At 54.8% G+C, this 57,266-nt stretch carries 54 protein-coding genes and 1 pseudogene (2 of these 55 cut by a window edge); 26 read left to right on the top strand and 29 right to left on the bottom strand.

Going from position 1 to position 57,266, the window contains the following annotated elements:
- The 9 genes from thpR to panD form a co-directional block, all read left to right on the top strand.
- Window positions 1–67, top strand: partial view of an RNA 2',3'-cyclic phosphodiesterase gene (thpR, locus tag HFD95_RS18725; protein WP_010671851.1) — the end only. Its footprint begins 491 nt before the window's first position; only the last 67 of its 558 coding nucleotides appear in the window; its start codon lies beyond the left edge, outside the window; its stop codon occupies window positions 65–67.
- Window positions 45–749: a DNA/RNA nuclease SfsA gene (gene sfsA, locus HFD95_RS18730; protein ID WP_022625441.1), complete on the top strand. Its 705-nt coding sequence runs from the start codon at window positions 45–47 to the stop codon at window positions 747–749. The genes thpR and sfsA overlap by 23 nt, the downstream gene beginning before the upstream one ends.
- Window positions 750–996: 247 nt before the next feature.
- Complete coding sequence (dksA, locus tag HFD95_RS18735) at window positions 997–1,452, top strand: RNA polymerase-binding protein DksA (protein WP_010254035.1); 456 nt, start codon at window positions 997–999, stop codon at window positions 1,450–1,452.
- Between the two features lie 73 nt (window positions 1,453–1,525).
- A complete protein-coding gene (gene gluQRS / locus HFD95_RS18740) occupies window positions 1,526–2,404 on the top strand; it encodes a tRNA glutamyl-Q(34) synthetase GluQRS (RefSeq protein WP_010254032.1) in 879 nt (292 codons plus the stop codon).
- Window positions 2,405–2,490: 86 nt separating this feature from the next.
- Entirely contained in the window at window positions 2,491–3,909 is a 1,419-nt protein-coding gene (gene pcnB, locus HFD95_RS18745) for a polynucleotide adenylyltransferase PcnB (protein ID WP_203583884.1), read from the top strand.
- Window positions 3,906–4,391, top strand: coding sequence for a 2-amino-4-hydroxy-6-hydroxymethyldihydropteridine diphosphokinase (gene folK, locus HFD95_RS18750; RefSeq protein ID WP_061703647.1), 486 nt, complete (start codon window positions 3,906–3,908; stop codon window positions 4,389–4,391). Before pcnB ends, folK begins: the two co-directional genes overlap by 4 nt.
- Before the next feature lie 83 nt (window positions 4,392–4,474).
- On the top strand, window positions 4,475–5,269 hold the full coding sequence (gene panB, locus HFD95_RS18755) for a 3-methyl-2-oxobutanoate hydroxymethyltransferase (protein ID WP_010254026.1): 795 nt from the start codon (window positions 4,475–4,477) through the stop codon (window positions 5,267–5,269).
- 15 nt (window positions 5,270–5,284) lie between these two features.
- Window positions 5,285–6,139 carry a pantoate--beta-alanine ligase gene (gene panC / locus HFD95_RS18760; RefSeq protein ID WP_010671847.1) on the top strand — a complete coding sequence of 285 codons (855 nt, stop codon included), beginning with the start codon at window positions 5,285–5,287 and terminating at the stop codon, window positions 6,137–6,139.
- Window positions 6,140–6,186: 47 nt separating this feature from the next.
- The gene (gene panD / locus HFD95_RS18765; protein ID WP_010254022.1) at window positions 6,187–6,567 is read left to right on the top strand and encodes an aspartate 1-decarboxylase; all 381 of its coding nucleotides are present in this window, start codon (window positions 6,187–6,189) and stop codon (window positions 6,565–6,567) included.
- 65 nt (window positions 6,568–6,632) lie between these two features.
- On the opposite strand, the gene HFD95_RS18770 is transcribed toward panD, so the two are convergent.
- The 3 genes from HFD95_RS18770 to HFD95_RS18780 form a co-directional block, all read right to left on the bottom strand.
- Window positions 6,633–7,646, bottom strand: a complete 1,014-nt coding sequence (locus HFD95_RS18770; protein WP_061901746.1) for an acyltransferase family protein — start codon at window positions 7,644–7,646, stop codon at window positions 6,633–6,635.
- 424 nt (window positions 7,647–8,070) lie between these two features.
- Entirely contained in the window at window positions 8,071–8,841 is a 771-nt protein-coding gene (locus HFD95_RS18775; protein ID WP_010254018.1) for an ABC transporter permease, read from the bottom strand.
- The gene (locus HFD95_RS18780; protein ID WP_010254017.1) at window positions 8,838–9,767 is read right to left on the bottom strand and encodes an ABC transporter ATP-binding protein; all 930 of its coding nucleotides are present in this window, start codon (window positions 9,765–9,767) and stop codon (window positions 8,838–8,840) included. The genes HFD95_RS18775 and HFD95_RS18780 overlap by 4 nt, the downstream gene beginning before the upstream one ends.
- A gap of 108 nt (window positions 9,768–9,875) precedes the next feature.
- On the opposite strand from HFD95_RS18780, the gene can reads away from it, so the two are divergent.
- Entirely contained in the window at window positions 9,876–10,532 is a 657-nt protein-coding gene (gene can, locus HFD95_RS18785; protein ID WP_033756922.1) for a carbonate dehydratase, read from the top strand.
- 80 nt (window positions 10,533–10,612) lie between these two features.
- Here can and hpt read toward each other — a convergent pair whose 3' ends face one another.
- Window positions 10,613–11,149 carry a hypoxanthine phosphoribosyltransferase gene (gene hpt, locus HFD95_RS18790; RefSeq protein ID WP_010254010.1) on the bottom strand — a complete coding sequence of 179 codons (537 nt, stop codon included), beginning with the start codon at window positions 11,147–11,149 and terminating at the stop codon, window positions 10,613–10,615.
- A 235-nt stretch (window positions 11,150–11,384) separates the two neighbouring features.
- Between hpt and HFD95_RS18795 the strand changes: the two genes are divergently transcribed.
- Window positions 11,385–12,668: a cystathionine gamma-synthase family protein gene (locus tag HFD95_RS18795; protein WP_010671844.1), complete on the top strand. Its 1,284-nt coding sequence runs from the start codon at window positions 11,385–11,387 to the stop codon at window positions 12,666–12,668.
- On the opposite strand, the gene cueO is transcribed toward HFD95_RS18795, so the two are convergent.
- The gene (cueO, locus tag HFD95_RS18800; protein ID WP_167430611.1) at window positions 12,669–14,267 is read right to left on the bottom strand and encodes a multicopper oxidase CueO; all 1,599 of its coding nucleotides are present in this window, start codon (window positions 14,265–14,267) and stop codon (window positions 12,669–12,671) included.
- 182 nt (window positions 14,268–14,449) lie between these two features.
- Between cueO and HFD95_RS18805 the strand changes: the two genes are divergently transcribed.
- From HFD95_RS18805 to HFD95_RS18820, 4 genes are all read left to right on the top strand, one after another.
- Window positions 14,450–14,797: a YacC family pilotin-like protein gene (locus HFD95_RS18805; protein ID WP_003854673.1), complete on the top strand. Its 348-nt coding sequence runs from the start codon at window positions 14,450–14,452 to the stop codon at window positions 14,795–14,797.
- Between the two features lie 102 nt (window positions 14,798–14,899).
- A complete protein-coding gene (gene speE, locus HFD95_RS18810) occupies window positions 14,900–15,763 on the top strand; it encodes a polyamine aminopropyltransferase (protein ID WP_045140769.1) in 864 nt (287 codons plus the stop codon).
- 28 nt (window positions 15,764–15,791) lie between these two features.
- A complete protein-coding gene (gene speD, locus HFD95_RS18815; RefSeq protein WP_010253978.1) occupies window positions 15,792–16,601 on the top strand; it encodes an adenosylmethionine decarboxylase in 810 nt (269 codons plus the stop codon).
- 177 nt (window positions 16,602–16,778) lie between these two features.
- Window positions 16,779–18,071, top strand: coding sequence for a glycoside hydrolase family 28 protein (locus tag HFD95_RS18820; protein ID WP_010671842.1), 1,293 nt, complete (start codon window positions 16,779–16,781; stop codon window positions 18,069–18,071).
- Window positions 18,072–18,426: 355 nt separating this feature from the next.
- Here the strand turns inward: HFD95_RS18820 and yacL are convergent, their stop codons facing one another.
- The 3 genes from yacL to HFD95_RS18840 all read right to left on the bottom strand — a co-directional run bounded on the left by yacL (window position 18,427) and on the right by HFD95_RS18840 (window position 22,655).
- Window positions 18,427–18,804 carry a protein YacL gene (gene yacL / locus HFD95_RS18830; protein ID WP_010253973.1) on the bottom strand — a complete coding sequence of 126 codons (378 nt, stop codon included), beginning with the start codon at window positions 18,802–18,804 and terminating at the stop codon, window positions 18,427–18,429.
- 190 nt (window positions 18,805–18,994) lie between these two features.
- Window positions 18,995–21,592, bottom strand: a complete 2,598-nt coding sequence (gene acnB, locus HFD95_RS18835; protein ID WP_111534800.1) for a bifunctional aconitate hydratase 2/2-methylisocitrate dehydratase — start codon at window positions 21,590–21,592, stop codon at window positions 18,995–18,997.
- Between the two features lie 553 nt (window positions 21,593–22,145).
- Entirely contained in the window at window positions 22,146–22,655 is a 510-nt protein-coding gene (locus HFD95_RS18840) for a phenolic acid decarboxylase (RefSeq protein ID WP_167430612.1), read from the bottom strand.
- 105 nt (window positions 22,656–22,760) lie between these two features.
- Here HFD95_RS18840 and HFD95_RS18845 point away from each other — a divergent pair, with 105 nt between their 5' ends.
- Window positions 22,761–23,660, top strand: coding sequence for a LysR family transcriptional regulator (locus HFD95_RS18845; protein ID WP_167430613.1), 900 nt, complete (start codon window positions 22,761–22,763; stop codon window positions 23,658–23,660).
- 428 nt (window positions 23,661–24,088) lie between these two features.
- Here the strand turns inward: HFD95_RS18845 and HFD95_RS18850 are convergent, their stop codons facing one another.
- From HFD95_RS18850 to pdhR, 8 genes and pseudogenes are all read right to left on the bottom strand, one after another.
- Window positions 24,089–25,018 (bottom strand): Rpn family recombination-promoting nuclease/putative transposase, encoded by a 930-nt coding sequence (locus tag HFD95_RS18850; RefSeq protein ID WP_033770970.1) that lies wholly within the window; start codon window positions 25,016–25,018, stop codon window positions 24,089–24,091.
- 236 nt (window positions 25,019–25,254) lie between these two features.
- Window positions 25,255–25,344 (bottom strand): annotated as a pseudogene (locus HFD95_RS22190) (CRISPR-associated protein Cas1); the annotation flags it as partial.
- Window positions 25,345–25,425: 81 nt separating this feature from the next.
- The gene (locus HFD95_RS18860; protein WP_010253955.1) at window positions 25,426–25,851 is read right to left on the bottom strand and encodes a type II toxin-antitoxin system HicB family antitoxin; all 426 of its coding nucleotides are present in this window, start codon (window positions 25,849–25,851) and stop codon (window positions 25,426–25,428) included.
- Between the two features lie 26 nt (window positions 25,852–25,877).
- Window positions 25,878–26,057 carry a type II toxin-antitoxin system HicA family toxin gene (locus HFD95_RS18865; protein WP_167430614.1) on the bottom strand — a complete coding sequence of 60 codons (180 nt, stop codon included), beginning with the start codon at window positions 26,055–26,057 and terminating at the stop codon, window positions 25,878–25,880.
- A 182-nt stretch (window positions 26,058–26,239) separates the two neighbouring features.
- The gene (lpdA, locus tag HFD95_RS18870) at window positions 26,240–27,664 is read right to left on the bottom strand and encodes a dihydrolipoyl dehydrogenase (protein ID WP_010253950.1); all 1,425 of its coding nucleotides are present in this window, start codon (window positions 27,662–27,664) and stop codon (window positions 26,240–26,242) included.
- A gap of 160 nt (window positions 27,665–27,824) precedes the next feature.
- On the bottom strand, window positions 27,825–29,720 hold the full coding sequence (aceF, locus tag HFD95_RS18875) for a pyruvate dehydrogenase complex dihydrolipoyllysine-residue acetyltransferase (protein WP_167430615.1): 1,896 nt from the start codon (window positions 29,718–29,720) through the stop codon (window positions 27,825–27,827).
- A 14-nt stretch (window positions 29,721–29,734) separates the two neighbouring features.
- Entirely contained in the window at window positions 29,735–32,401 is a 2,667-nt protein-coding gene (gene aceE / locus HFD95_RS18880) for a pyruvate dehydrogenase (acetyl-transferring), homodimeric type (protein WP_010253944.1), read from the bottom strand.
- A gap of 101 nt (window positions 32,402–32,502) precedes the next feature.
- Entirely contained in the window at window positions 32,503–33,267 is a 765-nt protein-coding gene (gene pdhR, locus HFD95_RS18885) for a pyruvate dehydrogenase complex transcriptional repressor PdhR (RefSeq protein ID WP_010253942.1), read from the bottom strand.
- Window positions 33,268–33,782: 515 nt separating this feature from the next.
- On the opposite strand from pdhR, the gene aroP reads away from it, so the two are divergent.
- The 3 genes from aroP to HFD95_RS18900 all read left to right on the top strand — a co-directional run bounded on the left by aroP (window position 33,783) and on the right by HFD95_RS18900 (window position 37,705).
- Window positions 33,783–35,138, top strand: a complete 1,356-nt coding sequence (gene aroP, locus HFD95_RS18890; RefSeq protein ID WP_010253939.1) for an aromatic amino acid transporter AroP — start codon at window positions 33,783–33,785, stop codon at window positions 35,136–35,138.
- A 198-nt stretch (window positions 35,139–35,336) separates the two neighbouring features.
- On the top strand, window positions 35,337–36,749 hold the full coding sequence (locus tag HFD95_RS18895) for a glycoside-pentoside-hexuronide (GPH):cation symporter (RefSeq protein WP_022625418.1): 1,413 nt from the start codon (window positions 35,337–35,339) through the stop codon (window positions 36,747–36,749).
- Window positions 36,746–37,705: a family 43 glycosylhydrolase gene (locus HFD95_RS18900; protein ID WP_167430616.1), complete on the top strand. Its 960-nt coding sequence runs from the start codon at window positions 36,746–36,748 to the stop codon at window positions 37,703–37,705. The genes HFD95_RS18895 and HFD95_RS18900 overlap by 4 nt, the downstream gene beginning before the upstream one ends.
- Here the strand turns inward: HFD95_RS18900 and ampE are convergent.
- Together ampE and ampD are read right to left on the bottom strand one after the other, a co-directional pair.
- Window positions 37,687–38,541 (bottom strand): beta-lactamase regulator AmpE, encoded by an 855-nt coding sequence (gene ampE, locus HFD95_RS18905; RefSeq protein ID WP_167430617.1) that lies wholly within the window; start codon window positions 38,539–38,541, stop codon window positions 37,687–37,689. The two genes, HFD95_RS18900 and ampE, sit on opposite strands and share 19 nt — an antisense overlap.
- Window positions 38,542–38,557: 16 nt before the next feature.
- Window positions 38,558–39,109 (bottom strand): 1,6-anhydro-N-acetylmuramyl-L-alanine amidase AmpD, encoded by a 552-nt coding sequence (ampD, locus tag HFD95_RS18910; RefSeq protein WP_010671836.1) that lies wholly within the window; start codon window positions 39,107–39,109, stop codon window positions 38,558–38,560.
- 197 nt (window positions 39,110–39,306) lie between these two features.
- Here ampD and nadC point away from each other — a divergent pair, with 197 nt between their 5' ends.
- From nadC to hofC, 4 genes are all read left to right on the top strand, one after another.
- Window positions 39,307–40,203 carry a carboxylating nicotinate-nucleotide diphosphorylase gene (nadC, locus tag HFD95_RS18915; protein WP_089414569.1) on the top strand — a complete coding sequence of 299 codons (897 nt, stop codon included), beginning with the start codon at window positions 39,307–39,309 and terminating at the stop codon, window positions 40,201–40,203.
- 174 nt (window positions 40,204–40,377) lie between these two features.
- Window positions 40,378–40,833: a prepilin peptidase-dependent pilin gene (gene ppdD / locus HFD95_RS18920; protein WP_010253922.1), complete on the top strand. Its 456-nt coding sequence runs from the start codon at window positions 40,378–40,380 to the stop codon at window positions 40,831–40,833.
- Window positions 40,820–42,205 (top strand): type II secretion system protein GspE, encoded by a 1,386-nt coding sequence (gspE, locus tag HFD95_RS18925; protein WP_033770961.1) that lies wholly within the window; start codon window positions 40,820–40,822, stop codon window positions 42,203–42,205. Before ppdD ends, gspE begins: the two co-directional genes overlap by 14 nt.
- A complete protein-coding gene (gene hofC / locus HFD95_RS18930; protein WP_167430618.1) occupies window positions 42,198–43,397 on the top strand; it encodes a protein transport protein HofC in 1,200 nt (399 codons plus the stop codon). Before gspE ends, hofC begins: the two co-directional genes overlap by 8 nt.
- 25 nt (window positions 43,398–43,422) lie before the next feature.
- Here the strand turns inward: hofC and HFD95_RS18935 are convergent, their stop codons facing one another.
- On the bottom strand, window positions 43,423–44,463 hold the full coding sequence (locus HFD95_RS18935; RefSeq protein ID WP_010671832.1) for a GMP reductase: 1,041 nt from the start codon (window positions 44,461–44,463) through the stop codon (window positions 43,423–43,425).
- 234 nt (window positions 44,464–44,697) lie between these two features.
- Here HFD95_RS18935 and coaE point away from each other — a divergent pair, with 234 nt between their 5' ends.
- Genes coaE through yacG form a run of 3 tightly spaced genes read left to right on the top strand, consistent with a single transcriptional unit; the run spans window position 44,698 to window position 46,260 of the window.
- Window positions 44,698–45,306: a dephospho-CoA kinase gene (gene coaE / locus HFD95_RS18940; RefSeq protein WP_010253911.1), complete on the top strand. Its 609-nt coding sequence runs from the start codon at window positions 44,698–44,700 to the stop codon at window positions 45,304–45,306.
- Between the two features lie 4 nt (window positions 45,307–45,310).
- Entirely contained in the window at window positions 45,311–46,054 is a 744-nt protein-coding gene (gene zapD / locus HFD95_RS18945; RefSeq protein ID WP_022625412.1) for a cell division protein ZapD, read from the top strand.
- An 8-nt stretch (window positions 46,055–46,062) separates the two neighbouring features.
- Window positions 46,063–46,260 (top strand): DNA gyrase inhibitor YacG, encoded by a 198-nt coding sequence (yacG, locus tag HFD95_RS18950; protein WP_010253903.1) that lies wholly within the window; start codon window positions 46,063–46,065, stop codon window positions 46,258–46,260.
- 35 nt (window positions 46,261–46,295) lie between these two features.
- Here the strand turns inward: yacG and mutT are convergent, their stop codons facing one another.
- The 10 genes from mutT to murG all read right to left on the bottom strand — a co-directional run.
- Window positions 46,296–46,691, bottom strand: a complete 396-nt coding sequence (gene mutT / locus HFD95_RS18955; protein WP_010253900.1) for an 8-oxo-dGTP diphosphatase MutT — start codon at window positions 46,689–46,691, stop codon at window positions 46,296–46,298.
- Between the two features lie 154 nt (window positions 46,692–46,845).
- Window positions 46,846–49,554 (bottom strand): preprotein translocase subunit SecA, encoded by a 2,709-nt coding sequence (gene secA / locus HFD95_RS18960; protein ID WP_163799006.1) that lies wholly within the window; start codon window positions 49,552–49,554, stop codon window positions 46,846–46,848.
- A gap of 74 nt (window positions 49,555–49,628) precedes the next feature.
- Complete coding sequence (gene secM / locus HFD95_RS18965) at window positions 49,629–50,135, bottom strand: secA translation cis-regulator SecM (RefSeq protein WP_323054595.1); 507 nt, start codon at window positions 50,133–50,135, stop codon at window positions 49,629–49,631.
- Between the two features lie 300 nt (window positions 50,136–50,435).
- On the bottom strand, window positions 50,436–51,353 hold the full coding sequence (gene lpxC, locus HFD95_RS18970) for a UDP-3-O-acyl-N-acetylglucosamine deacetylase (RefSeq protein ID WP_010253894.1): 918 nt from the start codon (window positions 51,351–51,353) through the stop codon (window positions 50,436–50,438).
- A 101-nt stretch (window positions 51,354–51,454) separates the two neighbouring features.
- Entirely contained in the window at window positions 51,455–52,609 is a 1,155-nt protein-coding gene (gene ftsZ, locus HFD95_RS18975; RefSeq protein WP_010253892.1) for a cell division protein FtsZ, read from the bottom strand.
- 71 nt (window positions 52,610–52,680) lie between these two features.
- Window positions 52,681–53,937 (bottom strand): cell division protein FtsA, encoded by a 1,257-nt coding sequence (gene ftsA / locus HFD95_RS18980; RefSeq protein ID WP_010253890.1) that lies wholly within the window; start codon window positions 53,935–53,937, stop codon window positions 52,681–52,683.
- On the bottom strand, window positions 53,934–54,773 hold the full coding sequence (ftsQ, locus tag HFD95_RS18985; RefSeq protein WP_010253887.1) for a cell division protein FtsQ: 840 nt from the start codon (window positions 54,771–54,773) through the stop codon (window positions 53,934–53,936). The genes ftsA and ftsQ overlap by 4 nt, the downstream gene beginning before the upstream one ends.
- Before the next feature lies 1 nt (window position 54,774).
- On the bottom strand, window positions 54,775–55,695 hold the full coding sequence (locus tag HFD95_RS18990; RefSeq protein WP_010671826.1) for a D-alanine--D-alanine ligase: 921 nt from the start codon (window positions 55,693–55,695) through the stop codon (window positions 54,775–54,777).
- Window positions 55,685–57,163 carry a UDP-N-acetylmuramate--L-alanine ligase gene (murC, locus tag HFD95_RS18995; RefSeq protein ID WP_010253883.1) on the bottom strand — a complete coding sequence of 493 codons (1,479 nt, stop codon included), beginning with the start codon at window positions 57,161–57,163 and terminating at the stop codon, window positions 55,685–55,687. Before murC ends, HFD95_RS18990 begins: the two co-directional genes overlap by 11 nt.
- Before the next feature lie 70 nt (window positions 57,164–57,233).
- On the bottom strand, window positions 57,234–57,266 hold the 3' end of the coding sequence (gene murG, locus HFD95_RS19000) for an undecaprenyldiphospho-muramoylpentapeptide beta-N-acetylglucosaminyltransferase (protein ID WP_033780582.1). The gene runs 1,026 nt beyond the window's last position; the window shows 33 of its 1,059 coding nt (coding positions 1,027–1,059); its start codon lies off the right edge, out of view; it ends in the stop codon at window positions 57,234–57,236.

The raw sequence follows: 57,266 nt of genomic DNA on the forward strand, positions 1-57,266 counted from the left end.
CTATCGCGCCCTGGCTAGCTGGCCATTACATTCTCAGGATCCACATGCACTTCTCTCCGCCCCTTAAACCCGCCCGTCTGATCGTCCGTTACAAACGTTTTTTGGCCGATGTGGTGACGCCAGAGGGCGACGTTCTGACAATTCACTGCGCCAATACCGGCGCCATGACCGGCTGCGCCACGCCGGGCGATCGGGTCTGGTACTCGACGTCCGACAGCCTGACGCGCAAATACCCCCACAGCTGGGAACTGACCGAAACACAACAGGGCCACTGGATCTGCGTGAATACGCTGCGCGCCAACCAGCTGGTGGCTGAGGCGCTGGAGCAGGATCGGCTGCCGGCGCTGGCCGGTTATACGCATCGTCAGGCGGAAGTGAGATATGGCACTGAAAAAAGCAGAATTGATTTCCTGCTCAAAGCAGAGGCCCGGCGCAACTGCTATATTGAGGTGAAATCCGTAACCCTTCTACATGAAGGAAAAGGGTATTTTCCGGATGCGGTGACGATTCGAGGACAGAAACACCTGCGTGAACTGGCAACAGTTGCGGCAGAGGGTCATCGGGCCGTTTTGTTGTTTGCCGTTTTGCACTCGGGGATTGAGGACGTTTCTCCGGCACGTCACATTGATGTGGCGTATGCAGAACAACTGGCTCAGGCGCAGCAGGAGGGCGTAGAGGTTTTAGCGTATCAGGCAGACTTATCGGCGGAGGGAATGTTTCTTAAATCGCCGATCAACGTAACCTTGTAATATCTTTTGCAATTTTATGTGTTAAGAATGTTCTGAGCTAAGGGCCAATTACGCTGTTCCTCACAGGCTTGTCAAGGTGTGTTCATGAAGAATTGCCAACCCTGACTGCTTCTGTTATTTATAGCGGCCTGTTTTTTTCCCCAATGGGGGATCGATGTACCCCGCAGACGTCAAATGCAGGCTGGCAGCAAGGCCCCTGCGAGACGAAATTCGAAGGGTATAGTGCGTGTTATCCAGGAGAAGCAACATGCAAGAAGGTCAAAACCGTAAAACATCGTCCCTGAGTATTCTCTCTATTGCTGGCGTCGAACCTTATCAGGTGAAGCCTGGCGAAGAGTATATGAATGATGCGCAGCTGACCCATTTTCGCAAGATTCTGGAAGCCTGGCGTAATCAATTACGGGACGAAGTCGATCGTACCGTTTCTCATATGCAGGATGAAGCCGCTAACTTCCCGGACCCGGTTGACCGTGCCGCGCAGGAAGAGGAGTTCAGCCTGGAGCTGCGTAACCGCGATCGCGAACGTAAACTGATCAAAAAGATCGAGAAGACGCTGAAGAAAGTTGAAGATGACGACTTCGGCTATTGCGATTCCTGTGGCGTTGAGATTGGTATCCGCCGTCTCGAAGCCCGTCCTACTGCCGATCTCTGCATCGACTGTAAGACGTTAGCAGAAATTCGTGAGAAACAAATGGCCGGCTGATGCCGCGTCCAGCCTGTTACCACGCAGTGGAACAACTGCTGTTTTGTCCGCTGCGTGGTCACTTCTGAAACCTATGTCATCCTCCTGTATCGGTCGCTTCGCCCCTTCTCCCTCTGGTGAACTCCACTTCGGATCGCTGATTGCTGCCCTGGGCAGTTACCTGAGCGCGCGTGCGCAAAACGGCGTCTGGCGGGTGAGAATTGAAGATATCGATCCGCCACGGGAAGTACCGGGTGCCGCCAGCCGTATCCTGCATCAGCTGGAGCACTACGGTTTAGAGTGGGATGGCGAGGTTCTGTGGCAGTCACAACGTCATGAGGCCTACCGTGACGCGCTGGCCTGGCTGCAGCAGCATCGTCAGAGCTATTACTGCACCTGCCCCCGGCGTCGCATTCAGCAGATTGGCGGTTTCTATGATGGTTACTGCCGTGAACGGCAACGCGGACCGGAGAATGCCGCGCTGCGTTTACGCCAGCATGCGCCGGTCTTTGCGTTTGACGATCGTCTGCGTGGCCGTGTGGAGGCGGACAGGCGTCTGGCACAGGAAGATTTTATTATTCACCGCCGTGATGGCCTGTTTGCCTATAACCTGGCGGTCGTTGTCGATGATCATTTTCAGGGCATTACCGAAGTGGTTCGCGGCGCAGATTTGATTGAGCCGACGGTGCGACAGATTGCGCTCTGCCAGCAATTTGGCTGGCCGGTGCCTGACTGGCTGCATCTGCCGCTGGCGCTTAACCACGATGGTCATAAGTTGTCGAAGCAGAATCATGCACCTGCGCTGCCGGATGGCGATGCCAGACCCCTGTTGGTGGCGGCGTTACGCTTCCTCGGACAGCCGGTTTCAGGCGGCTGGCAGGACTTAACGCAGGACAAACTGCTGTCTGATGCGGTGTCGCAGTGGAATATCGCTTTGATGCCGCAAGAGAACGCCCTGAAACCGGATGCATAGACAACAGCATTCTCAAACGGTTCTCAACAGGCTATGATTAGCCGCTGATTTTACCTACACCCTAATTGCCACTGTCGAGGTGTCCCATTTTTACCCGAGTAGCTAATTTTTGCCGGAAAGTCCTGAAGCGTGATGAAGAGGAAGCCCCAGCAGAGGTTGAACCAGAGCGTCTGATGACCATCATCCCTCGTGAAAGCCATACCATCTCACGTAAAGACATCAGCGAAAATGCCCTCAAAGTGCTCTATCGCCTGAACAAAGCCGGTTATGAAGCCTATCTGGTAGGCGGTGGCGTGCGCGATTTGCTACTGGGGCAAAAACCCAAAGATTTCGACGTGACCACCAATGCCACGCCTGAGCAGATGCGTAAGTTGTTCCGCAACTGTCGCCTGGTTGGCCGTCGTTTCCGTCTGGCGCACGTGATGTTTGGCCCGGAAGTGATCGAAGTCGCCACCTTCCGTGGACATCATCAGGCGGAAGAGCCGGAAGAGGATCGCAACAGCTCGCAGCGCGCCCAGAGCGGCATGCTGCTGCGCGACAACATCTTCGGTTCTATCGAAGATGATGCCCAGCGACGCGATCTCACCATTAACAGCCTCTACTACAGCGTGGCTGATTTCAGCGTGCGTGACTATGTCGGCGGCATCAGCGATCTCGAACAGGGCATCATTCGCCTGATTGGCGATCCGGAAACCCGCTACCGCGAAGATCCGGTCCGCATGCTGCGCGTCGCACGCTTTGCTGCCAAACTCAATATGAGCATTGCTCCGGAAACCGCCGAGCCGATTCCACGTCTGGCCTCGCTGTTGCGTGATATTCCGCCTGCTCGCCTGTTTGAAGAGTCGCTGAAGATGTTGCAGGCTGGCTACGGCTACAGCACATATCTCAAGCTGTGTGAATATCAGCTGTTCCAGCCCCTGTTCCCGACGCTGGCGCGCAACTTCACCGAAAACAGCGACAGTCACATGGAGCGGATGCTGGCGCAGGTGCTGAAAAACACCGATAACCGCATTCACAACGACATGCGCGTTAACCCGGCGTTCCTGTTTGCCGCGATGTTCTGGTATCCGCAGCTTGAAACGGCAGAACGCATTGCGCAGGAGAGTGGCCTGACCTACTTCGAAGCTTTTGCGATGGCGATGAACGATACGCTGGACGAAGCCTGCCGTGCGCTGGCGATTCCGAAACGTATTACGTCGCTAATCCGCGATATCTGGCTGCTGCAGTTACGCATGTCCCGCCGTCACGGTAAACGCGCCTGGAAACTGATGGAGCATCCGAAATTCCGCGCCGCTTACGATCTGCTGGCGCTGCGGGCGGAAGTGGAAAATAACCCGGAACTGCTGCGCCTGAGCCAGTGGTGGGGTGAATTCCAGGTGGCTGCGCCGCCGCATCAGAAAAACATGCTCAATAACCTGGGTGACGATCCGGTGCCGCGTAATAAATCGCGTCGTCCGCGCCGCCGTCCTTCCGCACCGCGTCGTGACAACCAGAACGTCTCATGACACGGGTTTACCTCGCGTTAGGCAGTAATCTGGCCGATCCGCTGCATCAGGTTGATGCAGCGCTGACCGCACTGGATGCGTTGCCGCAGACGCAACGCATCGCTACCTCGCCGTTCTACCGCACGCCGCCTTATGGCCCGCCCGATCAGCCCGATTTTCTCAATGCCGCCGTGGCACTGGAGACCGATCTCAGTGCAGAAGCGCTGCTTGACCATACCCAGCGGATCGAGCAGGAGCATGGCCGGGTGCGCAAGTCAGAACGCTGGGGTCCGCGCACGCTGGATATCGATCTGATGCTGTTTGGCGAGATGCAAATCAACACGGAGCGGCTGATTGTGCCGCACTATGATCTGCTGAATCGTGCGTTTATGCTGGTGCCCCTGCTGGCGATTGCGCCAGACGCCCGCCTGCCCGACGGTCGCGCACTCAGCACAATCCTGGCTAACCTCGACAGTAGCAGCATCGTGCTGTGGCACGGCTGAGCAGACAAACGCACATCTCTGATTCCGCTCTTTCACGCTATCCAGTAAACTGCGCCCATCAGAATTCCTGAGTTGAGAGCGCCATGAAACCCACCACGATTTCACATCTGCGTCAGGCGAAAGCCAGCGGTAAAAAATTCGCGACCCTGACCGCCTACGATTTCAGTTTTGCCCGCTTGTTTGCCGATGAAGGTATTCAGGTGCTGCTGGTTGGTGATTCTTTAGGGATGACGGTGCAGGGGCATGATTCCACCCTGCCGGTCACGGTCAGCGACATCGCCTATCACACCGCCGCCGTGCGCCGTGGCGCACCACAGGCACTGCTGCTCGCCGACCTGCCGTTTATGAGTTATGCCACGCCACAGCAGACCTTTGACAACGCCGCGCAGCTGATGCGTGCGGGTGCTAACATGGTGAAGCTGGAAGGCGGTAGCTGGCTGGCTGAGACCGTGCAGATGCTGACCGAGCGGGCCGTTCCGGTATGTGGTCATCTGGGCCTGACACCGCAGTCGGTCAATATCTTTGGCGGCTATAAAGTGCAGGGCCGGGATGAAGCCGGTGCAGAGCAGTTGCTGGCCGATGCGCTGGCGCTGGAAGCCGCAGGTGCACAGCTGATGGTGCTGGAGTGTGTGCCGGTGTCGGTAGCGCAGCGGATTACCGACGCGCTCACCATCCCGGTGATCGGTATCGGTGCCGGCAATGTCACCGATGGTCAGATTCTGGTGATGCATGACGCGCTGGGCGTGACCGGCGGCCACATTCCCAAATTTGCCAAAAATTTCCTGGCGGAGACCGGCGATGTTCGCGCGGCGATTCGCCACTATATCGCCGAAGTCGAGGCCGGAACCTATCCGGCGGCAGAGCACAGTTTCCAGTAATCCAGGAGAGTCACCGTGTTGATCATTGAAACGCTGCTGATGCTGCGCCAGGAAGTCCGTCGCTGGCGCCAGCAGGGTAAACGCATTGCGCTGGTGCCGACCATGGGCAACCTGCATGAAGGTCATCTGACGCTGGTGGATGAAGCACGGGCGCGCGGCGACATCGTGATTGTCTCGATCTTTGTCAATCCGATGCAGTTCGATCGCGCCGATGATTTAGCGCGCTACCCGCGCACGCTGCAGGAAGATTGTGAAAAGCTGAATCGCCACCAGGTTGATGTCGTCTTCGCCCCCTCACCTGCTGAAGTCTATCCGCAGGGCGCGCAGAATCAGACCTTTGTTGAGGTGCCGGTGCTCTCTTCCCTGCTGGAAGGGGCCACACGTCCAGGTCATTTTCGCGGTGTGGCCACTATCGTCAGCAAACTGTTTAATCTGGTACAGCCCGATATTGCCTGTTTCGGTGAAAAGGATTTTCAGCAGCTGGCTATCATTCGTAAGATGGTGGCCGATATGGGCTTCGACATTGAGATTGTTGGTGTGCCTACGGTGCGCGCTAAAGATGGCCTGGCGCTGAGTTCGCGTAACGGCTACCTGACGGCAGATGAGCGTAAGCTGGCTCCGGTCCTGAGCCAGGTGATGCATGAGATGGCGACGCGGCTGGAGAATGGCGAGCGTCATATTGACGAGATCATTGAGGCAGCCAGTGAGGCACTGCTGGCGCAGGGATTGCGTCCTGATGGCCTGGCGATCTGTGATGCGGAAACGCTGCAACCGCTGACGGTGGACAGCCAGCGCGCGGTGGTGCTGATGGCCGCCTGGCTGGGCAAGGCCCGCCTGATTGATAATCAAACCGTTGACCTGACGCAGTAATTCATCCCGCTGCAGGTTATTTTATTTCTCTGACAAGGTTTCTGGCTATGATTCGCACAGTTCTGCAAGGCAAATTGCACCGCGTGAAGGTGACGCAGGCGGACCTCAATTATGAAGGTTCCTGCGCTATCGATCAGGATTTCCTGGATGCTTCTGGCATTCTGCAATATGAAGCGATCGATATTTATAACGTCACCAACGGTCAGCGCTTTTCCACCTACGCTATCGCGGCTGAGCGTGGCTCGAAAATCATCTCGGTCAACGGTGCGGCCGCCCGCTGTGCCTGCGAAGGCGATATTTTAATTATCTGCTCCTATGTGCAGGTAGACGATGCCGAAGCGCGTCAGTGGCAGCCTAAGGTCGCCTATTTTGAAGGTGACAACCAGATGAAGCGTCTGGCGAAAGCGCTGCCGGTGCAGATTGCCTGATTACAACCTGATTAAAAAAGGGCCGCCGGTAAAACGGGCGGCCCTTTTTATTTCTGCTGCAGTAATTAAACCGGTTTGGTTGTCATCGGCTTCGATGACTTTTTCATCGTAAAGAGGAAATTAAACCAGCCGCGTTTTCTCATCAGACATAATGTCCACGGTAACGCCAGCGCCACCAGGAATGCCGAAATAAACTTCAGGTCATTTACCCAGGCAGACGGGCTTTCAAACTTCACAATCTTACTGAAGAACTGAATCGCCAGATAATGCGACAGGTAGAAGACGATAGAATTGACGCCTATGTAGTAGACCAGTTCAGACTTCAGTTTCAGCGCAATCCAGACAAAGAACGGAACCGATAATAGTGCCAGCGGTGACAATAACGCCTGGGAATGACGATCCAGTACAAAGATATTCAGGCATGAGAGCAGTACAAAACTAATTACTGAGATAAACAGCGTCGGGCCATGCTGCACTTTCTCTGCGATATCCACCTGCTTCCTCACGACGTAATCGCCGAGATAGAAGAATACAAACAGATAAAGCGATTTATTGATGTGGGTATTGTCGAAGCTGGCAAACACCCCATCCGCCTCAATCGCTGGCAGCGCCCAGCTCAGCGTCATACAGATGGCAAACACCAGCAGGAATGGCAAGTGACGGGCAAAGATAATCACAATAAAGAAGATAAACAGCGAATGCAGGAACCAGGTCATATCACCGCCACCGGTCAGGTGGGAGAGAATAATATTCATCGGTGATTGCGGCGTATTAGCCATCGAGCTGAACAGGATTTTCAACCCGCCGTAGACTGCAACCCAGACCACAAATGGATAGAGAATACTGCGCACCTTGTTATTAAAAAAAGGACCCAGGCCTTTTCTTAACCCGGCATCGACAAATAAACCTGAAACAAAGAACATCAGCCCCAGCCTTACCGGTGCCAGCATCTCATTTAACAGGCCGCTGAAGGCGGTAAAGTGTCCGGCGTTATTATGTACGGCAATAGTGCTGTGCAAAAAAATGATTGCGAGAATACTCAATCCCCGCAGATTATCGATCCACGTTATACGATTCATCTTTTCCTGCCTTTGATTAAAAACTGGCCCTGATTCGGTTGCCATTTTTCTTATTAAGAAGACTCTTAGCCTACTCATTCGTCCCTGAGCAGAGGAATAACCTTATTCCGGCGCTATTCTGATAATTCATAATCAAATAAACAACAGCCAGACTTTAAGGCTATTCTTAAAAAATATTTAATAGTTAAGAATCATTCAGATAGCGAAAGATGTCAGAGTATTATCAGATAATACTTAGGGTTATTTTTTGTGAGCAAGGGTGTAAGCGAGGCGTCAGGCGGCTTCAGAGACAAAATATAACGAATGAGGCGGGTTTTAAGGTGATTTTTAAGGCCAGGCAGAACCGTAGTCAGCGTGATTTGCTCTCCACCCAAAAAAAAGCCACGCCCTTATCGCAGCGTGGCCCTTACCATTCAGCTTAACGTCAGGTGCGTAATCCGCGTCCGCGCTGTATCAGCGCATAGACCAGCCAGTAGAACACCAGAATAAAGGCCACCAGCACCGAGAGGGTAAACACCAGCGGCACATCATTAATGCCGAGGAAGCCATAACGGAATCCGCTAATCATATAAACGATTGGATTAAGTTTAGAAACAGCCTGCCAGATCGGCGGCAGCAAACTCAGTGAATAGAATACGCCGCCCAGATAAGTCAGTGGCGTCAGCACAAAGGTCGGGATCAGGCTGATATCGTCAAAGGTGCGCGCAAAGACAGCGTTCAGCAGACCTGCCAGTGAAAACAGAATCGCGGTCAGCAGCAGCGTGACCGCCACCATCGTCCAGGAATGCACGTGGAACGGCACAAAGAACAGCGAGATGGCCGTCACCAGAATACCCACGCAGACACCACGCGCCACGCCGCCGCCAACATAGCCGGCAATAATGATGTGGGTCGGCACCGGCGCGACCAGCAGCTCTTCAATGTTGCGCTGGAACTTGGCGCTGAAGAACGACGACGCCACGTTGGCATAGGCGTTAGTGATGACCGCCATCATGATCAATCCCGGCACGATGAACTGCATATAGCTGAAGCCGTGCATTTCACCGATGCGCGACCCGATCAGGTTGCCAAAAATGATGAAATAGAGCGTCATAGTGATGACCGGCGGCACCAGCGTCTGGATCCAGATGCGGGCGAAACGGTTAACCTCTTTGGCCCAGATGCTCTTCAGCGCCACCCAGTAGAGATGTGTCATGCTTTTGCTCCTGTTTTTCCCTGCGTCGTCAGACCCACAAACAGCTCTTCAAGACGGTTGGCTTTATTACGCATACTCAGCACCTGCACACCCTGCGCGCTAAGCTGGCTGAAGACGCTGTTGAGCCCCTGCTCACGCAGCACTTCCACTTCGAGCGTTGAGGTATCGGTCAGCCGGTACTGGAACCCTTCCAGCGTGGGCAGCGGACTGCGGGGTGCCAGATCCAGGATAAAGGTTTCTGATTTGAGCTTGGAGAGCAGCCCTTTCATTGAGGTGTTCTCCACCAGCTCACCGCTCTGGATGATGCCGATGTTGCGGCACAGCATCTCCGCCTCTTCCAGATAGTGGGTAGTGAGAATAATGGTCGTGCCTTTGGCATTGAGATCTTTCAGGAATACCCACATCGAGCGTCGCAGTTCGATATCGACCCCGGCTGTCGGTTCATCCAGAATCAGCAGCTTAGGCTCATGCATCAGCGCACGGGCGATCATCAGGCGACGCTTCATTCCGCCGGAAAGCATGCGTGCACGTTCAGCGCGTTTTCCCCACAGATCGAGCTGCTTCAGATACTTTTCTGCCCGCTCATTGGCTTCACGACGTTCAACGCCGTAGTAACCCGCCTGATTAACGACGATTTGCATCACCGTCTCAAACGGGTTGAAGTTAAACTCCTGCGGCACCAGGCCGAGCTGGCGCTTGGCATTCACCACATCTTTTTCGAGATCGTAGCCAAACACCCGCACGCTGCCCTCGGATTTGTTAACCAGCGAACTGATAATTCCGATGGTGGTCGATTTACCGGCACCGTTTGGCCCCAGCAGCGCATAAAAGTCACCCGCTTCAACGTTAAGATCGATGCCCTTCAGCGCCTGCACGCCGCCGGGATAGGTCTTGGTCAGCCGGGAAAGTTCCAGTGCATAAGTCATTCTGCATCCATACCCTGTTTTGATGGCATTGCAATGCCGTTTAAATTTATCAGGCCCTGTCATATAGTACGCGCGCGCACTCTGCGCAGTAACCGGTCGCTCAACACCATGACAGACATCAACACCCTGATCAGAAACAACCGCAAATGGTCAAAATTACTGGTTGAAGAAGATCCCAGCTTTTTTGAGCGGCTCGCCCAGGCACAAAAACCGCGCTTCCTGTGGATTGGCTGTTCTGACAGCCGGGTTCCTGCCGAACGTCTGACCGGGCTCGAACCCGGCGAACTCTTCGTTCACCGCAACGTGGCCAATCTGGTAATCCACACCGACCTGAACTGTCTGTCCGTGGTGCAGTACGCTATCGAAGTGCTGGAAGTGGAACACGTTATCGTCTGCGGCCATTACGGCTGCGGCGGCGTGCAGGCGGCGATGGATAACCCGGAACTGGGATTAATCGACAACTGGCTGCTGCACATCCGCGACCTCTGGTACAAGCATAGCGTGTTGCTGGGGGAACTCCCGCCGGATAAGCGCCTGGACAAACTGTGCGAAATCAACGTTATTGAACAAGTCTATAACCTGGGGCACTCCACCGTACTGCAATCTGCCTGGAAACGCGGAAAGGATGTCTCCCTGCACGGCTGGGTATACGGCATTCAGGACGGCTGTCTGCGTAACCTTGATGTGACGGCAAACAGCCGGGAGATCCTCGAACAGCGCTACCGCCACGGCATTGCAAATCTGCGGAAGAACGGCGAGGCCTGAGCCGATCGCAGCGTAAAGCGCGGCATAGCCTACACCAGGCAACAGGTGCAGGCCTTGGAAGAATGTGCGGTAGAGCGGTATCAGGATTCCAGCGGCACCACTTTGCCAATATAAGGCAGATGGCGATAGTGCTGAGCATAGTCGATACCAAAGCCCACCACGAACTCATCCGGAATCGCAAAGCCGACATATTCGACGTTCACTTCGACTTCACGGCGCTCTGGCTTATCCAGCAGCGTACAGATCGCCAGGGATTTTGGCTGACGCAGTTGCAGAATCTCACGCACTTTGCTCAGGGTGTTGCCGGAGTCGATGATATCTTCGACGATCAGCACATCCTTGCCACGAATGTCTTCATCCAGATCTTTCAGGATTTTCACATCACGCGTGCTGGACATCCCGCTGCCGTAACTGGAAGCCGTCATAAAGTCGACTTCATGCGGCACATCGATGGCGCGACAGAGATCAGCCATGAACATAAAGGAGCCGCGCAGCAGCCCCACCAGCACCATATCGCTGCCGCTGTCGCGGTAGTGGTCGTTAATCTCTTTGCCCAGTTCAGCGATGCGCGTGGCGATTGCCTGTTCAGGGATCATCACTTCAACAGTGTGTTTCATTGCGTTCAGCCCGGTTACGTCAGAAAAGCCCCGGAGTCTATCACAGACGCAGCAGCGACGGCTGCGCGGCCCCATAAGCAAACGATTACGTCGCGAAAATTATTACCCGCCGCCTGCGGCTCGCTGAAATGCGCATTACCTTAGAACATTCTGGCATTTACCAGCATGATTCGCTGCATGGTAGCCTTTATCCAACAGATCGTTACCCTACTCGCGCCGCTGGCCGGAGATCACAATGACTTCATCTTCAAGCAAAAAAACGCATATCGGCGACAGGCCGCTGCACCCTGAAACCCAGATGCTGAACTATGGCTATGATCCCCGCCTCTCTGAGGGTGCGGTGAAGCCGCCGGTGTTTCTGACATCAACCTTTGTCTTTGACAGCGCCGAAGAGGGACGGGATTTCTTTGATTACGTCTCTGGCCGACGTGAGCCGCCGGAAGGCAAATCGGGTGGGCTGGTCTATTCCCGCTTTAACCACCCTAACAGCGAAATTGTAGAAGATCGGCTGGCGGTCTATGAGCAGGCGGAGAGCTGTTCGCTCTTCTCTTCCGGTATGGCCGCCATCTCCACTGCCCTGCTGACGTTTGCCCGTCCGGGCGAGGTGATCCTGCATTCCCAGCCGCTGTATGGCGGCACCGAAACCCTGCTTAGCAAGACGCTGCACAATCTGGACATCAAAGCGGTGGGTTTCAGCGACGGCAATGATGAAGTCAAAGTGCGTGAAGCCGCTCAGCAGGCGATGGCCCAGGGCCGGGTAGCGGTGATCCTGATTGAAACGCCAGCGAATCCCACCAACAGCCTGGTCAATATCCGTCTGATGGCGCGTATCGCTGATGAGATTGATCAGCAGCAGGGTTCACGACCGATTATCGCCTGTGACAACACGCTGCTCGGCCCGCTGTTCCAGCAGCCGCTGACGCTGGGCGCTGATCTGTCGCTCTACTCGCTGACCAAGTATGTTGGCGGTCACTCTGACCTGATTGCAGGCGCGGCGATGGGCAGTAAAGCGCTGATGGCGAAAGTGCGCGCCCTGCGCAGCGCAATCGGCACGCAGCTGGATCCACACTCCAGCTGGATGCTCAGCCGCTCGCTGGAAACGCTGTCGCTACGCATGGAGAAAGCCTGGCAGAATGCGGAAGCGGTCGCGGCGTTTCTGCGCGATCACCCTAAAGTGGCGAAGCTGCACTGGCTGCCCTATCTGGATGCGGAGAGCGCCGAAGGGAAAACCTATCGCGAGCAGTGCAGCGGTGCCGGTTCGACCTTCTCATTTGATATCGTAGGCGATCAGCCCGCTGCGTTCCGTTTTCTTAATGCGCTGTCGCTGTTTAAGCAGGCGGTAAGCCTGGGCGGGACCGAGTCGCTGGCCAGCCATCCTGGCAGCACCACCCACTCCGGCGTGCCGCAGGCGGTGCGTCAGCGTATTGGGATCACTGACGCCACGGTGCGGCTGTCGATTGGCATCGAAAACGCCGGCGACCTGATTGAAGATGTGAAGCTGGCGCTGGAGCAGGCGTAATCAGCTGACGGTAAAACCCAGCATCATGCCGGTGTCTTCATGCTCTAGCAGATGGCAATGGGCCATGTAAGCGTGTTCTGCGGCGGCGACATAGTTGAAGCGTACCAGCACTTCACTGCGCCAGCCGTCGACATTCACCATATCCTTCCAGCCCTGCCGGTGCGGGGCTGGCGGTTTGCCGTTTTCTGAAAGAATACGAAACTGGGTGCCGTGAATGTGGAACGGGTGCAGCATCGCGTCGCCTTCACCTGAAATCGTCCACTTCTCGTAATCACCCAGCTTCACCGCAAACGACGGCTTCGTCATATCAAAGGCCTGGCCATTAATCTTATTGCCGTTGCGGAAATCGTAACCGGCGGACGGCGTATTGCCGTGCATGCTGTGATCCATGTTTTCCATATTTTCCATTGGTGGCATCGGCTCGGCAGCCGTTTTTTCCGGCATCGTGTGATGACCGCCCTTGCCCATCGCTTTCTCGCCGTAGCGCTGCATCAGCGCCTGCATGCCCTGCTGGTCCAGCTGCGGGTCCATCATCAGCTGCAGCCAGCGTGTCGTCAGGCCGTCGGTTGAGGGTAGCGCTGGTGGCAGCGTCGCCAGCTGATCCGGCAGCGTGGCGCTGGCCATCACCCGCAGCGGCAGGATCTGCACCAGCGGCAGCGGCTGGTCAAACGGCGGCAGCGTCATGCCCATCTGCTCTGTCGGCAGCGTCACCAGATCGAAGCTCTTACCGTCAGAAGTATCGATCATCACCTCGAAACGCTCGCCCGGCAGGATCGGCAGCGAGTCGAGCTTTACCGGCTCAGCCAGCAGGCCACCATCGCTGGCGATCACATAGAGCGGTCGGCGATCGCTGGCGGCAACATGCAGCGAACGGGCATTGCAGCCGTTGAGCAGGCGCAGACGCAGCCAGCCACGCGGCACCGCATGCTGCGGATAGTGCACGCCGTTGGTCAGCATCATGTTGCCAAACCAGCCCACCGCGGCGCGCATCACGTCGAGCTGATAATCAATGCGGCTGCCATCTTTGGTCAGTTGCTTATCCTGAAAAATCAGCGGCACATCATCCACACCCCACTGCGAGGGCAATCGCAGCGTTCCGCTCTCTTTATCTTCCAGCAGGATCAGTCCCGCCAGCCCCTGAGCCACCTGATGCCCGGTTTTGCCATGCAGATGCGGGTGATACCAGCAGGTTGCGGCGGGCTGATCGGGCGTAAAAGAGACCTGACGCGAGCCGCCAGGCGCAATCACCGCCTGCGGGCCGCCATCCACTGCACCAGGGATTTCCAGCCCGTGCCAGTGCAGTGTGGTCGCTTCGCTGAGCCGGTTATGGATGTTCACCGTCACCGGTTTGCCACTCTGCATCTTCAGCACCGGCCCCAGCAGGCTGCCGTTATAGCCCCAGGTCGGCACCGCTTTGCCGTTCCACTGGGTGGTACCCTGCATCGCGGTGAGGCTGTAGCTGCCCCTGGCATCGGGTTCCAGCAGAGACGGAATCGGCAGCAGCGGACGGGTGGCTGCCATCAGCGAACGGCTCCAGAGCGGTAATGCTCCGGCTGCACTCAGTGCGGCAGTGAGTTTCAGGAAATGGCGACGTTGCATGGTGATCATCCTTGTGGCATCAGAGCGCACAGCCTAAACCCTGACCTTATGGGAAGGTCAAGTCCTGACCGTGCGAATCTGACGAAAAAAAGGCGGTGCAGCAGCCCACAGCGGCAAATTAATCGAAAACCTGAGAGCAACTGTGCTAACGTCATTAGCAATATCCATTGAAGAGAACGACTATGAAGCAAAGTATCAGGATCCTGCTGCTGACGGGACTCCTTGGCTTCTCCTCCACCAGTTTTGCCCTGAGCGAATCCGAAGCGGAAGATCTGGCCGATCTCACGGCGGTTTTCGTCTATCTGAAAAATGATTGTGGCTATCAGGATTTACCGGACGCGCAGATTCGCAAAGCGCTGGTCTTTTTTGCTCAGCAGAACCGCTGGGATTTAAGCAACTACAGCAACTACAACATGAAAGCGCTGGGTGAAGATAGCTATCGCGATCTCAGCGGCATCGCCATCACCAACGACAAAAAGTGCAAGTCACTGGCCCGCGATTCGCTGAGCCTGCTGGCCTACGTCAGGTAACGATTCTTCCCTCTGCAGCCGGACATTGACCGTGCAACCACGGTCAGTGTTAGCTATCATATGCCGCCCATCTTCATGGCGATGTCATCAGAGGAGAGCACCATGGCCCACAATGAAACGTGGTATGAAACCCTTCATGCCGGTTTTGGCCAGTATTTCACGGTTGATAAAGAGCTGTACCGTGAGAAGACTGCGCATCAGGATTTAATCATTTTCGAAAATGCCGCGATGGGCCGCGTAATGGCGCTGGACGGCGTCGTTCAGACCACCGAACGCGACGAATTTATCTACCATGAAATGATGACCCACGTTCCGCTGCTGGCGCACGGCGCGGCGAAGAGCGTTCTGATTATCGGTGGCGGTGACGGCGCAATGCTGCGTGAAGTGTCACGTCATCCAGAGATCGAAAAGATTACCATGGTGGAGATCGATGCGGGCGTGGTGACCTTTTGTCGCCAGTATCTGCCGAACCACAGCGCGGGTGCCTATGACGATCCGCGCTTTACGCTGGTGATTGATGACGGGGTGAACTTCGTTAATCAGACGCAGGAAAAGTTTGATGTCATTATCTCCGACTGCACCGATCCGATTGGTCCGGGCGAGAGTCTGTTTACCTCGGAATTTTATGCCGGGTGCAAAGCGGCCCTTAATGAAAATGGCATCTTTGTGGCGCAGAATGGCGTCTGCTTCCTGCAACAGGATGAGGCCGTTAACAGCCATCGTAAGCTGGGACATTACTTTGCGGACGTCAGTTTCTATCAGGCGGCGATTCCGACCTACTACGGCGGCATTATGACCTTTGCCTGGGCGAGTGATAATCCGGCGCTGCGCCAGCTCGACACCGCGACTTTAAAGGCGCGTTTCGAGGCCGCTGGCCTGACCTGCCGTTATTACACGCCAGCAATCCATACCGGCAGCTTTGCCCTGCCGCAATATCTGTTGAATGCGTTATCCGCCGCGTGCTGATAGTGCATTTCTAAGGGGGTGAACGAAATTGCAAAAGCTAAAACTACATGGCTTCAACAACCTGACGAAAAGCCTGAGTTTTTGTATTTACGATATTTGCTATGCGAATACTGAAGCTGAACGCGATGGTTACATCGCCTACATTGACGAACAATATAACGCTAACCGTCTGACGGAAATTCTGACTGAGACCTGCTCCATTATCGGGGCTAACGTGCTCAACATTGCGCGCCAGGATTATGAACCGCAGGGGGCCAGCGTCACGATTCTGGTCAGCGAAGAGCCGATCGATCCGAAAGATATCGATAACTCAGAGCACCCCGGTCCGCTGCCCAACTCGGTGGTGGCTCATCTCGATAAAAGTCATATCTGCGTGCACACCTATCCGGAGAGCCATCCGGCAGGCGGTCTGTGCACCTTCCGTGCAGACATTGAAGTCTCAACCTGTGGCGTCATTTCGCCCCTGAAAGCGCTGAACTATCTGATCCACCAGCTGGAGTCCGATATTGTCACCGTCGATTACCGGGTGCGCGGTTTTACCCGTGACGTGAAAGGGATGAAGCACTTCATCGATCACGAGATCAATTCGATTCAGAACTTCATGTCTGAAGATATGAAAGCGATGTATGACATGGTGGATGTGAATGTCTATCAGGAAAACATCTTCCATACCAAGATGTTGCTGAAAGAGTTCGACCTTAAACACTACCTGTTTAACACCCGCCCGGAAGATCTCACTCCGCAGGAGCACAAGCGCATTACCGATCTGCTCTGGAAAGAGATGCGTGAGATCTACTACGGCAGAAATATCCCCTCAGTGGGCCTGAAGACCCTCTGATTATCAGGCGCGCAGCGTTATAGCTCATAACCTGCGCGTCTCCTTCCCTCTTGTTCCCCCTGCTTTTTCATCACGGCAACCGCCGGAATTCCCTGATCGCCAGCAATAATTTTCCTGTCCGGGCGTGCTACTTTCAGCGCTGAACGCTTATTTCTTAATCCACGACAGGCAAAAAAAATGGCAAGAATTAACATCATTGATTTCGATGCCGTCCCGGACGCCACCTCACTTTCCACTCAGGCGATACAGCGCGCGATCGACAGCGCAGCAGAAGGCGACACGGTGCTAATCCCGGCAGGCCGCTTTCTGACTGGCGCGCTGTTTTTGAAAAGTAAGATGACGCTGGAGCTGGCAAAAGATGCCGTATTGCTCGGCAGCCAGCAGCTGGAGGATTATCCGGAAATCGCTACCCGCGTGGCGGGGATTGATATGGTCTGGCCCACAGCAATGCTTAACATCAATCAGTGTCGCAATGTCACCGTCTGCGGCAGCGGCACTCTCGATGGCCAGGGCGCGGTCTGGTGGCATAAGTTCTGGGGCGACGATGAAAACAGCGGAATGCTGGCGGACTATACCCGCCGCGGGCTGCGCTGGGTGGTGGATTACGACTGCAGGCGCCCGCGTAATCTGGTGGTTTATCAGAGCGAATGCGTGACGCTGCAGGACTTTACCTCAAAGGATTCCGGCTTCTGGAACCTGCACGTCTGTTACTCGAAACAGGTGAATTTGCAGAGACTCAATGTGATGAACGCCACCGGCCCCAGCACTGACGGTATTGATATCGACTCCAGTCAGTTAGTTCGCGTTGAGGGCTGTACGGTCTCCTGTAATGACGACAATATCTGCGTAAAATCGGGGCGCGGCGCAGAAGCGCAACAGCTGGCCAGAACCGCGCGCGATATTATTATTCGCGACTGCACATTGCTGAAAGGCTCGGGCATCACCCTGGGCAGCGAAACCTCTGGCGGTATCGAAAATGTCATCATCGAACATAACCGCTTCTCCGGCACCGGCGTCGGCTTCCGCATCAAGTCAGCCCGCAATCGCGGCGGCTGGATTAAAAACATCATTGTTCGCCATCTGATAATGGAAGATGTCGGCTATCCGTTTATGCTGCAGCTGAACTGGTTCCCGCAATACAGCTACAGCGAGCAGCCTGCCGACACAGAACAGCCATCCTACTGGCGTAAGCTGGCCGCGGGCGTCACGGGCGATGCCGGGCTGACGAGAGTAGAGAATATCCGCATCAGCCATATCAGCAGCAGCCTGACTCAGCCCACGACCTTTTCCCGCGCCTTCTTTATTGAAGGCACGCCGGAAAATCCGATTGAGCAGCTGAGTTTCAGCGATATCACGCTGCAGGCGCAGGAGTTTGGCAAAATAGCGGGCGTAAATAATCTGAGGTTTGAACGGGTTACGGTGGACGCACCCGCGATTACGCGTGAAGAAAATGATACCTACGCGCGTTAACGGCGCGTTTTAACGGCGAGAGATAAAAATAAACGCGCGGTGCTGCTCTCGTCCTGCTGATCAGGTCAGAGCAACACGGCGCGTTCTGTTCAGGCGGAGGTCAGCGCCAGCGTAATCCCGCGCTGCTGGGGAAGCTGGTTCTGAACGCCCGCACACGCTTATGGCAACTGCATGTGGCCGCTGTAAATTATTTTACGCCCCGGTGGGGCTGGCGACAGTATTGGGCTTCTGGGCAGCCGAACGGCTATGGGACGCATTCAGTATGTAGCCACCACATCGGCGATGATCGGCATGATGCGCAGCCGGGCTGCTGAGTTCGCCCGGCCTTATAACCGTAAAGGATTGCCTTACTGTCTTACCGTACGGGTTTGCCGTACTGGTTCATAAACTGGCGATAAGCAGCGATCACCAGCTGAAAATCTTCAATGCCGCAGAATGAGAGGCTCTCTTCGTCATAGTAGTTCATCCCCTCTTCCATACCGTCATCTTCCAGAGCCAGCAGGTTGGCGCGGATCATCACCTCCTCTTCATCCAGCAGAATGGTGTACTCGCTGCCGATCCGCTGCCACTGACGTACGCTGCCTTTGACATCTTCAATGGCGGCTTCAACTTCATCCAGCAATCCCGGATCGTTTTTGACCTCTTCGTTGAACCAGTGGCCGACCGCTTCATGATCCATCGACATGCGAACCTTAATCTGTCCGGTCACATCGCGTAAAAATTCATATTCCATCGCCCGTTCCTCTCAACGTCGTCGTCTCACCTGGTAAGTGTCCGTGCTGCTCTCGCGGCAAAGTGTGACACGTCGCGCATTATTACAGGCTGTCTGCCGAAAGCCAGCTTTTGATCGTCTCTTTACCCCATGCTGAGACGAAAAAAAGGGGCGAATCATCGCCCCTTATTAATGCCTGCAAGGTGAAGAATCAGACCGCGGTCTGGAAAATCACACCATCAGCTTTGTCGGTGTACTGCGTCAGCTGGTCGAAGTTGAGATAGCGATACGTGTCGCTGGCCGTTTTATCGACCTGCGCCATGAATTGCTGATACTCATCCGGCGTTGGCAGTTTGCCAAGCAGAGACGCGACCGCAGCCAGCTCCGCTGATGCCAGGTAGACGTTAGCGCCGTTACCCAGACGGTTCGGGAAGTTACGGGTCGAGGTAGAGACCACCGTCGAACCATCTGCAACACGTGCCTGGTTACCCATGCAGAGTGAACAGCCTGGGATCTCGATACGCGCACCGCTTTTGCCGAATACGCTGTAGTAGCCTTCTTCGGTCAGCTGTGCCGCATCCATCTTGGTTGGCGGTGCCACCCACAGACGGGTTGGCAGCTGGCCTTTGTGGCTATCCAGCAGTTTACCCGCAGCACGGAAGTGACCAATGTTGGTCATGCATGAGCCGATAAACACTTCGTCGATCTTCTCACCCTGAACGTCAGAGAGCAGACGTGCATCGTCCGGATCGTTTGGCGCACAGAGGATTGGCTCTTTGATTTCAGCCAGATCGATTTCGATCACGGCGGCATATTCAGCATCGGCATCCGGCTCAAGCAACTGAGGATCGGCCAGCCATTTCTCCATACCTTCAATGCGACGCTCCAGCGTACGACGATCGCCGTAGCCTTCTGCGATCATCCACTTCAGCAGCACGATGTTGGAGCTGAGGTATTCGATAATCGGCGCTTTATCCAGCTTGATGGTACAGCCCGCAGCGGAACGTTCTGCTGACGCATCGGACAGCTCAAACGCCTGCTCGACTTTCAGATCCGGCAGACCTTCAATCTCCAGGATGCGACCAGAGAAGATGTTTTTCTTACCTTTCTTCTCAACGGTCAGCAGACCCTGTTTGATGGCATACAGCGGAATGGCGTGAACCAGATCGCGCAGGGTAATGCCCGGCTCCATCTTACCTTTGAAGCGCACCAGAACCGATTCCGGCATGTCGAGCGGCATAACGCCAGTCGCGGCGGCAAACGCCACCAGGCCTGAACCGGCCGGGAAAGAGATGCCGATAGGGAAACGGGTGTGCGAGTCACCACCGGTACCAACGGTATCCGGCAGCAGCATACGGTTCAGCCAGCTGTGGATAATGCCGTCACCCGGACGCAGTGACACACCACCGCGGTTCATGATGAAGTCTGGCAGCGTATGGTGCGTGCTCACATCCACCGGCTTCGGATACGCGGCGGTGTGACAGAACGACTGCATCACCAGATCGGTCGAGAAGCCCAGGCAAGCCAGATCTTTCAGCTCGTCACGGGTCATCGGGCCGGTGGTATCCTGCGAGCCAACCGACGTCATTTTAGGTTCGCAATAGGCACCCGGACGAACGCCGGTCACGCCACAGGCGCGGCCAACCATTTTCTGCGCCAGCGAGAAACCACGTGTGCTCTCCGCGACATCTTTCGCCTGACGGAATACGGTGCTGTGCGGCAGACCCAGCGACTCTCGCGCTTTGGTGGTCAGGCCGCGACCAATGATCAACGGAATACGGCCACCGGCGCGCACTTCGTCAATCACTACTTCGGTTTTGAGCTCAAAGCTGGCCAGCAGCTCATTGGTTTCGTGGTTGCGGACTTCGCCTTTGAATGGATAGATGTCGATCACATCACCCATGTTCAGGTTGTTTACGTCCACTTCAATGGGCAGTGCGCCCGCATCTTCCATGGTGTTGAAGAAGATGGGTGCAATTTTGCTGCCCAGCACCACGCCGCCGCCTTTTTTATTTGGCACGTTCGGGATGTCATCGCCCATAAACCACAGCACCGAGTTGGTGGCGGATTTACGTGAAGAACCGGTTCCGACAACATCACCGACATACGCCAGCGGGAAGCCTTTGGTCTTCAGAGCTTCAATCTGTTTGATCGGGCCGATATTGCCCGCGTCATCAGGCTCAATGCCTTCACGGGCATTTTTCAGCATCGCCAGGGCGTGCAGAGGAATGTCTGGACGTGACCAGGCATCCTGGGCCGGAGAGAGATCGTCGGTGTTGGTTTCGCCAGTGACTTTAAACACGGTAACCGTGATCTTCTCTGCCAGTTCAGGCCGTGACAGATACCATTCCGCATCTGCCCAGGATTGCATCACCTGCTTCGCGTATTCATTACCCGCTTTCGCTTTCTCTTCGACATCATAGAAGTTGTCGAACATCAGCAGCGTGTGTGAAAGGGCTTTCGCGGCAATCGGAGCCAGTTTGCTATCGTCCAGCGCCTCAATCAGCGGATGAATATTGTAACCGCCCTGCATGGTGCCAAGCAGTTCAACCGCTTTTTCAGGAGATATCAGAGGAGAGGTTGCTTCGCCTTTGGCGACAGCCGCCAGGAAACCGGCTTTGACATACGCCGCTTCATCGACGCCAGGTGGGACGCGGTTGACCAATAAATCGATCAAAAATTCTTCTTCACCCGCAGGTGGATTTTTTAGCAGTTCAACCAGCGCGGCCATTTGGGAAGCCTCTAAAGGCTTAGGTACAATTCCCTGGGCAGCACGCTCGGCAACGTGCTTACGGTATTCTTCTAGCACGACGTTATCCTCGCTCTCATTATGTAGGGCTTTCCGACCACCTTGCTCACTTATGGAGAACAATCTTCCCTTTCTCGTCCAGGTTGAGGTGCCCGGTTTAGCGGAGGGCAGAATAGCAGTATTTCGTCTGTTTGTTAATCTGTTTACAAAAATACAACATAATCCACTACGGCCATTCTGCCCGCTCAACTCCTTGCATCAGCCAGCTGAGTCGGCTGAATGGGTCTCTCTGCAGCGTACCGCATTCCACACAAATGGCTGCAGGTTTATGTCAGTTTTGCCGTGGCTTTAGCGAAGTGATTCAGGGAAATAGATAACTGGCAGGAATAGAAGCCGGCGTGTTTATGGGATACAGCGGAGGTGAGCTCAGAAGGATAACAACACCAGGCCGGAAATCAGCCTGATGCAACTGACACTGAATCCGTCGTGCTGATTACTACTGATAAAACCCTGGTCGGTAAATCTCTTTTTCATCCTCGCAAGTTACACGTCAGAAGCTACAAGACAGAAACTGCTATTCAGAAGAGGTCGTCATGACCTCTTCTGTGCATGCTTAATTTTTCAGATTTTCCGGAAAATTGGCGGGCAACTGGTCAGGCGGACAGTCGATCACGTTTTCGTTATTTTCACCCACATCACGGATTACGGTCAGCGTCGCGAACTCATCAATCACTTCGGTTGGATAAGCCGGACCCGCTTCGCGGAATTTTGCCATCTCTTCCAGATGATCATTCTGGAAGCAGACGGTTTTTTCCGGATTATTCATTACCCAGCGCGGGAAGAAGATGGTGCCGTGGAAAATTTTATCAGCCAGATTAACGGCCAGGCTGACATCGGTACCGGTTGGTTCAGTCCAGGAAACTTTATAGACATCCTGCGCCAGACGAACGACATAGACATGCTGATTTTTAACCCAGCGATTACCGACCATACCGCTGTGAATGCGATAGTCGATGGTGCTGGCATTTTTAATGTAGAGCTCGTAATTCCAGCCGTTGTCATAGGTGTAAACCAGATGTTTGCCGACGATGCCAGACAGGTCATGTTTATCGAAAGTGCTCATGGTTAATTCCTCATTTGTTTTCCTTGCGGAGATTATTGCGCGTTACAAAACCGATGAATAACGCTATTTTTAGCACTAAATCATTTAATTTTTAGATGAGTGAGTATGTACAAGACAACACTCGAACAGTGGTATCTGCTCGACGCAGTAGTGAATGAGGGGAGTTTTGCGCTGGCAGCGGAGAAGAACAATCGCAGCCAGTCCTCACTGAGTTATCAGCTGAGCCTGTTACAGCAGCGGCTGGGTTTGACCCTGCTTCAGCAGGAGGGCCGCCGCGCTGTCCTGAGTGCAGAGGGACATCAGTTGCTCGCGCAGGTGCGTCCGCTACTGGAGGGATTCGGCGCGCTTGAGGCGCAGGCCAGTGCACTGCAACGCGGCGAGCGTTCACGCATCGATCTGATGGTAGATGCGACTCTGCCCAAACCCTTACTATTCGATGTGCTTCAGACCTTTCAGCAACGCTATCCGCATGTCCGCATCTGGTTTAGCGAAATCGTCCGAAGCGAAACGCCTGACAGACTGGCGGAAAATCAGGCTGATCTCTGGCTGGTGGCACAATATGGCGACACGCCGTTAGCAGGCGAAAGCCTGATGAGTGTCGATTTCGTCGCCGTCGCCCATCGCGACCACCCGCTGCACCGCGAATCCGCCCCGCTTAATGCTGCTACGCTGGCACGCTGGCCCTGCATTACCATTCTGGATCGTCAGCAACAGCAGCAGTCGGAGGTCAATGGCGATCAGGCGGAGAACTGGTCATTTACGACGCTGTCGGCAGCCATTGAAGCGGTCCAGCATCAGTTAGGTTATGGCTGGCTGCCGGAACAGAATATCACCGCGCAGTTAGAGAGCGGTGAGCTCCGTTCCCTGCCGCTGTTACAGGGCCGCCGACGCAGTAGTTCGCTGGTGATGTATATCAATGAAGAAAGACTGCCCGGCAACAGCGCCATTGCTGCACTGGCACAGATGTTTATTGAACGGGTGGCTGCATGGGAGATGCGTGGTTAGATGAAGGTTAGCTTGCTGCCTAATCTTCTGAGAATTTGACTGTCAGAGTGCCACCGTCCAGCATCCCATATTGTGTTTTATCGGGTTTACTGGAAACAGTGAAAGGGATAAGCCAGACCTTAGCCGAACCCTGAATTTTAGCATCCAGGAAGGTTATGCCCTGCTGATCTGCAGCCCTCTTCGCTTCCTCCCAGGAGCGCCACCTATCCTGATGTTTAAGCCAGGAGACCCGGTAATTTTGTCATAACAGTCGAATTGCTTTGTGATGAGTTTCGGGAATGGCAGAAAAGCACGCTCGTAATTATAGTCAGTTAACCCGGGAGACTGTGTCAGCGCACTGACTGATGAGCAGCGCCTGCGTTTCATTAAATTTGTTAAGCCCTGTAGTGCAGGGCTTTACGTTGCCGAGCCGTTTTCTGACATCAAAATCAGTGACGGATCTGTGAAAGTTCATCTTCTGAGAGACCGGTCATTTTCATGACGGTGTTACGGTCGATGCCGTTCTGCAGCATAGTGCGGGCAACCTCGAGTTTGCCTTCATTTCGGCCTTTCTCGATTCCACGCTGTTCACCAAGCTGAATACCTTTCTCGATACCCTTCTGCTCCAGCTGCTGTGCGATGGTCATAAGTGCGTCTCCGTGTTGCGGCACTCGCTGTGCCAGTTCGCGCACGAAGGCTTCGGAGTCAGCCGACTCGCCTGCCTGCAGTAAATAGTGTATCAGCGCTGTTACCTGGGGTGAAGAAAGATAATCGGCCATCAGTAACGTGGCCAGCCGATCGGTGAGAGTCGCGATGTCACGCTGATGTATGTGCTTCTGTAACAGCGTCAGCGCCGCCATGCTGCGGTGCCCCATGATTTCCTCATCCGGGATCACCGTGACATCCACCAATGGAAAGGCGCTGCCATAGAGGTTTTCCGCCAGCGAAGGGTCTTCAAATTCGTCGAGCCAGCGTGTTGAATACGGATAAGGGCTGCGTTTGCCGGTATAGAACAGTACCGGTATAACCAGCGGCAGCTGCTTATGGCCCGCTTCAAGGTGGCGGTGCATAGCCGCCACAGCGTATCGCATCAGCCTGAATGCCATATGCCTGTCCGGCGTAGACTGATGCTCAACCAGGACGTGTATGTACCCATCCCCGTTACTGGTCTTCAGGCTGTAGAGGATATCGCTGAAATACTGGCGAAGATCGTCTTCAACGAACGAACCGGATTCAAGTTTCAGGGTGCTGAGGTCGCATATAGCGCGCAGTTCGGCGGGCAGATGCAGTTCCATGAAGTCGCGGGCAATGTCCGGCTGTGAGAGAAACTGCCGGAAAGTGGCATCGTGAGGTGTGGGAGTGCTGTTCTTTTTTTTCATCGGGCCTGACTCTGATATTCACATTCGTAGGGGATCACAGGCCAGATGTCTGGCCACCTCCATCATCAATGCGGTTTATCCCCGCTAGAGCGGGGAACACTCTTAATGTATGTGGATGTAAAATATGATGATTTTACCCTCAAAAAAAAATCACCACTAAATTCACGTATTTAAAGATCAGTAACTCACTGATTTGTAAGAGTCAGGAAGAGAATCAGCAGCAGTCCATCCAGATTCACCGGAATATGCATTCTTACGCCGGTTTTATCAATCTGGATAAAAGCATCATCAAAGACATCAACCTGACCATACGGGAGAAAGATCATAGCAACGGCTTAAGGGGTAAAAACTCATAAACGGTGCCTTTTGATTCCTCTGCCACCAATAAATTTAGCTATCGCGCGGACTTACTTTTGAGGCCTGTTAATCGGAGCAGTAATACGCTCAAGCGCTACCTGAGCCAGAAAGCCCGAGCGACTTTTGTATTCGGGGTGTGAAGCCACACAACGATCAATCCGATCAATTAACGACCTGGGTAAAGTGACATTGATTTTTTCAGAGCCGCCCAGCAAGCGAATGACATCTACATCAACCAATGCCCAGATATAACCCTGATAGTCAGGATTCGTGGCCAGAGTCTCAATGGTGGACACGGCAGGGATCTCATGACCGAGCTCTACACATAATTCGATATGCCCTGTGATAGCCTCTTTGGCGTTTTTAATGGCTTCATCAAGAGTATCCCCGGCAGAGAAACACCCTGGTAAATCGGGAACGATTACGCCATATGCGTGTTCGTGATCACCCGCTTCAATCGCGATTGGATAAAACATATTCATACCTCTACGGGCAAGCGGGATTAAATTCTCGCTTGTTTCCTGATGCTCTTTACCGTACCGATCGGTAAGTCTTTTTTAGGATGGGGTACTGTAACCAGCCCCGGTTTTGTCGGATGTGTGAAATGGTGATGGCTACCGTTAATCCTTGTCAGAATCCAGCCATCAGCCTTCATTTCGGAAATTAACGTGCTGCTATCCATCCCTGTGTCCTGTCGCGTCCCGATGAAAGCACGATAACTCTAATAACTCTCACAGGCAACACTTTCAGGGTTATTGGGGTTACCTTTAGTCTTAACCCAAATCGATTCTTGCCATACAGCACCAAACTCCAGGCGAAAAAAAAGCCCCCATAACGGGAGCTTTCTTCTTTAGTAGCAGAAACTTATTTCTTCTTCGCTTTCGCGTTAGGCAGATCGGTGATGCTGCCTTCGAAGATTTCTGCCGCCAGACCGACTGACTCATGCAGGGTCGGGTGAGCGTGGATGGTCAGCGCAATATCTTCCGCATCACAACCCATCTCAATCGCCAGACCGATTTCGCCTAACAGCTCGCCGCCGTTAGTACCGACAATCGCGCCACCAATAATCCGGTGCGTCTCTTTGTCGAAAATCAGTTTGGTCATACCGTCTGCACAATCAGAAGCGATAGCACGGCCTGAGGCTGCCCACGGGAAGGTGGAGGTCTCGTAGCTGATGCCCTTCTCTTTCGCTTCTTTCTCGGTCAGACCGACCCAGGCAACTTCTGGCTCAGTATAGGCAATTGAAGGGATCACTTTCGGATCGAAGTAGTGCTTCAGACCGGAGATCACTTCTGCCGCAACGTGGCCTTCGTGCACGCCTTTGTGCGCCAGCATTGGCTGACCGACAATGTCGCCGATAGCATAGATGTGTGGCACGTTGGTGCGCATCTGCTTGTCGACGCGAATGAAGCCGCGATCGTCCACTTCCACGCCCGCTTTACCGGCATCCAGACCTTTACCGTTCGGCACACGACCGATCGCCACCAGCACCGCGTCATAACGCTGCGCTTCGCCTGGTGCTTTTTTACCTTCCATTGAAACGTAAATGCCATCGTCTTTTGCTTCAACGGCGGTCACTTTGGTTTCCAGCATCAGGTTAAATTTCTTGCTGATTTTCTTGGTAAAGACTTTCACCACGTCTTTATCCGCAGCCGGGATAACCTGGTCGAACATCTCAACCACATCAATCTCTGAACCCAGCGCATGATAAACCGTCGCCATTTCCAGACCGATGATGCCGCCGCCCATGACCAGCAAGCGCTTCGGCACTTCTTTCAGTTCCAGCGCATCGGTAGAGTCCCAGACGCGTGGATCTTCATGTGGAATGAATGGCAGTTCGATTGGACGTGAACCCGCAGCGATAATGGCATTATCGAAGTTGATGGTGGTCGCGCCGCCTTCTCCTTCAACCACCAGGGTGTTAGCACCGGTGAATTTGCCAAGGCCGTTAACCACGGTGACTTTACGACCTTTTGCCATTCCTGACAGGCCGCCAGTCAACTGGTTGATAACCTTCTCTTTCCAGCTGCGAATCTTGTTGATATCAGTAGATGGCTGGCCAAACACAATGCCGTGCTCTTCAAGGGCTTTCGCCTCTTCAATCACTTTAGCAACGTGCAGCAGCGCTTTAGATGGGATACAACCGACGTTCAGACAAACACCACCCAGGGTGCTGTAACGCTCTACCAGTACGGTTTCCAGACCTAAATCCGCACAACGGAAGGCTGCAGAGTAACCTGCAGGACCTGCCCCAAGTACTACGACCTGGGTTTTAATCTCTGTACTCATCATGACCTCTTAATTGATATCCGGCGGGTCAGACTTTCTTATAATGCCCTTGTTCCACCGGGACTTTCACCGCAAGAGTTTACAGAATTGTTAACAAACTGCCAACCGCGGCGCGACGAATCGTTACAGGAAGGCCGGCTTCCGCCGGCCTTCTTTACATTTACATAACTAAACGACGAATGTCAGACAACATATTGCCGATGATGGTGATGAATCGTGCACCATCAGCACCGTCGATTACGCGGTGGTCGAAGGAGAGAGAAATCGGCATCATCAGACGCGGAGTAAACTCTTTACCATTCCACACCGGCTCCATCGCCGATTTAGAGACACCCAGGATAGCCACTTCCGGCGCGTTCACGATCGGCGCGAAGTGCGTGGTGCCCAGGCCGCCCAGGCTGGAGATGGTGAAACATCCGCCCTGCATGTCGCCCGCTGTCAGCTTACCGTCACGCGCTTTCTTCGAAATCGCCATCAGTTCACGCGACAGCTCGGTGATGCCTTTCTTGTTCACGTCTTTGAAGACCGGAACCACCAGGCCATTTGGCGTATCAACCGCCACACCGATGTTGATATATTTTTTCAGCGTCAGTTTCTGCGCATCTTCAGACAGCGAGCTGTTGAAGCGTGGCATCTGCTCAAGCGCCGCCGCGACCGCTTTCATGATGAACACCACCGGGGTGTACTTCACATCCAGCTTACGCTTCTCTGCTTCAGCATTCTGCTGCTTACGGAAGGCTTCCAGATCGGTGATATCGGTTTTGTCGAAATGCGTAACGTGCGGGATCATTACCCAGTTACGGCTCAGGTTCGCGCCAGAAATTTTCTGGATACGACCCAGTTCGACTTCTTCGATTTCGCCAAACTTACTGAAATCAACTTTCGGCCATGGCAGCATGCCTGGCAGACCGCCGCCGCTGGCTGCAGCTGGTGCCGCTTCAGCGCGTTTCACGGCCTCTTTCACGTAAGTCTGCACGTCTTCTTTCAGAATGCGACCTTTACGGCCGGTGCCTTTGACTTTCGCCAGGTTAACACCGAACTCGCGCGCCAGGCGACGGATCACCGGGGTAGCGTGAACGTAAGCGTCGTTCTCTGCGAACTCACCTTTGCTATCCGCTTTAGCTGGAGCGGGTGCCGCGGCTTTAGCGTCAGATTTGGCAGCAGGGGCCGGTGCGGCTTCCTGTTTCGCGGCCGCAGGGGCAGCCGGAGCAGCACCTTCGACTTCGAACACCATGATCAGTGAGCCGGTGCTGACTTTATCGCCGGTCGCCACTTTCAGCTCTTTGACGGTACCTGCAAACGGCGCAGGCACTTCCATAGAGGCTTTGTCGCCTTCAACCACAATCAGTGACTGCTCAGCTTCAACTTTGTCGCCAACTTTGACCAAGATCTCGGTAACTTCAACTTCATCACCGCCGATATCCGGGACGTTAACGTCTTTTGCGCCTGCAGCCGCGGCAGGTGCCGATGCCGCTTCTTCTTTCACTTCTGGCTTCGCGTCAGAGGCCGGTGCTGCGCCTTCTGCTTCAAAGACCATGATGGCTGAACCGGTGCTGACCTTGTCGCCGGTGGAAATAGTGATCTCTTTGACCACACCCGCGAACGGAGCCGGGACTTCCATCGACGCTTTATCGCCTTCCACCACAATCAGTGACTGCTCGGCTTCGACTTTGTCGCCAACCTTAACCAGAATCTCAGTGACTTCAACTTCGTCACCGCCGATATCCGGCACAGCCACTTCTTTGCTGGCCGCAGCAGCGGCTGGCGCTGGCGCCGCGTCCGCTTTTTTCTCTTCGGCGGCGGCAGGTGCTGCTTCCGCAGCGCCTTCAGCATCAAACACCATGATCAGTGAGCCGGTTTCAACTTTGTCACCGGTAGAGATTTTGATCTCTTTCACTACGCCAGCCTGCGGCGACGGCACTTCCATTGAGGCTTTGTCGCCTTCCACGGTGATCAGCGACTGCTCGGCTTCCACCTTGTCGCCAACTTTCACCAGAATCTCGGTGACTTCAACTTCGTCAGACCCGATATCCGGTACCTTAATTTCGATAGCCATTACTCTATTACCTCTTAAGCCAGACGCGGGTTAACTTTATCGGCATCGATATTGAATCGGGTGATCGCATCGGCCACCACTTTCTTCTCGATCTCGCCGCGTTTAGCCAGCTCACCCAGCGCGGCAACCACCACATAAGATGCATCAACTTCAAAGTGATGACGCAGGTTCTCACGGCTGTCAGAGCGACCAAAGCCATCGGTACCCAGTACGCGATAATCGCTGGCCGGGACATAGCTACGAACCTGCTCAGCGAACAGTTTCATGTAGTCGGTTGAGGCGACAGCAGGTGCGTCGTTCATCACCTGAGCGATGTAAGGTACGCGCGCTTCTTCTGTCGGATGCAGCATGTTCCAGCGCTCACAATCCTGGCCATCACGTGCCAGTTCAGTGAACGAGGTGACGCTGTAGACATCAGAGCCGATACCGTAATCTTTCGCCAGGATCTGCGCAGCTTCACGCACATGACGCAGGATAGAACCTGAGCCCAGCAGCTGCACTTTGCCTTTGCTGCCGTCTACCGTTTCCAGTTTGTAGATACCCTTACGGATACCCTCTTCTGCACCAGCGGGCATTGCTGGCATATGGTAGTTTTCGTTCAGCGTGGTGATGTAGTAGTAAACGTTCTCCTGCGCTTCGCCATACATACGCACCAGACCGTCATGCATGATGACAGCCACTTCATAGGCGTAAGAAGGATCGTAGGAGATACAGTTCGGGATAGTCAGCGACTGAATGTGGCTGTGACCATCTTCATGCTGCAGACCTTCGCCGTTCAGGGTAGTACGACCTGAGGTGCCGCCGACCAGGAAGCCGCGCGCCTGTTGGTCGCCCGCCAGCCACATCAGATCGCCGATACGCTGGAAGCCGAACATCGAGTAATAGATGTAGAACGGGATCATCGGCAGGTTGTTGGTGCTGTAAGAGGTCGCCGCAGCCAGCCAGGATGAACCTGCGCCCAGCTCGTTGATCCCTTCCTGCAGAATCTGGCCTTTCTCGTCTTCTTTATAGTAAGCAACCTGCTCGCGGTCCTGCGGGGTGTACTGCTGACCGTTCGGGCTGTAGATACCAATCTGACGGAACAGACCTTCCATACCAAAGGTACGCGCTTCATCGGCGAGGATCGGAACCAGGCGATCTTTGATCGACTTGTTCTTCAGCATCACGTTCAGGGCACGTACAAAGGCGATGGTGGTTGAGATCTCTTTGTTCTGCTCATCCAGCAGCGCACTGAACTCTTCGAGTGCTGGCATTTCCAGCTTTTCAGTGAACTTCGGCTGACGTGTTGGCAGGTAGCCGCCTAACTTCTCACGCTGACCGTGCAGATACGTGTGCTCTTCAGAGCCCTTTTCAAAGGTCACGTACGGCAGGGATTCAATTTTGTCATCTGCGACTGGCACGTTGAAGCGATCACGGATATAGCGCACGCCATCCATGTTCATCTTCTTCACCTGGTGGGCAATGTTTTTGCCTTCCGCGGTGTCGCCCATACCATAACCTTTGATGGTATGCGCCAGGATCAGTACTGGCTTGCCTTTGGTGTCCTGCGCTTTTTTCAGTGCCGCGTAGATTTTCTTCGGATCGTGGCCGCCACGGTTCAATGCCCAGATTTCATCATCGGACAGATCTTTAACCAGCGCGGCGGTTTCCGGATATTTACCAAAGAAGTGCTCACGCACATAGGCACCATCACGGGATTTGAAGGTCTGGTAATCGCCGTCGACGGTTTCGTTCATCAGCTGAATCAGCTTGCCGCTGGTATCTTTGCGCAGCAGCTCATCCCAGCGACCGCCCCAGATGACCTTGATCACTTCCCAGCCAGCGCCGGCAAAGATGCCTTCCAGCTCGTTGATGATCTTGCCATTACCGGTCACCGGGCCATCCAGACGCTGCAGGTTGCAGTTGATGATAAAGACCAGGTTATCCAGTTTTTCACGGGTCGCGATGGTGATCGCGCCTTTGGATTCTGGCTCATCCATCTCACCGTCACCCAGGAAGGCGTAAACGGTCTGAGCAGAGGTATCTTTCAGGCCACGGTGTTCCAGATACTTCAGGAACTTCGCCTGGTAGATAGCCGACAGCGGACCCAGACCCATTGATACGGTCGGGAACTGCCAGAATTCCGGCATTAATTTCGGGTGCGGATAAGAAGAGAGGCCTTTACCGTCAACTTCCTGACGGAAGTTATTCATCTGGTCTTCGGTCAGACGACCTTCAAGGAACGCACGGGCATAGATGCCGGGAGAGATGTGGCCCTGGAAATAGACCAGATCGCCGCCATCCTTCTCACTGCGCGCGCGGAAGAAGTGGTTGAAGCACACTTCATAAATCGTCGCAGAAGACTGGAAGGAGGACATGTGGCCGCCGAGTTCCAGATCTTTCTTCGATGCGCGCAGCACCGACATGATGGCGTTCCAGCGAATTGCGGAACGGATACGACGTTCAAGAGAGGTATTGCCCGGATAATCGGGTTCATCTTCAACGGCAATAGAGTTGATGTAGTTGCTGATTGCAGAAGATCCTGCAGCCACGTTTACGCCGCCTTTGCGGGCTGCACCCAGTACCTGATCAATCAGATACTGTGCACGTTCAACACCTTCTTCACGGATGACCGATTCGATCGCCTGTAGCCAGTCACGAGTTTCAATCGGATCCACGTCATTGTGTAAACGTTCTGACATGGGTGTGTTCCTTATCTGTGTCTAATACGTTGAATAATCGGGAGCCTGTTAAAGCAGATGCAGGCAGGCTCGTCTGATGTCAGTACGATCTTTGTCGCACGTTATTCCTTACGTTGCTGTAAACGACGCAGGGAGCGTTCTCGACGGCTCTGCTCCCGACTTCTGTCCAGCAAGATTTCCTCTATGAACGCCAGGTGACGGTGTGAAGCCTCGCGCGCTTTTTCTGGCTCACGAGCCACAATCGCCTCAAAGATTCTGGCGCGGTGACCGCTCACTTTTGCCAGCATTTCCCGGCGCGAGTAGAGCAATTCGAAATTCTGGCGAACGTTTTGTTCCAGCATAGGGCCCATTGAGCGTAGCAAATGTAAAAGCACAACATTATGGGCCGCTTCTGTGACAGCGATCTGATACTGCATCACTGCGTCCGCTTCGGCGTCTAAATCGCCGCTGTCCTGCGCCTGCTGAATATTCACATGGCAGTCGCGAATGCGCAGCAGGTCTTCCTCTGTGCCGCGCAGCGCCGCGTAATAGGCGGCGATGCCTTCTAAGGCATGGCGCGTTTCCAGCAGATCAAACTGTGATTCCGGATGGTCGGCGAGAAGCTCAACGAGTGGATCGCTTAAGCTTTGCCAGAGATTCTCCTGCACGAACGTTCCGCCACCCTGTCGGCGCAGCAATAATCCTTTGGCTTCTAAGCGCTGGATCGCTTCGCGGAGAGACGGACGTGAGACATCGAATTGTTTGGCGAGTTCGCGCTCAGGCAGCAGCTTCTCTCCCGGACGCAGGGTCCCTTCCATAATCAGCGATTCGAGCTGTTGCTCGATAGCGTCGGAGAGTTTAGGTTGGCGAATCTTACTGTAAGCCATCGTCCCTTCTTATTAAGCCAATCGTCCGGAGTAAATTGGTAATACCAATTGCAAAGAGGTGCCGGTAAAGTAACAAAGTATTCACCTTGTGTCTATATGGTGTCTGCGACATTCACCTGCCCCCAAAGCCTGTGCTGGCGCTAACTTGCGGTTAAAAAAATGAAAAATTCGCGTTACCGCAAATGTTAAATAATTTCACTTTTACCAAACCTTACACCCGCTTAGCGCGTTAGCGCAGCGGCAGACATAAGTGAAAGCTATTCGTCATTAACGGAATTTCATGGCAGAAGTTGCTGTGGGCAGACGTGACCAGGACGGCGTTTTTTCAGTCAACTCTCAGCACGAAAGGCGAAAGCAGGTGCAAAGCGATTCGCTTATCACTATTCTTGTCGCCAGGGTAGCAGATGGCACTATTCAGCACGCCAGATACCGTAAAATAATCAATACGTTATTGTAACTACTTCATTACAGCGTCCTGCGCTGCGAACGAAGAATAAAAACATCACGAGGTTTGTATGGAACAACAGCAAGGCGAAGCGCTGAAACGTGGTCTCAAGAACCGCCATATTCAGCTCATCGCGCTGGGTGGTGCAGTGGGAACCGGCCTGTTTCTGGGCAGTGCATCGGTCATTGAATCCGCCGGACCGGCCGTAATTCTGGGCTATGCGATTGCCGGTTTTATTGCCTTTTTAATCATGCGTCAGTTAGGCGAAATGGTCGTGGAAGAGCCGGTCGCCGGCAGCTTCAGCCACTTCGCGTATAAATACTGGGGCAACTTTGCAGGCTTCGCTTCGGGCTGGAACTACTGGGTGCTCTATGTGCTGGTCGCCATGGCGGAACTCACCGCCGTTGGCAAATATGTCCAGTTCTGGTGGCCAGACTTTCCGACCTGGGCTTCGGCTGCCATCTTCTTCGTGATGATTAACGCTATCAACCTGACCAATGTGAAAGTGTTTGGTGAGATGGAGTTCTGGTTCGCCATCGTTAAAGTGGTTGCGGTGATTGGCATGATCCTGTTCGGAGGCTGGTTGCTGTTCAGCGGTCACGCGGGTCCGCAGGCTACCGTGCGCAACCTGTGGGAACAGGGCGGATTTTTCCCGCATGGCATCGGCGGTCTGGTGATGGTCATGGCGATTATCATGTTCTCGTTTGGTGGTCTGGAGCTGGTAGGTATCACCGCCGCTGAAGCGGATAACCCGGAAGTGAGCATTCCAAAAGCGACCAACCAGGTGCTGTGGCGTATTCTGATTTTCTACATTGGTTCGCTGGCGGTGCTGCTGTCACTGATGCCGTGGACGCGTGTCACGTCAGAAGTCAGCCCGTTTGTCTTTATCTTCCACGAGCTGGGCGATGCCATGGTGGCGAATGCGCTCAACGTGGTCATCCTGACAGCGGCGCTGTCGGTCTATAACAGCTGCGTTTACTGTAACAGCCGTATGCTGTTTGGTCTGGCACAGCAGGGTAATGCGCCAAAAGCGCTGCTGAAGGTCGATCGTCGCGGTGTGCCGGTGTTAACGATTCTGGTCTCTGCTGTCGCCACTGCGCTCTGTGTGCTGATCAACTATCTGATGCCGGGTGAAGCGTTTGGCCTGCTGATGTCGCTGGTCGTCTCTGCGCTGGTGATCAACTGGGCGATGATCAGCCTGGCGCACCTTAAGTTCCGTCGTAAGAAAGATCAGCAGGGCGTAACCACCCGCTTTAAAGCGCTGCTCTATCCGGCCGGTAACTGGATTTGCCTGATTTTCCTGGCGGCGATTCTGGTACTGATGGCGACCACGCCGGGCATGGCGATCTCTGTCTGGCTGATTCCGGTCTGGCTGGTGATTCTGGGCGTGGGTTACTTTATCAAGAACCAGACACAGAAAGCCTGATGCTTTACCACGTGCTGCGACCTCCTGCGGGGTTGCAGCACGTCACTCACGCCCTCCTGCCCGTCTCAACTGCCCCGATCCAGTTCACACTTCTCTCCCCGCAACTGTTTTGTCCATCTTCATAACGAATTACTCCCGTTCATCTCGCTGATTTCCTGCCAATAATTCCTGTTCACACTGGATGCGCAGGAGAAAACCATGAAAGGTACAGCCCTCCCGTTTCGGGAAAAACTGGGATATGGCATGGGCGATGCCGGATGCAACATGATTGGCGGTGCCATCATGCTGTTCCTGAACTACTTCTATACCGACGTTTTCGGCCTGGCCCCGGCGCTGGTGGGGACCCTGCTGCTCTCGGTCAGAGTACTCGATGCGGTAACCGATCCGATTATGGGCGCGATAGCCGATCGCACCCAGAGTCGCTGGGGTCGCTTTCGTCCCTGGCTGCTGTGGGTTTCCGTACCTTACGTCGTGTTCAGCGTATTGATGTTCACCACGCCAGACTGGACCTATCACAACAAGGTGATCTGGGCCTTCGTCACCTACTTCCTGATGTCACTGACCTATACGGCGATTAACATTCCTTACTGCTCTCTGGGCGGCGTGATTACTAACGATCCCGGTGAGCGCGTCTCCTGCCAGTCATACCGCTTTGTCATGGTCGGCATCGCTACGCTGATACTCTCTCTGTCCCTGCTGCCGATGGCAGAGTGGTTCGGTGGCGAAGACAAAGCGCGCGGCTACCAGATGGCGATGGCGGTACTGGCAACCATTGGCCTGGCGATGTTTCTGTTCTGCTTTGCCACGGTACGTGAACGTATCCGCCCTGCCGTGCCGAGCAATGATGACCTGAAAAAAGATCTGCGTGACGTCTGGAAGAATGATCAGTGGGTACGCATTCTGCTGCTGACCTTCTGTAACGTCTGTCCCGGCTTCATCCGCATGGCGGCCACCATGTATTACGTGACCTGGGTCATGGGCCAGTCGACGCACTTCGCCACGCTGTTTATCAGCCTGGGTGTGATTGGCATGATGGTCGGCAGCACGCTGGCGAAACTGCTCACCGATCGCTGGTGCAAACTCAAAGTCTTCTTCTGGACCAATATCGCGCTGGCACTCTTCTCCAGCGGTTTTTACTGGATCGATCCCCACGCCACCGTGATGGTCGTGGTCGCCTACTTTGTGCTGAATATCCTGCATCAGATCCCCTCTCCACTGCACTGGTCACTGATGGCCGATGTGGATGACTACGGCGAATGGAAAACCGGCAAACGCATCACCGGCATCAGCTTCTCCGGCAACCTGTTCTTCCTCAAGGTGGGACTGGCGGTTGCCGGTGCGATGGTCGGCTTTCTGCTGTCGATCTATGGCTACAATGCAGGTGCTAAGCAGCAGTCACCTGAGGCGATTAACGGCATCATGCTGCTGTTCACCATTATTCCTGGCGTCGGCTATCTGATTACCGCAGGTGTGGTACGACTGATGAAGGTCGACCGCAAAATGATGATTACCATCCAGCAGGATCTCGCGCTGCGCCGCGAAAACTTCCATGATTTACACACTGTCCGCCTGCGCGACGGTGCTGCCCCGCAAACAGGAGATGTAAAATGACCCCAGACTGGCCGAATCCTTTTATCGAGCAGCGCGCCGACCCCTTTATCCTGCGTCATGAACAGTACTATTACTTTGTGGCATCGGTGCCGGAGTATGACCGGCTGGAGATCCGTCGCGCCACGACGCTGGCTGGCCTGCGCAGCGCCGAGCCGGTGGTCGTCTGGCGCAAGCCCGAGAGCGGCCCCTTTAGCGAGTTAATCTGGGCACCTGAGCTGCACTACATTGACGGACAGTGGGTCATCTATTTCGCGGCAGCACCGACGCGTGAAATCAAAGAGGGACTGTTTCAGCACCGGATGTATGCGCTGGTGTGTGAGGCGGAAAATCCGCTGCAGGGGGAATGGCAGCCCTGTCGCCGGGTCTTCAGCCAGTTCGACAGCTTCTCACTGGATGCTACCCACTTCGTGCATCAGGGTAAAAACTGGTATCTCTGGGCGCAGAAAGATCCATTGATTCCCGGCAACTCTAACCTCTATCTGGCTGAGCTGCTTAATCCCTGGACGCTGAAAGGCACGCCGGTGATGCTGAGCCGGCCAGAATATGAGTGGGAGTGCGCAGGCTTTAGCGTTAATGAAGGACCGGCGGTTATTCGTCACGGGGATCGGCTGTTTGTGACCTACTCTGCCAGCGCCACCGATGAGAATTACTGTCTGGGGATACTGTCGATTGACGTTGATGCCGACCCGCTTGATGTCGCCGCATGGCAAAAGTCTGCACGGCCGGTATTTGTCTCCAGCTGGGACAACCATCAGTATGGACCGGGTCACAACAGTTTTACCCAGGATGAGGCGGGACGCGACGTGCTGGTGTACCACGCGCGTAACTACACTGAAATTGAAGGCGATCCGTTATGGGATCCGAACCGCCATACCCGACTGAAATATTTCAGCTGGCGGGAAGATGGCACGCCTGATTTCGGCGTGCCGCCTGCCGATTACACCAGCGTGCCGTAAATCGTCAGCAACGCGACAGCGACCACCAGTACCAGTGAGGTACGTTTCGCTAACGCCACGGCAACCCGTGGCGTTTCGACTTTATCGGTGTGCGGATCGCGTGACAGTGAGAACTGCGCCAGGGTCGTCAGCACCTGATACTGAGAACGATGCCGATCGGTCAGCGAAGCAAACCAGGCGGGCAGCGCTTTCTCGCCATGACCCAGCAGGGCGTAAGCCACACCCGCCAGCCGCGCCGGGATCCAGTCGAGAAGATGCAGAATGGCATCCACGCCAGATTGTGAACGCGCCATCGGTGTTCCATGCTTTGCCAGCCAGCCTTGCCAGGCCCGCAGAAAAGCGTAACCCACCAGCAGCACCGGCCCCCACGGACCGCCTACCACCAGCCAGAACATTGGCGCAAGGTAGAAACGGAAGTTTATCCAGATCAGGGCATTCTGCAGCTCACGCAGGAACTCGCGCTCGCTGCATTCCACCGGCACGCCATGAATCAGCGTCAGTTCAGCCGCCATCGCCTGATGCGCAGCGTCGTCATCATGACTGGCCGCTTTCAGGTAGCCGTGGTAGTGCTGTCGCACCGACCCGGCACCGATACAGAGCAGTCCGGCAACAATCCAGAAGAGCAGTTGCAGCACGCCAAACAGCAGCCCTTTCAGACTCCAGATCACCAGCGCGGTCAGCGCCATCGCCAGCACGGTCATCAGCAGGGTACGCATCATTGAGAAATGGTGGCGCTGGCGAAAGATCGGCTCCAGCCGGTGTTCGAGCTGCCAGTGCTCGCCCAGTTTAAACAGGCGCTCCCAGCCTAAAACCAACAACAAGGTAAACAACGTCATACTGACTCCGCAAAAATCAGGATTTTTGCTGCGTTAACAGCTGTTTGTAGTAGTCCCAGTCAAAAGCAGGTCCGGGATCGGTTTTGCGTACCGGTGCGATGTCACTGTGCCCCGTGATACGTGCAGGCGTTAACGGGTAATGTTGCAGCAGTAATTGCGTCACTTGCTGCAAGGCCCGATATTGCGCCTCGCTATAAGGCTCACTGTCTGTCCCTTCCAGTTCGATGCCTATGGAGAAGTCGTTGCAGTTTTCACGTCCTTCGAACTGCGAAATGCCTGCATGCCAGGCGCGTTTATCAAAGGGGACATACTGCACGATCTCCCCGTCACGGCGAATCAGGCAGTGTGCCGCCACTTTCAGCGCGGCGATATCCGCAAAATAGGGATGGGCATCGGGCGGTAAGGTGCCGGTGAACAGTTTATCGATCCATGGCCCGCCAAATTCACCGGGTGGCAGGCTGATATTGTGGATCACCAGCAGTGAAGGTGCCTCATTATCAGGGCGTTCGTTGCAATGCGGCGACGGCACATGACGCACGCGGGTCAGCCAGCCCTGTTTGATTTTCATAGCGGTTTTCCTTATTTCACCTGGCTGAGAATAGCATGAATAATAAAGGATTCTTGCTTCTTAGTGTGCCGGTCTGATGACATTCACGCACTGTGTGTTAAGGATACTAAACAAAATGCTATCAGTTGCTGGAACCGAATGGCGGTTCAGGCTATTGTGACCGCCTCTGTCATTCCCCTTTCAGGAGTAAAACGCCTATGTCATCCCGTGGTTATGATCCCGACAGCCGTCGTCAGGCGCTGATTAAACGCATTGAAAGTGACATTCCGGATAGCGTTGCGCTGGCGTTAAAAGAGGATCTCGGGGGCGAGATCGACGCTGACCGCGATATCACCGCGCAGCTGTTACCCGCCGATACCCAGGCCGATGCGCAGGTCATCACCCGCGAAGCCGGTGTTTTCTGTGGTAAACGCTGGGTTGAAGAGGTGTTCATTCAGCTCGGCTCACACGCGACCCTGATCTGGCATGTCGAAGATGGTGATCAGATCGAGGCTGACCAGCTGCTGTTTGAAATCGAGGGGCCTGCCCGGCTGCTGCTGACCGCCGAGCGAACGGCGCTTAATTTTGTGCAGACGCTCTCAGGCGTTGCTACCGAAGTCAGCCGCTATGCCGCGCTGCTGGCGGGAAGCCAGACGCAACTGCTGGACACGCGTAAAACCCTGCCCGGACTGCGGACTGCGCTGAAATATGCCGTGTTGTGCGGCGGGGGTAGTAATCATCGGCTGGGCCTCTCTGACGCTTATCTCATCAAAGAGAACCATATTATTGCCAGCGGTTCGATTCGGCAGGCAGTGGAAAGAGCGCAATGGTTGCAGCCCGATGTGCCGGTTGAAGTTGAGGTGGAATCGCTGGAGGAGTTACGTCAGGCGCTGGAAGCCGAAGCCGATATCGTGATGCTGGATAACTTTAGCCTGGAAGCGATGCGTGCCGCCGTCGAACTTAATCAGGGTCGGGCGTTGCTGGAGGTCTCCGGTAACGTCACCGAAACTACCCTGCCACAGATCGCCCTGACCGGCGTGGACTATGTTTCGGTTGGCGCGCTGACCAAGCATGTGCGGGCGCTGGATCTCTCGATGCGCTTTAAACAAAAATAGCCTGCCTCGCCGTCACTCAACACGGCGATTTTGCGACCCTGCTTCCGGCGCAGTTTCGACTGCGCTGTAAGTCTGAAATCTGTTCACATCACGCTTTCCAGTTTGCCCATCTCTGCCTGTCTTTCACTGCCCCCGATTTTTAACCTGTCGCCTTCTTAATACGGAGACGATGTGATGAATTATCAACGTGGATTTACGCTGGTTGAACTGATGATTGTGGTGGGTATTGTGGCAATCTTAAGTGCCATCGGCCTGCCCGCTTATCAAAATTATCTGCAGCGTGCTGCCCTTACCGACATGCTGCAAACCATGGTGCCCTATAAAACCGCTGTTGAGCTTTGCGCCATGGAGCGCGGCGGCCCGACGCAGTGTCAGGCCGGAGAAGCGGGTATTCCTGCTGCCAGGGGATCGCGCTATGTCTCGGCACTGAGCGTGACCAACGGGGTCATTACGCTGACCGGCCAGGAGAGCCTGAATGGCCTGAGCGTTGAAATGCTGCCGCTCTGGGACAGCACCGAGGGCGGCATCAGCTGGCAACGCAGCTGCACCAGCAGCAACAATAGCCTGCGCGACAATTGCCTGCAGCAGTTCCGCTTTGCGGATAAAGGAGCCAGCGATGAGCAAGCCTGATGAGGCGATCGCGGCATTATGTCAGCGCTATCGTGCCCTGGTTTTGCACCATGATGCCAGCCAGCTGCGTGTTGCCGTCGCGGAAAGCGTGCCGCCAGGGCTGGCTGAAGCCCTCCATTTTGCCAGCCAGTGTCAGATTGAAATCGAGTGCTGGCCGCAGGCCCGGCTCGACCAGCTTCAGCACGCTGACACACCGCTGGTGGCGCGCGAAGAGGCGCCCACAGAATCAGCGATCGAAGCGACACAGCTGATCCTGCGTCAGGCGCTGGAGCGTCGCGCCTCTGATGTCCATATCGAACCCGGCCGTGATGGCCTGCGGGTGCGTTTGCGTATCGATGGCGTATTGCACCCTCTATCTTCCCTGCCCGTCACCCAGCCTGCTGCTCTGCTGGCGCGACTGAAGATCCTCGGCGGACTGGATATCGCCGAACGCCGGTTACCGCAGGATGGTCAGTTCAGTCTGGAGATCGCCGGTAAACCCGCCTCTTTTCGCCTGGCGACCTTACCCATCTACGGTGGTGAGAAAGCGGTGGTCCGGCTGTTGCAGAGTGAAAGCGCGGCGCTGTCGCTGGATAAGCTCGGCTTACCCGCCGCGCAGTTGCGCCTGTTCTGCGCCGCGCTGGCGCAGCCGCAGGGGCTGATTCTGGTCACCGGCCCTACCGGCAGCGGCAAGACGTTTACGCTCTATAGCGGACTCAGTGCCCTGAATACGCCGGAAAAAAATCTGTGCAGCGTTGAAGATCCGATTGAGATCCCGCTGCCCGGCATTAACCAGACGCAGATCCATGCTAAAAACGGCCTCGATTTTAACCGCGTGCTGCGGGCGCTGCTGAGACAGGATCCGGATGTGATCATGGTCGGGGAGATCCGCGATGCTGAAACGGCGGAGATTGCGGTTAAAGCGGCACAGACCGGACATCTGGTGCTTTCGACTCTGCACACCAACTCCACCGCCGAGACCCTGACCCGGCTGCGACAGATGGGTATTCCCGGTTATCTTCTGGGGTCGGCGCTGAAACTGATTGTTGCTCAGCGCCTGGTTAGACGCCTCTGTCCCCACTGCCGTCAGCCCGCTCAGGCGGTGGCGCACTATCCTGCGGAACTCTGGCCCGGTACCTTGCAAACCTGGCGAGCTCCCGGCTGCGACCACTGTTTTTCCGGCTATTTTGGCCGGCTGGCGCTGTTTGAACTGCTGCCGATCAATGCCAGGCTGCAAAATGCGATCGCCGCCGAAATGCCGCTGGAGAATTTGCTCAGCCTGGCGAAACAGCAGGGATTACGCACTCTGCTGGTGTCTGGCCTGGAAGCGGTAAGCCGGGGCGATACCTCGCTGGAAGAGATGCAACGGGTGATTGGGCTGGACGATGGCTGATGCGTCTTTATTTCGCTGGCAGGCGGTCGATAGCCAGGGCCAGTTAGTCAGTGGCCAGCTACTGGCTATCGACAGTGATAACCTGCTGCTGATGCTGGCGCAGCGCGACCTTCTGCCGGTAAGCTGGAAACGAGAAAAAGTGTGGCGTCAGGGGGAGTGGAAGTGGCAGCACAAAACCGATCTGATTCGTCAGCTGGCAACCCTGCTCAAAGCGGGACTGCCGCTGGCAGAGAGTCTGGCTTTGCTGGCTGAGGGCCATCCGCATGCAGGCTGGCGTGCTCTGATGCTTGTCTTGCATCATCGGGTACTCAGCGGTGCCCCTTTTTCTCAGGCTTTACGTGAATGGCCGCAGATTTTTCCGGCACTCTATCCGGCCCTGATGGAGGTGGGCGAACTGACCGGTCAGCTGGATACCTGTTGCAGTGAGCTGGCCCGGCAACAGATCCGGCAACAGCAGTTATGGCATCAGGTGACGAAGGCGCTGCGTTATCCTCTGTTCATTCTGCTGGTGGCGATTGCGGTCACCTGCGGCATGCTGCTGTTCGTTCTGCCAGAGTTCGTTGCCGTCTATGACTCCTTTGATGCCCCTCTGCCCGCCTTTACGGCAGCGGTAATGCAGTTATCTGCCGCGCTTCAGGAGTGGGGAGCGGTGTTAGCCATCAGCGTATCGCTGATGCTGGCAGCCTGGCATCAGTTACGACGACGCTCTGCGGGCTGGCAGCGCCGTGAGCAGGCGATTTTCCTGCGCATCCCGCTGCTTTCCGGGTTATGGCGTGGCACGCAGCTGACGCAGATCTACACCATTCTGAATCTGACACAGCGCGCCGGGTTAACTTTGCTACAGGGACTGGCTGCCGTTGAAGTGACGCTCTCATCATTGCTATGGCGGGAAGCAATGGCCGGACTGCAGCAGCACATTGCTCAGGGGAATCCTCTGCATCAGGCGCTGATGCATCATCCGCTGTTCACACCATTATGCGGTCAGCTGGTTCGCGTCGGCGAAGAGGCGGGCGCGCTGGATTTAATGCTGGCTCGTCTGGCGGAATGGCATGAGGCAGAAACCCGTGAGCGCGCTGACACACTGGCTGCTTCGCTGGAACCGATGATGATGGTGGTGATTGGCGGCATTGTTGGCACGCTGGTGATTGCGATGTATCTGCCGGTGTTCGGGCTGGGTGATGCGATGCATTAAGGGGCGCAGGCTGCGCCCCGGATAACTATCGGTTGAAAACGCGGTTTTCCTGCTCATTAACCCGGATAAAGGTGGTGCGCTTGGTCAGCTCTTTCAGCCGCTCCGCGCCCACGTAGGTGCAGGCGGAACGCAGTCCACCCAGGATATCGCGCGCGGTGTCAGCAACCGGGCCACGTAATGGCAGCTTCACCGTTTTACCTTCTGCTGCGCGATATTGCGCCACACCGCCAACGTGACGCTTCATCGCCGATTCGGAACTCATGCCGTAAAACAGCATAAAGCTTTCGCCATTCTCTTCGACCACCTGCCCTTCACACTCATCATGTGCCGCCAGCATGCCACCCAGCATCACGAAGTCGGCACCGCCGCCAAACGCTTTCGCAATATCGCCAGGCACTGAACAGCCGCCATCACTGACAATCTGTCCGCTTAAGCCATGCGCCGCATCGGCACATTCAATGACAGCGGAAAGCTGCGGATAGCCCACGCCGGTTTTCACCCGGGTTGTACAGACCGAACCCGGGCCAATGCCGACTTTGACGATATCCGCGCCAGAGAGAATCAGCTCTTCCACCATTTCGCCCGTTACCACGTTACCGGCACAGATGGTTTTAGCCGGGAAGGTTTCACGGGCGCGCTGCAGAAAATCAACAAAATGCTGAGAATAGCCGTTGGCCACGTCGATGCAGATAAACTGCAGATCGTCTGACAGCGCCATAATCGCAACCAGTTTATTGAGATCGGCCTCCGAGGTGCCGGTTGAAACCATCACATGTTTCAATACCGTCGCGGGGACGCGCTGAATAAACGCGCGCCACTCATCTACGCTGTAATGCTTATGGACTGCTGTAAGGATATTGAAGCTGGCCAGCGCCTCAGCCATTGAAAATGTGCCGACGGTATCCATGTTGGCGGCGATAATCGGTACGCCGCTCCAGCTCAGGCCCGAATGTCTGAAGGTAAAGCTGCGTTCCAGCTCAACCTGTGAGCGACTTTGCAGCGTGGAGCGTTTGGGGCGGATTAAGACATCTTTAAAGCCCAGTTTTAAATCTTCTTCAATACGCATAAACAGTGTCCTGGTAAGTGGCAATGAATCGTCGTTCACGAAGTAAGCACAGCTCCAGTGACGTTATGATACGCGCCTCTCGCTGCGCGACAAGACTGCGAATTTCACTTTATTTACGCTACAATCCGTTAAATTTAATTGTGGTTTATCGGTGTGATCTGACGCGCATTTTTGCGTTTTTTATACAGATCATTACCCTGAAGCCCTGTCGAACAGAGAAGTCAGGTGAGAAACATGCCCTATATCGTCGCGCTTACAGGGGGGATCGGCAGTGGTAAAAGTACGATTGCCCAGGCATTCGCAGCGTCTGGCGTGGAAATTATTGATGCTGACCTGATAGCACGTGAAGTTGTCGAACCCGGCACACCCGCTTTGCAGGCCATTCAGGCGCGCTATGGCACGTCGATAGTGACTGATGAGGGGAAGCTTGATCGTAGCCGGCTTCGCGACATTATTTTTCAGCAGCCGGAAGAAAAAAGCTGGTTAAACGCGCTGCTGCATCCACTGATTAATGCCCGGACGCGTCAATTGATCGCCGAAGCCACCACACCTTATGTGCTCTGGGTGGTGCCGCTACTGGTGGAAAATCAGTTACAGCACCAGGCTGATCGGGTACTGGTGGTGGATGTTGATGAGGCAACGCAGTTAGCGCGCACCCGGCAGCGCGATCATCTTTCCGTCGCGCAGGCGAAACGCATTCTTGCCGCACAGGCGACGCGCCAGCAGCGCCTCGCCTGTGCCGATGACATTATTGATAACAGTGGCGAGCCCGATGACGCCTTGCCGCAGGTTGCCGAACTCCATCAGCGCTATCTCAGGCTGGCGGCAACGAAACAGGATTAATACCATGAGCACACCCGTTCTGTTTGAACACCCACTGAATGAAAAAATGCGAACCTGGTTACGGGTTGAGTTTTTGATCAATCAGTTAGATGAAATTGTCCCACTGGATAAAACCGTTAATGCGCTGACCTTTTTTCGCCTGATTAGCGAGCTGCTCGATATTTTTGAGCGGGGCGATATGCGTACTGAATTGTTAAAAGAGCTGGAGCGTCAGCAGCAAAAGTTACGTGCATGGGCTGATGTGCCAGGTGTTGATATGACGCTGGTTAATGCCCTGCGCGATAAACTCAAAATTCAGTCGACGCAGTTAATGAATGCCCCACGTATGGGCCAGCAACTCCGCGAGGACCGTCTGATTGCCCTGGTGCGGCAGCGCCTGAGCATCCCTGGTGGATGCTGCAGCTTTGATTTGCCGGGCCTGCACATCTGGCTCCATCTGCCACAGGAAGTACGCGATGCGCAGGTCGAAGCCTGGATGCAGACGCTGGAGCCACTGTATCATGCGCTGGCGATGGTACTGGATTTGATCCGCCAGTCCGGCGCGTTTCATGTGCAGACCAGCCTTAATGGTTTTTATCAGGATAATGCCGAAGGCGCCGATCTGCTGCGACTGCAGTTGTCGCTGGAGGATGCGCTCTATCCACAGGTGTCCGGACATAAAAGCCGCTACGCCATTCGTTTTATGCCGCTTGATAGTGAGCGTGGTGAAGTTCCGGCCCGCCTTAATTTTCAACTGGCCTGTTGTTAGAGGTAAAAATGCAGCAAGAAGTGATGACCGTTGCCTGTCCGCAGTGCGGCAAAGATGTGATCTGGGATGAACTCAGCCCGTGGCGCCCCTTTTGCAGTAAGCGCTGCCAGCTCATTGATTTAGGTGAGTGGGCCGCAGAAGAGAAACGCATTCCCAGCCGCGACGATATGAACGACAGTGACAACTGGAGTGAAGAAGATCGCTGACAGCCGAACCGGATGGGGCACGCTGCCCCATCCGCTCAGAGTTCGCCGGCGATCAGACGCGCAATCAGCTGATGATTCGCGGGCGGAAACTCCTCCGCGACCAACGCATGCTGATCAACCCAACGCTGCGGCTGACCCTCTTTGCCCCACGGCTCTCCTTTCCACCCTTCGACCAGAAAGAAATGCAGCGTCACGCGCAGATCGTCATAGCTGTGGTCTGCATGACCAATCGGGCGTGCCTCGGTGACCTCAATCCCGGTCTCTTCCTGAAGTTCCCTTATCAATCCCTGTTCGGCGCTTTCGCCCGCTTCAATTTTACCGCCAGGAAACTCCCACTTGTTCGCCATGTAAGAGGTCGCCGCGCGCTGGGCAAGGAAAATTTGTTTACTGGCATTGCGAATGATGCCAACTGCAACCTGCAGGTGCTTCATGGAGACTATCCGGTAGTAATGGGTGAATGAAGCCTGATTTTAGAGCATGCCGTAGCGGATGTTAACCGCTTTAGCTCAGCGGAGTCGCTGTTGCCTGGGTGGCAGAGACCATAAAAAAAGGAGCCAGCGGCTCCTTTTTTAGTAGCATTCAGTCTCAGGCGATGCGGCCATGACACTGCTTGTACTTTTTACCGGAACCACATGGGCAGGGATCGTTGCGGCCGACTTTGCGTTCACCACTCTGCTCCGCCACAGGCTCTGCGGCTGCCAGCAGATCCTCTTCAACATGGCTCAGCTGCTGTTGCTGTGCCAGACGTTCAGCTTCTTCGCGACGTTGTTGCTCCATCGCTTCAACTTCTTCTGGCATGCGCACCTGCACTTTGCTCAGTGTACTGATCACTTCATATTTCAGTGATTCAAGCATCGCAGCAAACATGGCAAAGGATTCACGCTTGTACTCCTGCTTCGGATCTTTCTGCGCATAGCCGCGCAGATGGATGCCCTGACGCAGATAGTCCATCGCGGCCAGATGCTCTTTCCACAGCGAATCCAGCGTCTGAAGCATCACGCCTTTTTCGAAGTTGCGCATCATCTCTGCGCCAACGATCTCTTCTTTCTCAGCGTAGCTTTCCATAGCATGGGTCATGATGCGCTCACGCAGCACTTCTTCATGCAGATCGGGCTCTTTATCCAGCCACTCTGCAATCGGCAGGTTCAGATCGAAGTCAGTGCGCAGACGCTCTTCCAGGCCTGGCACGTCCCACATCTCCTCCAGCGACTGCGGCGGAATGTAAGTATCGATGGTGACTTTGTAGACGTCGTGGCGAATACTGTTGATGGTTTCGCTAACGTCAGACACATCCAGCAGCTCATTACGCTGACTGTAGATCGCGCGACGCTGGTCATTAGCCACATCATCATATTCCAGCAGCTGCTTACGAATATCGAAGTTACGGCTTTCAACTTTGCGCTGGGCATTGGCAATCGCTTTGGTGACCCACGGATGCTCAATCGCTTCGCCTGGCTTCATGCCCAGTTTACGCATCATATTCGAGACGCGGTCTGAGGCAAAAATACGCATCAGCGCATCTTCCATCGACAGGTAGAAGCGAGAAGAACCGGCGTCACCCTGACGACCTGCACGACCACGCAGCTGGTTGTCGATACGACGCGATTCGTGACGCTCAGTACCAACGATGTGTAAACCACCTGACGCCAGAACCGCATCATGACGAATCTGCCATGCCGCTTTAATCTCTTCGATTTGCGCTTCAGTTGGCTCTTCCAGTTCGGCCACTTCAGCGTGCCAGCTGCCGCCCAGCATAATATCTGTACCACGTCCGGCCATGTTGGTGGCGATAGTGACCGCACCCGGCTGACCGGCCTGCGCCACGATATCCGCTTCGCGGGCGTGGAATTTGGCGTTCAGAACGTTATGTTTGATACCGGCACGGGTCAGTTCGTTAGAGACCACTTCTGATTTCTCAATCGAGATGGTTCCCACCAGCACCGGCTGACCATTGGCGGTGCGCTCACGGATATCTTCGATAATGGCATCGATCTTCTCTTTCTCGGTCATGTAGACCAGGTCAGCCAGATCTTTACGCACCATCGGACGGTTGGTCGGCACGACAATGGTGTCGAGCTTATAAATGGAGCTGAATTCAAATGCTTCGGTATCAGCGGTACCGGTCATACCGGCCAGCTTCTCGTAAATACGGAAGTAGTTCTGGAAGGTGATAGAGGCCAGCGTCTGGTTCTCGTTCTGGATCTCAACGCCTTCTTTCGCTTCAATCGCCTGATGCAGACCATCAGACCAGCGACGACCCTGCATGGTACGGCCGGTGTGTTCATCAACAATCACCACTTCGCCATCTTTCACGATGTAATCCACATCGCGGGTAAAGAGTGCGTGCGCACGCAGCGCCGCGGTGACGTGGTGCATCAGCATGATATTGGTCGGAGAGTAGAGTGACTCGCCCGCTTCCATGATGCCCTGGCTGACCAGCAGCTCTTCCACTTTGACCAGACCGCGCTCAGACATGTGAGCCTGACGCGCTTTTTCATCGATCCAGAAGTCGCCTTCACCCTGATGGGTTTCGGTATCTTCTTTATCCTGGCGAACCAGATGAGGGATGATCTTGTTCACTTTGGTGTAAAGCTCAGAACTGTCTTCCGCCGGACCAGAGATGATCAGCGGCGTACGCGCTTCATCGATCAGGATGGAGTCGACCTCATCCACCAGCGCATAGTGCAGTTTACGCTGTACACGCTCTTCCGGGCTGAAAGCCATGTTGTCGCGCAGGTAGTCGAAGCCATATTCGTTGTTGGTGCCGTAGGTGATGTCTGCTGCGTAAGCTTCACGCTTTGCCACCGCCGGCAGGCCCGACATGTTGATACCAATGGTTAAACCCAGGAACTCAAACAGCGGACGGTTATTTTCCGCATCACGCTGTGCCAGATAGTCGTTGACGGTAACCACGTGAACGCCTTTGCCGGACAGCGCATTCAGGTAGGCTGGCAGCGTTGCGGTCAGCGTTTTACCTTCACCGGTTCGCATCTCAGCAATGCAGCGATCGTTCAGCACCATACCGCCGATCAGCTGCACGTCGAAGTGACGCATCCCGAACACGCGTTTACTGGCTTCACGCACGGTTGCGAACGCTTCCGGGATCAGGCTTTCCAGCGATTCACCTTTTTTCAGGCGTTCGCGGAACAGATCAGTTTTAGCTTTCAGTTCATCATCAGAGAGCTTCTCAAAATCGGGCTCCATCTTATTGATGACGTCCACCACTTTACGCATACGACGCAGGGTACGATCGTTACTGCTACCAAAAACCTTGGTTAATATTTTGCTTAACATAGTAAATATATTCTCAATTCAGCCGGAGCATTCCGGACTGCGAAATCTTAACAGAGTGAATAAAACCAAAAATATTAGCAGAACAATCGGGCGGGTCCGGCGCGAATACCATGCACGCTGGCATGCCATTCTACCCATGAACGGGTAACGGCCGTGAAAAGAGGCGGCGTAGAGATCTGCTGCGGTGCAGTGTGCAGCGCAGAATGTGATGTCAGTAAACTATGCAGTGAGTCTATCAGCGCCAGCTTTTGTGCCGCCAGCGGTAATGTCTGTTGCTCCGCCTGCGCCTGGGGCGCCAGCGTGAAAGAGAGATGACGAATAACGGTGCGGATGGCGTGCTGATGCCAGTAATCCACGCTGAAGCTCGGGCGTCGGGATGCTTCCTGCAGCCGGATCAGGTGATCAAAGCGTGTGGCATTGCCAAGAAAGAGACTGCTGGCCGGAGATTCAGACGACGCGTTGAGTTCGGAGCTTTGCGCACAGGCTGGCAGGCCAAAGCTGGCCGCTACCATCCCTAACAGGAGATGAGGCCAGAAGTAGCGTCTACCTAATTGTCGCCAGCGCAGAAGAATCCCGATCACAACCTTTCCATCGCGCATGCTCTGTTGCGCTCTTGTTTTCTGGTACCCGCCGCGAGCCGCAACGGATTTCGGCCTGTAAAAGCGCCACAGATAGTATCATTAATGTGGGGCATCCACACCTGGGATTAAAGTGATGGCGAGAGAAAACACGTGTGATTGTTCAGCAAATCAGCAGAACAGACAACGCTTTGCGAGCGAGGTCGCAGTCATCAGGCGTGTGATAAGAGGCAATAAAAAACGGCTGGCGCCGCTGACCGGAGAGGGTGTCAGCATAACCAGCCGTTTCACGTTCCGGGGTAATTAAGCCAGAACCAGATTCGGTGCTTTGAATGCCAGCGGCAGTTCAGCTTCGTCTTCGAAGGTTGCCCATTCCCAGGCTTCCTGCTTAGCCAGAACCGCTTGCAGCAGCTTGTTGTTCAGCGCGTGGCCCGATTTGAACGCAGTGAATGCGCCAATGATGTTGTGACCACACATAAACAAGTCGCCAATCGCGTCCAGCATTTTGTGACGCACAAACTCGTCCTCAAAACGCAGGCCTTCTTCATTCAGTACGCGGAAATCATCCAGACCTATCGCACAATCTAAGCTACCGCCCAGGCACAGGCCTTTAGACTGCAGATATTCGATTTCACGCATAAAGCCAAATGTACGCGCCCGGCTGATTTGACGAACAAAGGCGTCAGCAGAGAAGTTCATCGCATAACGCTGTGAGCTGGAATCGATAGCCGGGTGTTTGAAGTCGATGGTGAAATCGAGCGAGAAGCCGTTAAACGGTTTGATCTCGGCCCATTTGTCACCCTCTTCCACACGCACGGTCTGCTTAACACGCACAAATTTCTTCGCGCTGTTGAGCTGCTCGATGCCCGCATCCATCAGCAGATAGATAAACGGTGCTGCGCTGCCATCCATGATCGGGATTTCTGGCGCATCGACTTCAACAATAATGTTGTCGATACCCAGACCCGCCAGGGCGGCATTGAGGTGTTCAACCGTTGAAATACGCACGCCTTCATCATTCACCAGGCAGGTACTCAGCATGGTGTCGCGCACGTATTTTGCATCAGCCGGAAAATCTACCGGTGGATTCAAGTCGGTGCGACGATAGATGACCCCGGTATTAGCCGACGCAGGGCGTAATGTCAGGGTGACTTTTTTGCCGGTATGTAAACCGACACCAGTCGCCTGAACAATACGTTTTAATGTCCTTTGTTTGATCATCGTATTATCTCGCAATATCACCTGTCCGACCGCCAGTATACTTTACCAGCGGACAGAGACTTTAGCACAAAGAGCGGAGAATCCCAATTATAGGGTTAATCCTAATCGGCCTGCTTACGTAAAAAGGCCGGAATATCAAGATAATCGGGCTCTTTGTTCGACTGCGCAGCCTGGTCGTTAACGACTTTGGCAGCAGGTTTCTGCTCCTGCGGCAGCGGTGACATACCGTGCTGCTGATAGCGATGATCCATCACTGGCTGACTGGCTGGCTTGTTGGTTACCAGGGTGATTTCAGGACGCTTGTCCATGCCGATACCGGTTGCCACCACGGTGACGCGCAGTTCGTCATTCATTTCCGGATCCAGTGAGGTACCGATCACGACGGTCGCGTTGTCAGAGGCGAAGGCGCGGATAGTGTTACCCACGGTCTCGAACTCATCCAGACGCAGGTCGAAGCCCGCCGTAATGTTGACCAGCACGCCACGCGCACCAGAAAGGTCGATATCTTCCAGCAGTGGGCTGGAGATCGCCATTTCAGCCGCTTCTTCCGCACGATCTTCACCGCATGCGACGCCTGAACCCATCATCGCATAGCCCATTTCGGACATGACGGTACGCACGTCAGCAAAGTCGACGTTCATCAGGCCAGGACGGGTGATCAGCTCAGCGATACCCTGAACGGCGCCTTTCAGCACGTCATTAGCTGCACCAAACGCATCCAGCAGAGAGATACCACGGCCCAGCACTTTCAGCAGCTTGTCGTTTGGAATGGTGATCAGTGAATCGACATGCTTAGAGAGTTCGGCGATCCCCTGCTCGGCAAACGCCATGCGCTTTTTGCCTTCGAAGTTGAACGGCTTGGTGACAACCGCCACCGTCAGGATACCCAGCTCCTTAGCCACTTCAGCCACGACAGGCGCTGCACCGGTACCGGTACCGCCGCCCATACCTGCTGCGATGAAGACCATGTCTGCCCCTTCCAGCGCAGAACGCAGTGCTTCGCGATCTTCTTCTGCAGAGTTACGGCCCACTTCCGGGTTCGCACCCGCACCCAGACCTTTGGTAATGTTATTACCGATCTGAATGGTCTGGCCGACAGCTGTTTTACGCAGCGCTTGCGCGTCGGTATTCACAGCAAAGAATTCCACACCTTCGATACGCTCGCGTACCATGTGCTCTACGGCGTTACCGCCGCCGCCACCGACGCCGATGACTTTAATCACCGCGTCGTTGGTTAATTCCATAGGTTCAAACATGATTTCTCTCCGTTATGTGCCTGTCGCCTGGAGATCACTAAAGAAAACAGCATGATCCCCTTTCACAAAAATTAAAACTCTTTTTTTAACCAACTGTTAATACGCTTGAACCAGTTACCTACTGAGACCCGTTTTTCGGTCTCTGCATCACCGTTCATGTGCGACTCTTTGCCGTAATGCAACAGTCCCACGGCAGTGGAGTAGTACGATTCCTGCGCATAGTCAGTCAGGCCGGTAATATTCAGCGGCTGTCCGATACGCACCTGCGTATGGAATACGCGTTGCGCACAGGCCGCCAGTCCTTCGATTTGCGCTGCACCACCGGTCAGGACAATGCCTGCGGCTAAGTGATGCTTCACGCCCTGCTGACGCAGTTGTTCCTGTAACTGCAGAATCTCGTCATTGACCAGATTCAAAAGTTCGGTGTAACGCGGCTCAATCACTTCAGCCAGCGTCTGACGTTGCAGGCTACGTGGTGGACGTCCGCCCACACTCGGCACCTCAACGTTCTCATCTTTGCCGACAATCGAGCCCAGCGCGCAACCATGGCGCACTTTGATCGCCTCAGCATCCGTTGGTGGTGTGCCAAACGCATAGGCGATGTCGCTGGTAACGACGTTGCCTGCATACGGAATAACCTTAGTGTGCCGTAAAGCGCCGCCGGTATATACGGCTATGTCCATTGTACCGCCACCAATATCGACAACACACACGCCCAGCTCACGTTCGTCTTCAGTCAGAACGGCAAAACTGGAGGCGAGACCGGCAAAAATCAGCTGATCCACTTTCAGCCCGCAACGTTCAACGGCTTTAACGATGTTCTTCGCCATATCGTTGTGGCAGGTGATCAGATGCACTTTCGCCTGCATACGCACGCCGGAAAGCCCGACCGGATTTTTAATCCCTTCCTGATAGTCGATGGCGTATTCCTGAGGAATGACGTGCAGGATGCGATGCTCGTCACGTACTCTCACCGATTTGGCGGTATGTACGACGTTCTCTACATCATCCTGAGTCACTTCCTCTTCGGAAATCGGAACCATCCCGATTTCGTTCTGACAACTAATATGTTTGCCCGATAAAGCAAGGTAGACGGAGGAGATCTGGCAATCTGCCATCAGCTCAGCCTGATCGATGGCGCGCTGAACGCATTTCACCACCGACTCAAGGTCGTTTACGCCACCTTTATCCATACCGCGGGAAGGGCAGCTGCCCACCCCAATAATGTTGACCATACCATCGGGCAGAACTTCCCCAACCAGGGCGGCAACCTTCGCAGTGCCGATTTCGAGTCCAACTACCAGTTTTCTGTCCGTTGCCTTGATCATTGTTGTTTAGCCTGTGCCTGGTTCTGTTGCTGATTACTGTCCTGTGGCTCCATCACGATCGGTGTCCAGCCAACAGAAGCGCCAGAGTCGTATCGTAAATCCACGTAGCTGATACGTTTGCTCTCGTTCTGACCTTGCTGTTGCAGCACCGGGTAGAGCTCAATAAAGCGATTCAGTCGTTTCATGGTGTCGCTGCGGCCCAGTTCGATACGAACATCGTCGCTGGTGACCAGCTGCCATGAACGCCGCGCCGTCATCGACGCCACCTTCAGAGTAAACTTCCGGGCTTTCAGCACATCATCCATGCTGTGATAGCCCGCCAGGACCTCTTTCTCACTCCCTTCCGGCCCGTACAACATCGGCATTGTCTCTTTGCCGACATGACTGGCGGGTACGCTGAAGGAGACACCCTCAGCATCCACCATGTGCAAATCGTTCCAGCGCGCCACCGGTGTGTACTCCACAAGGTGGATCTTCAGTTCGTCCGGCCACTGCTTACGTACGCTGACCTGCTTAATCCAGGGCAGCCGCTCAATCTGCTGCTGCAGGATGTCCACGTCCTGAGACATAAACGTACCAGGCGGACCCAGCGACAAAATCGCCTGACGAATATCATCGTGTGTGGTGTAGTGCGTCTGTCCTGTCACCACCAGTTTTGACAATGGCAGCCGGGACGCATCGTTCATCCACTTCAGTACCACCAGCCCGCCAGCAACCATAATCCCGATGACGATCAGCAGAAAAATAATGCCGAACAGTCGGGCACCGTTACTGCGCCCGGTGCGAATACGCTCCTGCGGTTCACGGTTTCGAACTCTCATCGCCGCCTGTGACATATCAGTCGGCCAGCTCCAGAATATGGGCAACCAGCTGCGGGAAGCTCATGCCCGCCTGTTTCGCTGCCATTGGCACCAGACTGTGGCTGGTCATGCCCGGTGAGGTATTGGCTTCCAGTAACTGAAAGCGCCCTTCCCCGTCGGTCATCACATCAACCCGTCCCCAGCCGCGACATCCCAGCGCACGCCAGGCCGCCAGTACCAGCTGCTGTAATTCCGCTTCACGTTCAGCGCTTATATCGGCCGGACAGACGTACTGAGTATCGTCAGAAATGTATTTAGCTTCATAGTCATAGAACTCGCTGGCGCTCTTTATTTCAATCGAGGGCAGAATACGATCGCCCACAATCGCGACGGTGTACTCCGCGCCGCTGAGAAACGCTTCGACCAGCACGTCATTGTCGTGCTTAAACGCCATGTCCAGTGCCGCCGGCAGCGCGCTCAGATCGTTAACCCGACTGATGCCTACGCTGGAGCCTTCACAGGCTGGCTTCACAAATAGTGGCAGGCCAAGCGCCGCAATTGCCGCGTTGTTTTCTGCGTCCAGACCGGCATCAAACTGCTGACGCGTCAGCCAGACAAACTTTCCTGACGGTAAACCGCGTCCCTGCCACAGCAGCTTGGTGCGCAGCTTATCCATAGTCACGGCCGATGCCATCACGCCGCTGCCGGTGTACGGCAGTTGCAGGAACTCCAGCACCGCCTGCAGCGTGCCATCTTCTCCGCCCCGGCCATGCAGTGCGATAAAGGCTTTGGTAAAGCCCTGCTCTTTCAGCGTCAGCACAGAGACATCACGGGTATCGATGCCATGCGCATCAATGCCCATTTCCCGTAATCCGGCGAGGACGGCCTGACCTGAGTTCAGCGAAACCTCGCGCTCTGCCGAGGTGCCACCCATTAATACTGCAACTTTATCCGCCATGACGATCCTCCGCTTTGCGTTCCGGCTGGAGCTTAGTGTCAGCCAGCTTGCGGGCAACCTTGCCGACGTTACCGGCTCCCTGCACCAGAATCAGGTCATTGCCTGACAGTAGCGGTGCCAGCATCTCTGGCAGCGCGTCATGTTCCGGCACCAGAATCGGATCCACCTTGCCGCGATTACGAATCGCACGGCACAGCGAACGGCTGTCAGCACCCGGAATAGCGGTTTCACCGGCAGAGTAAACATCCAGCATCAGCAACACATCCACATGCGACAGTACGTTGGCGAAATCATCAAACAGATCGCGGGTACGGCTGTAACGGTGCGGCTGAAACACCATCACCAGTTTTTTATCCGGCCAGCCTGCGCGCGCGGCTTTAATTGTCGCGTCCACTTCGGTGGGATGATGACCGTAATCATCAACCAGCATCGCGGTGCCCGGCTGTCCATTGACCGGCTCTGTCGGGAATTCACCCAGCAGATCAAAGCGACGGCCCGTGCCCTGGAAACTCTCCAGCGCAGCCAGGATAGCATTGTCTTCAATGCCCTCTTCACTGGCGACGGCGACGGCGGCTGCCGCATTCAGGGCGTTGTGGCGTCCCGGCGCGTTCAGCGTAATCTGCAGCGGTGCTTTATCCTGACGGATCAAGGTGAAATGCCCCTGCGCGCCACTCTGTTCATAATTTTCAATGCGCAGGTCAGCATCATCACTGAAACCGTACGTGGTGATATGGCGTCCCACGCGTGGGATCAGGTCACGAATGACCGCATCATCCACACACATCACCGCACGACCGTAAAACGGCAGGTTGTGCAGGAAGTTAATAAACGTCTGCTTCAGGTTCTCAAAATCGCCCTGATAGGTGTCCATATGGTCAGCTTCGATGTTGGTCACAATCGCCACCATCGGCTGCAGATGCAGGAACGACGCATCGCTCTCATCCGCTTCAGCAATCAGATACCGGCTGTGGCCCAGACGGGCATGGGTGCCTGCTGCTTTGACCAGTCCGCCGTTAACAAAAGTCGGATCGAGACCCGCTTCCGCATAAATACTCGACACCATCGCCGTGGTGGTCGTTTTGCCATGGGTACCCGCAACGGCGATGCCGTGACGAAAACGCATCAGCTCAGCCAGCATCTCCGCGCGACGGATCACCGGGATACGCTGTTCACGTGCCGCCACCAGTTCGGGGTTATCCTGCGAAACGGCGCTGGAAACCACCACGACGCTGGCATCGGTCACGTTTTCGGGGCGATGGTTAAAATAAATGGTGGCACCCAGCGCAATCAGGTTCTGCGTCACCGGGTTAGGGGCCAGATCTGAACCGCTGATATGGTAGCCTTCATTTGCTAACACTTCGGCAATACCGCCCATGCCAGCACCGCCGATGCCGACAAAGTGGATGTGCCGGACGCGACGCATCTCGGGCACGATAGAACGCAGTTTTGCCAATTGTTGTGTATTCATCGCTCTCAGTTACCTGCTATTTCAGTTTGTACCCAGTCCGGGTACAGGTCAGACGCGCTGACCGGAATGATTACTTTGCGGCGCGAGCCACTTCCTGAGCGAC

It is taken from the genome of Pantoea sp. EKM10T, from assembly GCF_011800685.1.
Taxonomy (GTDB): domain Bacteria; phylum Pseudomonadota; class Gammaproteobacteria; order Enterobacterales; family Enterobacteriaceae; genus Pantoea; species Pantoea agglomerans.

Excerpts from the sequence above, each read along its gene's own strand:
- sfsA (WP_022625441.1), top strand. The coding sequence starts at position 45 with ATGCACTTCTCTCCGCCCCTTAAACCCGCCCGTCTGATCGTCCGTTAC.
- dksA (WP_010254035.1), top strand. The coding sequence starts at position 997 with ATGCAAGAAGGTCAAAACCGTAAAACATCGTCCCTGAGTATTCTCTCT.
- gluQRS (WP_010254032.1), top strand. The coding sequence starts at position 1,526 with ATGTCATCCTCCTGTATCGGTCGCTTCGCCCCTTCTCCCTCTGGTGAA.
- folK (WP_061703647.1), top strand. The coding sequence starts at position 3,906 with ATGACACGGGTTTACCTCGCGTTAGGCAGTAATCTGGCCGATCCGCTG.
- panB (WP_010254026.1), top strand. The coding sequence starts at position 4,475 with ATGAAACCCACCACGATTTCACATCTGCGTCAGGCGAAAGCCAGCGGT.
- panD (WP_010254022.1), top strand. The coding sequence starts at position 6,187 with ATGATTCGCACAGTTCTGCAAGGCAAATTGCACCGCGTGAAGGTGACG.
- HFD95_RS18770 (WP_061901746.1), bottom strand. The coding sequence starts at position 7,646 with ATGAATCGTATAACGTGGATCGATAATCTGCGGGGATTGAGTATTCTC.
- HFD95_RS18775 (WP_010254018.1), bottom strand. The coding sequence starts at position 8,841 with ATGACACATCTCTACTGGGTGGCGCTGAAGAGCATCTGGGCCAAAGAG.
- HFD95_RS18780 (WP_010254017.1), bottom strand. The coding sequence starts at position 9,767 with ATGACTTATGCACTGGAACTTTCCCGGCTGACCAAGACCTATCCCGGC.
- can (WP_033756922.1), top strand. The coding sequence starts at position 9,876 with ATGACAGACATCAACACCCTGATCAGAAACAACCGCAAATGGTCAAAA.
- hpt (WP_010254010.1), bottom strand. The coding sequence starts at position 11,149 with ATGAAACACACTGTTGAAGTGATGATCCCTGAACAGGCAATCGCCACG.
- HFD95_RS18795 (WP_010671844.1), top strand. The coding sequence starts at position 11,385 with ATGACTTCATCTTCAAGCAAAAAAACGCATATCGGCGACAGGCCGCTG.
- cueO (WP_167430611.1), bottom strand. The coding sequence starts at position 14,267 with ATGCAACGTCGCCATTTCCTGAAACTCACTGCCGCACTGAGTGCAGCC.
- HFD95_RS18805 (WP_003854673.1), top strand. The coding sequence starts at position 14,450 with ATGAAGCAAAGTATCAGGATCCTGCTGCTGACGGGACTCCTTGGCTTC.
- speE (WP_045140769.1), top strand. The coding sequence starts at position 14,900 with ATGGCCCACAATGAAACGTGGTATGAAACCCTTCATGCCGGTTTTGGC.
- HFD95_RS18820 (WP_010671842.1), top strand. The coding sequence starts at position 16,779 with ATGGCAAGAATTAACATCATTGATTTCGATGCCGTCCCGGACGCCACC.
- yacL (WP_010253973.1), bottom strand. The coding sequence starts at position 18,804 with ATGGAATATGAATTTTTACGCGATGTGACCGGACAGATTAAGGTTCGC.
- HFD95_RS18840 (WP_167430612.1), bottom strand. The coding sequence starts at position 22,655 with ATGAGCACTTTCGATAAACATGACCTGTCTGGCATCGTCGGCAAACAT.
- HFD95_RS18845 (WP_167430613.1), top strand. The coding sequence starts at position 22,761 with ATGTACAAGACAACACTCGAACAGTGGTATCTGCTCGACGCAGTAGTG.
- HFD95_RS18850 (WP_033770970.1), bottom strand. The coding sequence starts at position 25,018 with ATGAAAAAAAAGAACAGCACTCCCACACCTCACGATGCCACTTTCCGG.
- HFD95_RS18860 (WP_010253955.1), bottom strand. The coding sequence starts at position 25,851 with ATGTTTTATCCAATCGCGATTGAAGCGGGTGATCACGAACACGCATAT.
- HFD95_RS18865 (WP_167430614.1), bottom strand. The coding sequence starts at position 26,057 with ATGGATAGCAGCACGTTAATTTCCGAAATGAAGGCTGATGGCTGGATT.
- lpdA (WP_010253950.1), bottom strand. The coding sequence starts at position 27,664 with ATGAGTACAGAGATTAAAACCCAGGTCGTAGTACTTGGGGCAGGTCCT.
- aceF (WP_167430615.1), bottom strand. The coding sequence starts at position 29,720 with ATGGCTATCGAAATTAAGGTACCGGATATCGGGTCTGACGAAGTTGAA.
- aceE (WP_010253944.1), bottom strand. The coding sequence starts at position 32,401 with ATGTCAGAACGTTTACACAATGACGTGGATCCGATTGAAACTCGTGAC.
- pdhR (WP_010253942.1), bottom strand. The coding sequence starts at position 33,267 with ATGGCTTACAGTAAGATTCGCCAACCTAAACTCTCCGACGCTATCGAG.
- aroP (WP_010253939.1), top strand. The coding sequence starts at position 33,783 with ATGGAACAACAGCAAGGCGAAGCGCTGAAACGTGGTCTCAAGAACCGC.
- HFD95_RS18895 (WP_022625418.1), top strand. The coding sequence starts at position 35,337 with ATGAAAGGTACAGCCCTCCCGTTTCGGGAAAAACTGGGATATGGCATG.
- HFD95_RS18900 (WP_167430616.1), top strand. The coding sequence starts at position 36,746 with ATGACCCCAGACTGGCCGAATCCTTTTATCGAGCAGCGCGCCGACCCC.
- ampE (WP_167430617.1), bottom strand. The coding sequence starts at position 38,541 with ATGACGTTGTTTACCTTGTTGTTGGTTTTAGGCTGGGAGCGCCTGTTT.
- ampD (WP_010671836.1), bottom strand. The coding sequence starts at position 39,109 with ATGAAAATCAAACAGGGCTGGCTGACCCGCGTGCGTCATGTGCCGTCG.
- nadC (WP_089414569.1), top strand. The coding sequence starts at position 39,307 with ATGTCATCCCGTGGTTATGATCCCGACAGCCGTCGTCAGGCGCTGATT.
- ppdD (WP_010253922.1), top strand. The coding sequence starts at position 40,378 with ATGAATTATCAACGTGGATTTACGCTGGTTGAACTGATGATTGTGGTG.
- gspE (WP_033770961.1), top strand. The coding sequence starts at position 40,820 with ATGAGCAAGCCTGATGAGGCGATCGCGGCATTATGTCAGCGCTATCGT.
- hofC (WP_167430618.1), top strand. The coding sequence starts at position 42,198 with ATGGCTGATGCGTCTTTATTTCGCTGGCAGGCGGTCGATAGCCAGGGC.
- HFD95_RS18935 (WP_010671832.1), bottom strand. The coding sequence starts at position 44,463 with ATGCGTATTGAAGAAGATTTAAAACTGGGCTTTAAAGATGTCTTAATC.
- coaE (WP_010253911.1), top strand. The coding sequence starts at position 44,698 with ATGCCCTATATCGTCGCGCTTACAGGGGGGATCGGCAGTGGTAAAAGT.
- zapD (WP_022625412.1), top strand. The coding sequence starts at position 45,311 with ATGAGCACACCCGTTCTGTTTGAACACCCACTGAATGAAAAAATGCGA.
- yacG (WP_010253903.1), top strand. The coding sequence starts at position 46,063 with ATGCAGCAAGAAGTGATGACCGTTGCCTGTCCGCAGTGCGGCAAAGAT.
- mutT (WP_010253900.1), bottom strand. The coding sequence starts at position 46,691 with ATGAAGCACCTGCAGGTTGCAGTTGGCATCATTCGCAATGCCAGTAAA.
- secA (WP_163799006.1), bottom strand. The coding sequence starts at position 49,554 with ATGTTAAGCAAAATATTAACCAAGGTTTTTGGTAGCAGTAACGATCGT.
- lpxC (WP_010253894.1), bottom strand. The coding sequence starts at position 51,353 with ATGATCAAACAAAGGACATTAAAACGTATTGTTCAGGCGACTGGTGTC.
- ftsZ (WP_010253892.1), bottom strand. The coding sequence starts at position 52,609 with ATGTTTGAACCTATGGAATTAACCAACGACGCGGTGATTAAAGTCATC.
- ftsA (WP_010253890.1), bottom strand. The coding sequence starts at position 53,937 with ATGATCAAGGCAACGGACAGAAAACTGGTAGTTGGACTCGAAATCGGC.
- ftsQ (WP_010253887.1), bottom strand. The coding sequence starts at position 54,773 with ATGTCACAGGCGGCGATGAGAGTTCGAAACCGTGAACCGCAGGAGCGT.
- HFD95_RS18990 (WP_010671826.1), bottom strand. The coding sequence starts at position 55,695 with ATGGCGGATAAAGTTGCAGTATTAATGGGTGGCACCTCGGCAGAGCGC.
- murC (WP_010253883.1), bottom strand. The coding sequence starts at position 57,163 with ATGAATACACAACAATTGGCAAAACTGCGTTCTATCGTGCCCGAGATG.